Raw genomic sequence first — 53,175 nt, forward strand, 5'->3', positions numbered from 1 at the left:
CTGAGGTGGAGCTGCCTCCACCTCAAGAGTGGAAACCGCCGGGTGGTCCGGGTCCGTGCGCGCCGCCTACCGTTTCCGCATGTCCTCCTCCCCCGGCCTCCACCGGGCCCTGCGGCAGCGGCGGTACGTGCGCGGCCCCTGGCCGTGGCGGGCGGCGCTCTACCTGATGACCGGCGCGCTCACCGGTGTCCTGACGCTCGCCGTCCTCCTGCTGCTCGCGGTCGTGGGCGGGGCGCTCGCCGTGCTCCTCGTCGGCCTCCCGCTCCTGCTCACCCTGGCCCTCTCCGGCATCCCGCTCGCCGCCCTGGAGCGTCGCAGGCTGCGGCTCGTCGATCCCTGCCCGCTCGCCCCGGTCCACGGCGAGCCGGACGGCACCGGGCTCACCGCCTGGCTGCGGACCCGGCTGCGGGAGCGGGCGACCTGGCGGGAGCTGGCGTACGCGCTGCTCACCGCGGTCGTCCTGTGGCCGCTGGAAGCGGTGACCGTGGGGACGGCACTCACGGTGTGCGGCGGGCTGATCGCGGCACCCGCGGTGCTGGCCGCGTGCGGCGGCGAGGAGGTCCGGGTGCTGAAGCTGTGGCTCGTCCACTCCTATCCGGCCGCCTTCGGGGCGCTGCTCGCCGGGCTGGCACTGCTCCCGGTGTTCGCATATCCGCTGGGGGTGCTGGCGGCCTGGCGCGCGACGCTGACCCGGGCGCTGCTCACGGACTCCGGGGCGGGGGCGCGGCTGCGCGAACTGGACCGCTCCCGCAGCCGGTTGGTCGATGCCTTCGAGGCGGAACGGCGGCGCATCGAGCGCGATCTGCACGACGGGGCGCAGCAGCGTCTGGTCGCCCTGTCGATGACGCTCGGCCTGGCCCGCCTGGAGAGCCCGGCCGAGCCCCTGGCCGGGCTGCTGGCGAAGGCGCACGGCGAGGCCGACACCGCGTTGGTGGAGATCCGCGAGCTGATCCGGGGCATCCACCCCCAGGTCCTGACCGACCGGGGGCTCGGGGCGGCCGTGGAGGACGTCGCGGACCGCTCGGTGGTGCCGGTCGATCTGGACCTGGACCTGCCGGAGCGGCTGCCGGGGGCCGTGGAGAGCGGGGTGTACTTCGCGGTGTGCGAGGCGCTGGCGAACGCGGCCAGGCACAGTGACGCGGAGCGGGTCCGGGTGTCCGGGCGGGTGGCGCGGGGCCGGCTGGTGGTGGAGGTGGCGGACGACGGGCGGGGCGGCGCGTCGGCGGGCGACGGGACGGGGCTCCAGGGGGTGGCCGACCGTCTCTCGGTGCTCGACGGCCGTTTGGTACTGTCCAGTCCCCCCGGCGGGCCCACGGTGTTCCGCCTGGAAGTCCCCGTACCGGGTGCGAGCGGGAGGCCCTGAGCGTGCGGATCGTACTGGCTGAGGACAGCGTGCTCCTGCGGGAAGGGCTCGTCGGCCTCCTCGAACGCTTCGGCCACCAGGTGGTGGCCGGCGCGGGCACGGCGGACGAGCTGGTCGCGGCCGTCGCCGAGCACGGCCCCGACATCGTGGTGACCGATGTCCGCATGCCGCCCGGCTTCTCCGACGAGGGCCTGCGCGCCGCGCTGGAACTACGCGCCAGGCAGCCGGAGTTGCCGGTGCTCGTACTCAGCCAGTACGTGCAGCGCGCCTACGCGGAGGACCTGCTCGACTCGGCGGACGGAAGGGGCGTCGGCTACCTCCTCAAGGAACGCATCGGCCACGTCGAGGAGTTCGTGGACGCCCTCGCCCGGGTCGCCGCCGGGGACACCGTGGTCGACCCGGAGGTGGTCCGGCAGCTGATCCGGCACCGCCGGGACCCGCTGTCCCGGCTGACCGCGCGCGAGCTGGAGGTGCTGGCGCTGATGGCTGAGGGGAAGTCCAACGCCTCGGTCGCGGCGGCCCTTTCGGTGAGCGAAGGCACGGTCAGCAAGCACTTCGGATCCATCCTCGGCAAGCTCGGCCTGTCGCTGGACGACACCACGAACCGCCGGGTGCTGGCGGTCCTGGCGTACCTCAGGGGCTGACCCCTCCGACCCGGCACGCCCAGCCCGCCTCGCCCGTCCACAGCCTCCCGGGACAGAACACCTAGGCCGCCGGGGTCACGGACGGGACGTCAGCGAGCGCCTGGCGGGCGAAGGCCACGACATGGGCGCGCAGGTCGAGGCCGCCGGCCGCCTCCGCGTCGGGGCCGATGATCAGCCGGGCCAGCTGCGGCACCGCGTTGGGCCAGGCGGCGAGCCCGATGAGGCTCAGCAGGCAGGCCGCGACCTGCGGCGACGCCTCGGTGCCGAAGCTCTCCGCGAGAGCGGCGATCTTCTCCTCGTAGTGGCCGCGACGGCCCTCCTCGTTGGGCAGGACACCATCGCGGTAGTGCAGGCCCTCCCAGAAGAAGAGGCGCACGAGCACCGGGTTGTCGCGGTGGAAGTCGTACACCCGTCCCACGTACTCGGCGGGGTCGTCACCGCCCTTGAGCGGTACGGCCGCGGCCAGCTCGTCCAGCGCGCGTCCCACGACGGCGTCGAACAGCTTCTGCTTGTTGCCGAAGTAGCCGTAGATCCGTTCCTTGTTCACGCCGGCCAGCTCCGCGATGCGGTCGACGCGGGCTCCGGCGATGCCGTGAGCTGCGAATTCCTCCTTCGCCGCAGCGAGGAGCCGTTCCTTGGTGGAGGTCATGTCCGAGGTCATGCCACCAGCGTAGAACGGCTCCCCCCTCATCTCCAACCAACTGGATGGTTGACATCCAACCGGTTGGTTGGAATGGTGGAGCGCACCACGGAGGACAGCACCACCTCCACACACCTCGCACGCCGACCTGGATGGGACTTCCCATGACCACCACCACCCGCCCCGCCACCGCTGCCACCACCCCCGCACAGCCGGTGGCACTGCCCTCCGTACACATGCGCGCCCTGCTCACCTGGATCGCGGTGTTCGCCGCCCTGACCGTGGTGCAGCTGCTGGTCGGTCCGTACGTCAAGGGCTTCCCGATGCTCCTGCGCACCCTGGTGATCACCGGGATCGTCGTGCCGGCGGTCGTCTACGCACTGGTGCCGAACCTTCTGAAGGTCCGCGCCACCGTTCTGCGCCGCCGCGCTGAGGCGCGGGACAAGGGGGGGTACCGGCGCGCCGCTCGTACGTCGTAGCCGCAGCCGTAAGGGCAACGTGGCGAGATGAACAGGAACGTTGCAGTCGGGATTTCGACCTCCCTCTATTCGCCACATACTGTGTGCACACAGGAAGTGCACGGACCAAGGAACTATTTGCAGTTGCTTATCGTCCGTGTGGGTGAAGGCCACCCGCCATCCGTCTCACCGCCCGACGGACCGACCTCCTGGGAGCACCTCCGTGAATCCGACACCCTGGCGACGCCGGGTACTGGCCGCTCTTCCCGCGTTACTGGCCGCCTCGCTCCTGACGTCGGCGACGCAGGCCGGCGCGACTCCCGCGGCGTCCCCGGAGACTCCGGAGGCCGCCAGGATCGACCTGGTCCTCGACCTCTCCGGGTCGATGAACCAGGCGGACGCCGGCAAGGGCCGGACCCGCCTCTCCGCCGCCAAGCAGGCAGTCACCCGGATCATCGACAAGGCGCCCGCACAGGCCGAGCTGGGCCTGCGCGTGTACGGCGCCACGTACCCCGGAGAGGACCGGACGAAGGGCTGCGCCGATACGCAACCGGTGCTGCCCGTGGCCACGATGGACCGGGCTGCGCGGTCCGATGCCAAGAGCCGGATCGCCCGCTTCGAGGCCGTCGGGTTCACCCCCATCGGCGTCTCGCTGCGCGCGGCGGCCAAGGACCTCGGCCCGAGCGGCGAGCGCCGCGTCGTCCTGGTCTCGGACGGCGAGGACACCTGTGCCCCGCCACCTCCGTGCGAGGTGGCCCGTGAACTCAAGGACCAGGGCATCGACCTGGCCGTGGACGTGATCGGGTTCCGCGCGCCGGCCTCGGCCCGCGCCCAGTTGAAGTGCATCGCCGACGTGACGGGCGGCGCGTACACGGACTCCGACGACACCGACGCGCTGATCTCCGATCTGGACACCCTGTTCCGCAAGGAGTGACGGACCTACCGGGCCACCGGCAAGCCGGTCGACGGCTCGCTCGACAGCTGCCGGAACGCGCCGCTGGTCGGGCCCGGCCAGTACCTGGACAAGTTCACCGGGGGACGGGACCTCTACTACCGGGTCAAGAAGCGGCAGGACCAACTGCTCCAGGTAAGCGCCACCGCCGTCGCCGAGAAGGGCTACGCACGCGGGTCCATCATCACCGTCGCCGCGGGCCCCGCCGACGAGAGCGAACCCCGTTCATGGATCAGGGAGTTCGACCAGTCCATGGGGTGGGCCAACGTCATCTCCACCGGAGGCCGCAGCGGGGCCGGCGGGAAAGTCGACAAGCCCGCCGAGGACGACATGGGCTGCGTCAGGGTGGAGAACGACGTGACGCGGTCCGGGGACCCGGCCATGCCCGTCGAGCTGCTCATCGGCATCGCGGACGCAACCTCCCGAGCGACCGGGGTCCGGCCTCCGGAGCCCCGCGTCGGAGCCGACGCGGAGGGCGGCTTCTCCTTCAACGACGCCACCCCGATCGGGCCGGGCACCCACCGCCAGTCCATCACCGTCGGCGAGGCACCCTTCTGGCGGGTCGAGCTGAAGGCGGGGCAGCGGCTGACGGTCAAGGCCGGTGTGGACATCCCCGACGACTTCCCGCACGCCACCACCGCCGGACTGGCCGTCACCGTCTACGACGCGCGGCGCACGTCGACACTGTGCAACAAGGACCACCGGCTGACGGAACTCTTCGCACGCCGGACCGGCCACATCGAACGGGTCTGTGGCCCCTGGGAGATCACCGAGCCGGGAACCACGACGAGCGAGGCGCCCGACGCCTACGACGTGCCGGGCACGTACTACATCCAGGCTCAGGTCGCCGAGCCGGGCGACCTGGCCAAGGGGATCGTGGTTCCCCTCTCGCTGGACGTGGTCATCTCGGGCGCACCGCGTGCCGATGACAGCCCGGTCTTCCGCTTCGGCGGCGGGGCCGAGCGGAAGCCCACGGCGTCCGGAGGGACGAAGAGCGCGAAGCCGGGCACCGTCGCCACCTCCGCAAGCGCTTCGAAGGAGGACGGCTCGCCACTGGGCCTCCTCGCCACGCCGGTCGGCGCAGGGAGCGCCGGGGCCGTGGTGCTCGTCGCCTGCTGCCTCACCTGGTACGCGCTGAGGCGCCGCAGGACGGGCTGAGGCCGCGCCCGTCCCGCACTGCCCCGGAGGCCCGTCCGGCACCACCCGGACGGGCGTCCGCGCGTCGTCGTACGCACCCGCCCGGCGGCCCTGGGCCCGGCCCGGGAACAAGCCCGAACTCCATTGCCCGGACGGGAGTCCGTCCAGGATGATCAGTTCCCGTGACCACCACCGAAACGCAGCCCGCCGCCCCGTCCCGCCCCCTCGCGTTGATCACCGGGGTCGGCCGCACGGTGGGCATCGGCGCCGGCATCGCGCGTCAACTCGCCTCTTCCGGCTGGGACATCGCGTTCACCTACTGGACGCCCTACGACCGGCGCATGACCTGGGGCGAGGAGCGCGGCGCGACCGCGGCCATCGAGGCGTCGCTCACCGCGCACGGCGCCCGCACCGCCGCGATCGAGGCCGACCTGATCGACCCGGACACCCCCGCCCGCGTCTTCGACGAGGCGGAACGGCGGATCGGGCCGGTCACCGCGCTGGTGCTGAGCCACGCCGAATCGGTGGACTCAGGGCTCCTCGACACCACCCTCGCGAGTTTCGACCGCCACTTCGCGGTGAACGCGCGCGCCACCTGGCTGCTGATCCGGGAGTACGCGCTCCGCTTCCGCGCCCCCGCCGGAACGGGCCGGATCGTCGCACTCACCAGCGACCACACCGTAGGCAATCTGCCGTACGGGGCCAGCAAGGGCGCCCTGGACCGCATCACCCTGGCCGCCGCGCGCGAACTGGCGCACCTCGGGGTCACCGCCAACGTCATCAACCCGGGTCCCGTGGACACGGGGTGGATGAACGAAGAACTGGCGGAGCTGATCCGGCGGGACACCCCGCTCGGCCGCCTCGGCACCCCCCAGGACACCGCGCACCTGGTCGCCTTCCTCTGCTCACCGCAGGGCCAGTGGGTCAACGGCCAGCTGCTCAAGAGCAACGGCGGCTCGGCGTAGGCCCTTTCTCCGCCGGTGTCCCCCTTGTCGCGCGCGCACCCGGTTACTAGGGTCACCTCGGTATCGAAGCGCTTCGACAGCCGTGCTTCGACGCCTCCCTCCGGCAGCACGCGCGACGCACAGGAACGGATGCCATGCCAGTCCGAGACCAGACGGGCACGACCGTCAGCAACCCGGTGATCCCCGGGTTCCACCCCGACCCCAGCGTCTGCCGCGTGGGCGACGACTACTACCTGGTGTGCTCCAGCTTCGAGTACTTCCCGGGCATCCCGCTCTTCCACAGCCGCGACCTGGTCCACTGGACGCAGATCGGCAACGTCCTCGACCGCCCCGAGCAGCTGCACCTGACCCCGGGAACCCGGGCCTCCGGCGGCATCTACGCGCCGACGCTCCGGCACCACGACGGCCGGTTCTGGCTCGTCGTCACCAATGTCGAGGTCGGCAACCTGCTGTTCACCACCACCGACCCGGCCGGCCCCTGGTCCGACCCGGTCCCGCTGCCCGGGGTGCCCGGCATCGACCCGGACCTGGCCTGGGACGAGGACGGCACCTGCTGGTGCACCGTCGCCGGGGTCTCCCAGGTCCGCATCGACCCGCACACCGGCGAGGCCTTCGGCGAACCGCGCCGCATCTGGTCCGGGGCGCCCGGGGCGAAGGCGCCGGAGGCCCCGCACCTCTACCGGATCGGCGACCACTGGTACCTCCTGATCGCCGAAGGCGGCACCGAGCGCGGGCACGCGGTCTCCGTCGCGCGCGGCCCCTCGCCCGCCGGGCCCTTCGAGCCCTGCCCGGACAACCCGGTCCTCACCCACCGGGGCCGCGAGCACCCCGTCCAGAACACCGGACACGGCGACCTGGTCCAGGGGCCCGACGGCACCTGGTGGCTGGTGCTCCTCGGCGTGCGTCCGGGTGGCGGCACGCCCGGCTGGCACGTCCTCGGCCGCGAAACCTTCCTCGCCCCGGTGACCTGGGTGGACGGCTGGCCCGTCGTCGGCGAGGTCTCCACCGAACTCCCCGCGCCGCCCTGGCCCTTGGCGCCCGCGCCCGCAGCCCCGGCCCGGGACGACTTCGACCTGGCCGAGCCGCGCCCGTACTGGATCTCGCCGCGCCGCTCCACCGCCGGCCGGGCCGGGACGAAGGAACGGCCCGGCTGGCTGACCCTGCACGGGCGGGGCGGCACGCTGGACGACCCGGACGCGGTGTTCACCGGACGCCGCCAGCAGCACCTGGCGTGCCGGGCGCGCACGCTGGTGGACACGGCGGACGGGCACGGCGGGCTCGCGGTCCGGCTCGACGAGGCACACCACTACGCGATCGAGGCGGGCGGCGGCGGGATCCGGCTCATCGCCCGGATCGGCCCGCTCCGCACGGTGCTCGCGTCCCGCCCAGCACCGGCCGGACCGGTGGTGCTCGGGATCGACATCGCGCCCACCCGGGCCCCGCTCGACCCGTGCACGGGGCCGGACACGGTGTCCCTGGGCGTCGAGGAGCCGGACGGCACGTTCACCGCGCTCGGCTCCCTCGACGGGCGCTACCTCTCCACGGAGGTGACCGGCGGCTTCACGGGCCGGGTGATCGGCCTGTACGCGGCGAGCGGCACGGTCCATTTCGACTGGTTCGCGTACGAGGCCCTGGAGAGCTGAGGACTGCCGTCGGACGGCCGGATCGGCAAGCGGGCACATCACCGGATCGGAAATTCAGCCGATCCGGTGATCATCAAAGCAGCTTCATCAAAGCAGCTTGGTCAGAGCAGCCTCATCAGAACAGTTTGGCCAGAGCAGCCTCTTCCAAGCAGCCTTACCGGAGCAGCGGAAAGGCTGGATGCTGCGGAACACGGTTCGATTGCACAGCCCGTCGAAACGCTGAAGAACGCCTGTCCGCGCACCGGCGCGCGCCGCCACCACCCCCCGAAAGCGGCCGCTCCGGCGGCCCCGGGGTCCGGTACGCTTCCCGGATGCGCTATTTCATCCAGTACCCCGCCGGGGCCGGCGAACTCGTCGCGGATGCCATGTCGCACTTCGTCGACGGCTTCCGGGCGGAGTACCAGGACGACAGCGCCATGCTCTTCTCCTCCAGCTCACCGATGGAACGCGTCGCGGACATTCCCTTCGCGAAGAACGCCTTTGCGGTGATCACTGAGATCCGGCGCAGTGACATCGATGAAAATGTGGCCCAGCTGGCGGGCTCGCTGAAGAAGGCGCAATTCCCGCCGCTCCCCGGGCCCCGCGCCCGGGGTTTCCGCGTGATGGTCCACGTCGACGGCGAACTCGCCTCCGTCGCGGGCGCCCCGAAGCGCGAGATCGAGCGCACGGTATCCGCCTGCACGGGCATGCGACTCGAACCCAGCGGCCGGGGCCAGGAGTACTGGGTCATCGGCCGCCTGGACATGCGGGACCTGATGTTCTGCGCGCGGCTGCCCAAGCCCGCCCGGCCCAAGAAGGCCCGCGGCGCGCTGTCGCACGAGCTGTCGTCCATGCTGGTCCTGGCGTCCGAGCCGCGCCCCGAGGACACCTTCCTCGACCCGTTCGCCGGCAGCGGCTCGTTCGTGGTCGCCCGGCTCGCCCTGCCGGCCCGGGAGGTCATCTACTCCGACCTGGACCTCGCGGACCACCGCGAACAGCTGCCCGGCGAGACCCTGCGCGACCGACGGGTGCGCCTGCTGGACGAGGACGCGATGACCCTCCCGTCCGTCCCCGACGGCTCGGTGGACGCCGTCGTGACGGACCCGCCGTGGGGCGAGCACGAGGAACTGCCCGTGCCGTACGAGGAGTTCGCCCGGACCACCGGACTCTCCCTGGCCCGGGTCCTGCACCCGGAGACGGGCCGGTACGTGCTGCTCTGCGCCCGCCGGGGCGCCCCCTCGTTCGAAGCGGCGCTCACCGACGCCGGCCTCACCGTCCGCCAGACGCACGGGATCCTGGTCAACGGCCACCCGGCCACGGTCTTCATCGGCGAGCGGCGGACCGGCTCCGAGCGGTCGCAGAAGACCGTGGAGCAGGAGTCACACGAATCTCCGGAGCCCCAGCAACCCCAGAAGCCACAGACCGGGCAGAGCGGCGAGCGGCGCCGGACGGCCAGGAAACCCGCCAACCCCCTGCTCATCGGAATGGGCACCTACCGCCGCTCGCTGAACCGTTTCTCGCGCTGACCACTACCGGCGGGCTCGCGAACGCCGTGGAACACACAGCCGCGGTGGCGAGCCGGCTCAGCCACCCCCGGACATGAAAAAGCCCCAGGTCACGGCGAGTGAGTCCTGGGGCTGATCCGAGCCGCCTTCGGGATTCGAACCCGAGACCTACGCATTACGAGTGCGTTGCTCTGGCCAACTGAGCTAAGGCGGCGCGCCCTGTTCGCACCATGATGCGATCAGCAGCGACGCCAAGTCTACACAGTTTCCGAGGGTGCTCCGAACCACCCCGCGACCGCCGCCAACCCGCAGGTCAGCGGCGGGCGGGGAGGTCAGGTGCACTTCTTGTCCGCGGCCGGAGGGGTGCCCTCCAGGAGGTACGTGTTGATCGCCGTGTCGATGCAGTCGCTGCCGCGTCCGTACGCGGTGTGGCCGTCGCCCTCGTAGGTGAGCAGGGTGCCCGAGGAGAGCTGGGCGGCCAGGGACTCGGCCCAGGCGTACGGGGTGGCCGGGTCGCGGGTGGTGCCGACGACGACGATGGGGGCGGCGCCCTCGGCCTCGATGCGGTGGGCGGTGCCGGTGGCGGGGACGGGCCAGCGGTTGCAGTTCAGGGCCGCCCAGGCGAAGCCCCTGCCGAAGACCGGGGACGCCTTCTCGAAGGAGGGGAGGGCCTTCTCCACGGCCTCGGGTCCGGTGAACGCGGGCGGGAGGTCGAGGCAGTTCACAGCGGCGTTGGCGAACATCAGATTGGCGTACTTGCCGCTCGGCTCCCGCTCGTAGTAGCCGTCGGCCAGGGCCAGCAGCCCCGATCCGTCGCCCGACTCCGCGCCGGTCAGCGCCTCGCGCAGCTGGGGCCAGGCCGACTCGTCGTACATGGCGGCGATGACGCCCGTCGTGGCGAGCGATTCCCCCAGCTCGCGCGATTCGCCCGTCGGGATCGGGTCCTCGTCCAGGTCGGCGAAGAGCTTCTTCAGGCGGTCCGCCGCGTCGGAGGCGGACGTGGTCCCGAGCGGGCAGTCCGCCTGCTTCACGCAGTCCTTCGCGAACGACTGGAACGCGGTCTCGAACCCCGCCGTCTGCGCCCGGTTCATCTCCACGGACGAGAGCGAGGGGTCCATCGCCCCGTCGAGGACCAGGCGGCCGGTGCGTCCGGGGAACAGTTCGGCGTAGGTCGCGCCCAGGAACGTTCCGTACGACGCCCCCACGTAATTCAGGCGCTCGTCGCCGAGCAGGGCGCGCAGCATGTCCATGTCGCGTGCCGTCTCCACGGTCGAGACGTGCGGCAGGATCTCGCCCGAGCGCTTCTCGCAGCCCGAGGCGAACTTCTCGAAGGCGTCACTCAGCTTCGTGACCTCGGCGTCGTCGTCCGGGGTCTGGTCCACCTGCGTGTACGTATCCATCTGCGGCCCGGTCAGACACTCGACCGGCTCGCTGCGCGCCACGCCGCGCGGGTCGACGGCCACCATGTCGTAGCGGGCCCGCACCTGGGCGGGGTAGCCGATCCCCGCGTAGCCCTGGAGGTAGCCGATGGCCGATCCGCCGGGGCCGCCCGGGTTCACCAGGAGGGAGCCGATCCGCTTGCCGGGGCCGGTCGCCTTCTTGCGCGAGACGGCCAGCTTGATCTCGCCGCCGTCCGGCTTCGCGTAGTCCAGCGGCGCCTTCATCGTCGCGCACTGGAAGCCACTGACACCGCAGTCCCGCCAGCTGAGGTGCTGCGCGTAATACGGCTTCAGGCCGGCCGGCACGGCTGCGGGCGACGCGGACGCGGCACCGGCGGAGGAGGAGGCTTCCGACGACGAGTCTCCGCCGCTGCACCCGGAGACGAGCAGGCCGGCAGTGCCGAGCGCGAGAGCAAGAGTGCGGAACGGGCGCCTGGTGTCCATGCCCGGAGCGTAGCCGCCCTGTCGCCGCACACCCGTTTCCCTCCTCTTTCGGGTGATACAGCGCGCCTTGCGGGGCGCCCGGTGGCGCCGGACACCTCAGCCCGCGCACAGCCCCTGACCACACCCCAGCCCACGCGCAGAGCCATGGTCACACCCCAGCCCACGCGCAGAGCCATGGTCACACCTCAGCCCGCGCGCAGAGCCATGGTCATCGCCTCCACCGCCAGCAGCGGCGCCACATTGCGGTCCAGGGCGCGGCGGCAGGCCGACACCGCCTCGATCCGGCGCAGCGTGCCCTCCGGAGTGGACGCGCGCGCGACACGGTCCAGTGCGTCCTCGGCGTCGGCGTTGGCTATCGCGATCCGCGAGCCGAACTGCAGGGCGAGCACGTCGCGGTAGAAGCCGGTCAGCTCGGTGAGCGCCAGATCGAGGCTGTCGCGCTGGGTGCGGGTCTTACGGCGCTTCTGCCGGTCCTCCAGCTCCTTCATCACTCCGGCCGTGCCGCGTGGCATGCGGCCCCCGGCGGCGGCACCGAGCGCCGCCTTCATGTCCTCCGTCTCCTTCGCGTCCACCTCCTCGGACGCCTGCTTCGCGTCCTCGGTCGCGGTGTCGATCAGCTCCTGCGCCGCCTTGAGGCATCCCCCGATGTCCTCGACGCGCAGCGGCAGCTTCAGCACCGCGGCCCGGCGCGCCCTGGCCCGCTCGTCCGTGGCGAGGCGGCGCGCCCTGCCGATGTGCCCCTGGGTGGCGCGGGCCGCCGCGGCGGCCCGTTCCGGGTCGATGCCGTCCCGGCGGACCAGGACGTCGGCGACCGCGTCGACCGGCGGTGTACGCAGGGTGAGGTGGCGGCACCGCGACCGGATCGTCGGCAGCACGTCCTCCAGCGAGGGCGCGCACAGCAGCCACACCGTGCGCGGCGCGGGCTCCTCGACCGCCTTCAGCAGGACGTTGCCCGCGCCCTCGGTGAGGCGGTCGGCGTCCTCCATGACGATGACCTGCCAGCGCCCGACCGCCGGCGAGAGCTGGGCGCGTCGCACCAGCTCACGGGTCTCCTTCACACCGATGGAGAGCAGGTCGGTGCGGATCACGTCGACGTCCGCGTGCGTACCGATGAGGCTGGTGTGGCAGCCGTCGCAGAAACCGCAGCCCGGCGCCCCGCCCAACGCGCGGTCCGGGCTGGTGCACTGGAGCGCGGCGGCGAAAGCCCGGGCGGCGGTGGAGCGCCCGGAGCCGGGCGGTCCGGTGAACAGCCAGGCGTGCGTCATCTTCGAGCCGGGCGGCACCGGCTCCCTCGCCGCATCGGCGGTGACCAGCACATCGGCGTCCCGGGCGGCGGCGCCCAGCTGCTCCTGCACCCGGTCCTGGCCGACCAGGTCGTCCCACACGGACATGGGGCACCGCCTTTCCGCTTCGCTCGACGCGTGGCTCTCGTCGCTCCGGTCTCCCATTGTGAGGGACGGGTCTGACAACCCGGACGCCGATGGCCCCGCACCCGTGGAGGGCGCGGGGCCATCGGCGTACTTCCGTAGGCGCCGGACCGGTCAGCGGCGCGGCCGGCGGCTCCTGCCGCCCGAGGACTCCGGGCCCTCGTCGTCGTAACCGCCCAGCAGCTCGTCGGCCAGGCTGGGCAGGTCGTCCAGCGGGGTCTCCTCCGCCCAGTCGGGCCGGGGGCGCCGGGGCCGCGGCTTCTGCTGCTGCGCGTGCGGGTCGGTGATCTGCGGCAGCTCACGGGTGCGCTCGTTGTCGCCCTCCGCCGTCCGCTCGTCCCGGAAGATGCCGCGCGGCACGCGGTCGGACGGGTCGGGCTCCCGTACACCGCCACCGCGCCCGGTGTCCGGCACGGCGGGCAGCACGGTCGTCTCCTCGGAGTCGTCCGGGAACTTCGGGATCACGGTCGTCTCGTCCTGGTCGGACGGCCAGGGCCCACCGCGGCCCCGGCCGGAACCGGTGGCCGGATCCACGGGCGCGGGAACGGGCTGCGTGATCTCGTTCGGGTCGACGATCGGCGTGGGCACGGTCAACTCGTTGTCGGGCCCGGACGGCTCGTCACCGCTGCCGGAACCGCCGGCTTCCGACGAACCCCCGGAGTCCTGCCGCAGCCGGGACTCCTCCTCCCGGGCGGCCCGGGTGCGGGCTTCCTGCCGCGCGGCCAGGGCGCGGGCCTCCTCCTCACGCGCGGCCCGCTCACGAGCACGCTCCTCGGCGGCGGCCGCTTCGGCCCGGGCCTTGGCCTCGGCCTCCGCCTCGGCCTGGCGGCGGGCAGCCTCGGCCCGGAGCAGGGCTTCCTCGGCCTTGCGCTGCTTCTCCAGCCGCGCGGCCTCGGCCTCCTTGCGCAGCCGGGACTCCTCCTCCGCCTGCCGGCGCAGTCGTGCCTGTTCCGCTTCGTACGCCGCTTCCTCGGCCTCGCGGCGCGCGCGCTCGGCCTCGGCGACGCGGCGGGCCTCCTCGGCACGCTGCCGTTCCTCCTCGGCCTTGCGGGCGGCCTCTTCCTCGGCGCGGCGCCTGGCCTCCTCCGCGCGCTGCCGGGCCTCCTCCGCCTGGCGCTCGGCCTCGCGCCGGCGCGCTTCCTCCTCCTCGCGGCGCTTGCGCTCCGCCTCCTCGGCACGGAGCTTGGCGAGCTGTTCCTGCCGCTCGCGCTCCAGGCGCTCCTCCTCGGCCTTGCGGGCGGCCTCTTCCTCGGCGCGGCGCCTGGCCTCTTCCTCGGCGGCCCTGCGGGCCTCCTCACGGGCCTTGATCTCGGCCTCGGAGAGCGGCAGGACCTGGTCGAGGCGGTGGCGTACGACCGTGGTGATGGCCTCCGGCTCCTGCCCGGCGTCCACCACGAGGTAGCGCGTCGGGTCGGCGGCGGCCAGGGTCAGGAAGCCGGACCGCACCCGGGCGTGGAACTCGGGCGGCTCGGACTCCAGCCGGTCGGGCGCCTCGGTGAACCGTTCCCTCGCGGTCTCGGGCGCGACGTCCAGGAGCACGGTCAGGTGCGGTACGAGGCCACTCGTCGCCCAGCGCGAGATGCGGGCGATCTCGGTCGGGGCCAGATCGCGGCCCGCGCCCTGGTAGGCGACGGACGAGTCGATGTAGCGGTCGGAGATGACGACGGCGCCGCGCTCCAGGGCCGGACGGACGACCGAGTCGACGTGCTCGGCGCGGTCGGCGGCGTACAGCAGGGCCTCGGCCCGGTTGGAGAGCCCGGCCGACGACACGTCGAGCAGGATGGACCGCAGCCGCTTCCCGACCGGGGTGGCCCCCGGCTCACGGGTGACGACGACCTCGTGGCCCTTGGCCCGGATCCACTCGGCGAGCGCCTCGACCTGGGTGGACTTGCCGGCTCCGTCGCCGCCCTCCAGGGCGATGAAGAAGCCGTTCGCGGCGGGCGCGACCGCCGGATCGCCGCCGCGCAGCGCCTCGCGCAGGTCACGCCGGAGCGGTACGCCGGAACGGTCGTCCGTCTTCGCGAGGACGATGACCGCGACGGGCAGCAGCAGGGCGCCGACCAGCATCAGGGTGAACGCGGCGCCGCCGTGCGCGAAGACGAAGTCGCCGATGGTCAGCCGGTGGGTGCCGATGGCCGCGGCGACCAGGGGGCCGCCGACGGCGCCGACGGCGATGAGGACCCGTACGACGGCCTGGAGGTGCTCGGTGATCCTGGTCCGGCGGGCCTCCTCGGTCTCCTGGTCGACGAGGACGTGACCGGTGTTCGCGGCGACGCCCGCCGCGTATCCGGCGAGTACGGCGAGCAGGACGACGGTCGCGGTGTCCGGGACGAGGCCCATCGCCAGGAGGGCGAGGCCCGTGACGGCGGTGGCGAACGAGAGCATCCGCCGCCGCGACAGGGTGGGCAGCACCTTCCCCGCCGTACGGATGCCCACACCCGTACCGCCGGTGAGGGCGAGGACGAGCAGGGCGAGGGTGACGGGCCCGCCGCCGAGGTCGCTGGCATGCAGCACGGCGACGGCGGCCGCGGCCGCGATGGCACCGGCGACGGCCGCGCAGGTGGCGACGATCAGCGGGATGGAACCGGTGCGTCCCTTGTCGGGGCCGTTCCCCGCGGACGGCCGGCGCAATCCCTCCAGGGGCGAGCGCGGGCGCGGCGTCTGCGTAGCCGGCAGTTCCAGGAAGTACAGGGTGGAGATCGAGGCGGAGAACAGCCCGGCCGCGACGTACGAACCGAGGGCCGCCTGATGGAAGGAGAACCAGTCCAGGCCGGAGCCCAGCAGGCTGCCGATCACGGTGGCGACCAGCAGGACGGCCGCGGCGAGGGGAACGGCCGCGAAGTCCGTACGGAGGGACAGCCGGCGCAGTGCGTCGAGGTGGTCCGGCAGGGGGCGCACGGCGGCGCCCTCGATCGGCGGGGCGGGCAGCAGTGCGGGGGCCGCGCTCTCCTTGGCGACGGTCCAGAGCCGTTCGGCCACCCCGGCCACGAAGACGGTGACGAGGATCATCGTGAGCGCGTTGGAGGGCGTCCAGTCGATCCACAGGGGCGCGACGACGAGCAGCAGGAGCCGCAACCCGTCGGCGCCCATCATCAGCCACCGCCTGTCGACCGGCCCGCCCGGCGCCGTGAGCGACGTCAACGGCCCGAGAAGTACGGCTCCGAAGAGCAGGGTGGAAATGATCCGGGCCCCGAACACGGCGGCGACGGCAAAGGCCGCCCCCCGGTATCCGGTCCCGAATGAGCCCTCGAGAACCGCCGCTTGCAGCGACAGCAGCACCAGCACGAGAAGGGCGAGTGCATCGCCGGTGCTGCCGACGAGCTGGGCGCTCCACAACCGCTTCAGCGGAGGAATACGCAACAGGGCTCGTACGGCGCGCTCGCGTGAGTCTGCGGCAAGTGCGTCGGAGGTGGGGCTCACGACCGTAGGCTGCTCGGCTCGCGTCATCCGCCCAGCCTAACGGGACACCCACATCCCCCGTGCCCCCCACCCGAACAAACGCCCACGAGCCCAGCCACACGGTCCAGCCCGGCCGCATCATCCGGCGCCGCCGCATCATTCAGCCTCGCCGCATCACCCAGTGCCCGCCGCATCGCCCAGCGGCAGCCGCACGACCCAGCTCCGCCGCGTCATCCAGCCCCGCCGGCGTTTGAGGCGCGGGGCCCGGGGCAGAGCCCCCGAACCCGCCCCGGCGCGCAACCCAGCCGCCTCCGGCGCTCGAAAAGCGGGGCCCGGGTCGGAGCCCCGGTTTCGGAAAGGGGCGGGGGGGGGAGACAGGCCCGCGCAGGCGCTCCCCGGCCCTACCCGCCTACTCCTCCGCAGCGGCCTTCTTGGCCGCAGCCTTCGACGCCGTGGCCTTCTTGGCCGTGGTCTTCTTCGCCGCAACCTTCTTCGTCGCAGCAGCCTTCTTCGCCGGAGCCTTCTTGGCCGGGGCCTTCTTCGCCGTCTTCTTCTTCGCCGGCCCCTTCGCCCGCTTCTCCGCCAGCAGCTCGTAACCCCGCTCCGGCGTGATGTCCTCGACGCTGTCCCCGGTGCGCAGCGTCGCGTTCGTCTCCCCGTCGGTGACGTAAGGACCGAACCGCCCGTCCTTCACGACGACCGGAGCCCCGCTCACCGGGTCCGTGCCCAGCTCCTTCAGCGGCGGCTTCGCCGCGGCGCGCCCCCGCTGCTTCGGCTGCGCGTAGATCGCGAGCGCCTCGTCGAGCGTGATGTCGAAGAGCTGGTCCTCGGAGGTCAGCGACCGCGAGTCCGTGCCCTTCTTCAGGTACGGTCCGTAGCGCCCGTTCTGCGCGGTGATCTCGACGCCTTCGGCGTCCACGCCGACCACCCGCGGCAGCGACATCAGCTTGAGCGCGTCGGCCAGCGTCACCGTGTCGATCGACATCGACTTGAACAGCGAAGCCGTCCGCGGCTTCACCGCGTTCTTGCCGGTCTTCGGCGTGCCCTCGGGCAGCACCTCGGTGACGTACGGCCCGTAGCGGCCGTCCTTGGCGATGATCTGGTTCCCGCTGACCGGGTCCGCGCCGAGCTCGAAGTCGCCGCTCGGCTTGGCCAGCAGCTCCTCCGCGTATTCGACGGACAGCTCGTCGGGTGCCAGGTCCTCGGGAACGTCCGCGCGCTGGTGGCCCTCGGAGTCCTTCTCGCCGCGCTCGATGTACGGGCCGTAGCGGCCGACGCGAAGCTTGATGTCGTTGCCGACGGGGAAGGACGAGATCTCCCGCGCGTCGATCGCGCCGAGGTCGGTGACGAGCTCCTTGAGCCCGCCGAGGTGGTCACCGTCGCCGTTGCCCGCGTCGGAGGCCGCCCCCGCCCCGGCCGCGTCGTCGCCCTCCTGCGTACCGAAGTAGAACCTCTTCAGCCACGGCACGGACTGGGCCTCACCGCGTGCGATGCGGTCGAGGTCGTCCTCCATGCGGGCGGTGAAGTCGTAGTCCACGAGCCGGCCGAAGTGCTTCTCCAGCAGGTTGACCACGGCGAACGAGAGGAACGACGGCACCAGGGCCGTGCCCTTCTTGAACACGTAGCCGCGGTCGAGGATCGTCCCGATGATCGAGGCGTACGTCGACGGGCGGCCGATCTCGCGCTCTTCGAGCTCCTTGACCAGCGACGCCTCGGTGTACCGGGCGGGCGGCTTCGTCGCGTGGCCGTCGACGGACAGCTCGTCGGCGGACAGCGCGTCGCCCTCGGTGACCTGCGGCAGCCGCCGCTCGCGGTCGTCCAGCTCGGCGTTCGGGTCGTCGGCGCCCTCGACGTACGCCTTCATGAAGCCGTGGAAGGTGATCGTCTTGCCGGACGCGGAGAACTCGGCGTCCCGCCCGTCGCTCGCCCGGCCGCCGATCTTGACGGTGACCGAGTTACCGGTCGCGTCCTTCATCTGGGAGGCGACGGTCCGCTTCCAGATCAGCTCGTACAGCCGGAACTGGTCACCGGTGAGGCCGGTCTCGGCAGGGGTGCGGAAGCGGTCGCCGGAGGGGCGGATCGCCTCGTGCGCCTCCTGCGCGTTCTTGACCTTGCCCGCGTACGTACGCGGCTTCTCGGGGAGGTAGTTCGCCCCGTACAACTGCGTGACCTGTGCCCGGGCCGCGGAGATCGCGGTGTCCGAGAGGGTCGTGGAGTCGGTACGCATATAGGTGATGAAGCCGTTCTCGTACAGCTTCTGCGCGACCTGCATGGTGGCCTTCGCCCCGAAGCCCAGCTTCCGGCTCGCCTCCTGCTGGAGGGTCGTCGTACGGAAGGGCGCGTACGGGGAGCGGCGGTACGGCTTCGACTCGACGGACCGCACGGCGAACGCGGAGTCCGCGAGCGCGGCGGCCAGCGCCCGGGCGTTCGCCTCGTCCAGGTGCAGCGTCTGGCCGGAGGCGGACTTCAGCTGCCCGTCGGCGCCGAAGTCGCGGCCCTGGGCGATGCGGCGCCCGTCGACCGCGCTGAGCCGGGCGGTGAACGTGGACGGGTCGGAGGCATCGCCGCCCCGCCCGGTGGCGAAGGTTCCGGTCAGGTCCCAGTACTCGGCGGAGCGGAAGGCGATGCGCTCGCGCTCCCGCTCGACGACGAGCCGGGTGGCGACGGACTGGACGCGGCCCGCCGAGAGCTTCGGCATGACCTTCTTCCACAGGACCGGCGAGACCTCGTAGCCGTAGAGGCGGTCGAGGATGCGGCGGGTCTCCTGGGCGTCGACCATGCGCTGGTTCAGCTCGCGCGGATTGGCGACGGCGGCGCGGATCGCGTCCTTGGTGATCTCGTGGAAGACCATCCGGTGGACGGGAACCTTGGGCCGCAGGACTTCCTGGAGGTGCCACGCGATGGCTTCGCCCTCGCGGTCCTCATCGGTGGCGAGGAAAAGTTCGTCGGACTCGGCCAGCAGCTGCTTCAGCTTCCTGACCTGGGCCTTCTTATCCGCGTTGACGACATAGATCGGCTGGAAGTCGTGCTCGACGTCCACGCCGAGCCGACGCACCTCACCGGTGTACTCGTCGGGCACCTCGGCGGCGCCGTTCGGGAGGTCGCGGATGTGCCCGACGCTCGCCTCGACAACGTATCCGGGGCCGAGATAGCCCTTGATCGTCTTCGCCTTGGCAGGCGACTCGACGATGACGAGTCGGCGGCCGCCCTGTGCGGTCTCGCTGGTCGGGGACAACTTCGCTCTTCTCTCCGGTCGACGCTCGGTGGGCATCCGGGGCAGCGCGAGGGCGCTGCCGACAGTGCTGTCGCTGCGGAGTGTGACGGTACAACCCGCCCCCGTGTCAAACGGCAAAAGCCCGCAACGGCCACTCGAACGGTAACCCGACTTCCGCCATTCCTGCCGCCCGGCCCGCTCGCTCCGCCGCGCACACGGCCGCTGCCTGCGGGTTTCGGCACCGTCCGGACCGCCCTGCGGGCGCGGGGCGCGGGGGTCGGCCGGCCCGGGCGTGTTCCCGGCCTCACCGCCCGGCGCCCGGGTGGGGCCGGTCTCGTACGTACGGCGCGCGGACGCACTCACACGCGGCCGAAGCACCACACCCCGAGGATGAGGAAAAGTACGCCGAACACGGTGGCGAGTGCGGTGGAGACAAAGGGGCGCACCCCGTACGCCACCGGCGCACGGTTCAGCACGCGCGCCCCCGTCCACAGCAGCAGCGCCGCGCCGAACAGTGCGAACGTCGCTCCGGCCAGGACAGCGGGTCCGCTCTCCATTCCGTACGCCTCCCTCTTCCCTGCCGCATCTCGGCTACGCGGGGAGGTTCCCACCACGGAACGTCGCCGGCACCAACACGGGGTGAACAGCGGACCCCGTCACATCACGTCGAGCGTCGCGCGCCGCCTGCTCCCCCGTTCGAACAGAGCGAGCAGCACGAGGGCGAGCAGGGCGTAGCCGGCGCCCGTCAGCAGTTCCGCGGCGATCCCCCGGCCGTCGAGCCGGGCCCCGGCCGACAACTGACGCGCCGCGTCGGCTGCGTGAGTCAGCGACAGCACGTCCCGAAGTCCCGCATCCAGGCAGGCAGGGTCTCCCGCGGCACGTTCGCGCCGGTCGGCAGCAGGAGTACGGAAGCGGCCACGTTCGATACGAGGAAGACGTCCCGGAACCGCAGCCCGAGCGCCCCCAGCGCAAGGCCGAACACGGAGCACCCGGCACCGGCGGCGAGCAGCACGGCGCCGAGTCCCGGAAGAGCCTCAAGCGGAATGCGCAGACCGAGCAGGAAACAGACGGCAGAGAGCGTGAAGACGCTGATGACGAGACCGTTCAGCACATACGGAAGGGCCCGACCGAACCAGAGCGGAGCACGGTGGCGGGGGCTGAGCAGGACCGCGCCGAGCGTCCCGTGACGCCGCTCGTTCGCGACGGCCATCGTGCCGCCGTACACACAGGCTGTGGACGAGGAGATCACGGCGTTGCCGAGCAGGTGGCAGCGGTCGTCGGCGATGCCCAGCTGCCGTCCCGGGAAGACGAAGAAGAGGAGTTGCAGCAGCGGGCCGGCGAACAGGGTGCCGATGAACATGGACGGCGTCGTCCAGTTGAAGAGCGCCCGGTACGAAAGGGCGCCGCCTATCACCACGAGCCTCGCGGCGGAAACGATCCGGCGGTGGAGGCCGGGGGCGGAACCGGAATCCGCGTGGGGTGTACGGGCGGGCATGGCAACTCCTGGGAGGGGACGGAGAGGAGGCGGGGCGCGGATCCGGGGCGGGCAGCCACGCCGGGTCAGGCGAGGGCGAGGGTCGCGGCGGCCCGCGCACGCCGTTCGACGCGTCCCAGCACGAGAACGGCGAGCAGCGCGTAGAACACACCGAACCCGAGGGCGGCGCCCATCGGGACCAGCACTTCGCCCGCGCCCGCCCCGCCAGGGGTCGCCGCGTGGACCGCGCGGGAGCCCCAGGTGGTGGGCAGGACCCAGGAGACCGGACGCGTCCAGTCACACCGGATGTGCGAAGTCCAGCGGCACGTCGAAGAGCACGGCGCCCCAGAGCACCGTCGCGCCCATGGCGTAAGTGCCGATGACCGCGGTGGCCGGAGTGATGGACAGCAGGACGAGGGAGAGCGGGGTGGGCGAGGCGACGAGCGTCTCCAGGGTTCCCAGCCAACGCTGGTTCTGCACGGCCCCGCCGGACCCGGAGAGGACCGAGGACCAGATGCCCATCAGCCCGGCTCCGACGGCCGCGGTCAGCAGCCGGTCGGGGTCGTCGGCGGCTCGGAAGAGGTAGACGGAGAGCGTCGCGCAGACCAGGGGCACGAGGACGGCGAAGGTGATCTCCAGCGGCGAACGACTCATGTACGACACGTGTGTCCGCACACCGACGGCGGTCAGACGCAGGGCCCGGGCGGGCGTCATGCGGCGACCTCACCGTCGAGGCGGCGGTCCGCCTCGGAGCCGCGCTCCTGAGGTGCGGGTTCCGCACGAAAGGGCTCGTTCGCCTCCTCCACGATCGCGATGCAGGCGTCCTCCGGCGCGGGTTCCCGGGTGACGACCCGTCCGGCCCGGACGCCGTCGAGCCGCATGCGTCCGGCCGTCCTCGCGCAGCACCTCGCGGGCCCGGACCACCCACTCCTCATAGGGCCGGGAGGGGTGGCGGTGCGGCATCACGAGGTGGAGGCTGCAGAAGGCGTCCCACAGCGGGCTGATCGCGATGCGGGTCGCGCCGAGCGATGCCTCGTCCGGCTAGATCCGGATCATCCGGTCACCGCCCGCCCGGGGGCAGCGGCTCCAGGAAGCCCTCCTCGACCAGCAACCGGATGGCCTGCGGGGTGCGGTCCCGGAGCAGCACCGGGTCCTCGTTCATCAGCTGGGCGATGGCGTCGAGGATCCGCCCGGCGGGGAGTGAGCCGTCGCAGACGCCGGCGAACCCGGCCCCGACCGCGTCGACCTTGGTGGCCCGGCGCATGCCCCGGTTCTGACGGAGCACCACATGCTCGGGGTCCTCCGCCCCGGGGAGCCCCACCTGCTCCTGCACCACCTCGGCAGCCAGGGTGAAGTGGGAGGCGAGGAGCGCGGCGTCGTCCTGCTCGCGCAGGTAGTCGAGGCGGGCGAAGTGCGCCTCGACCGCGGGGCCGAGCGGCTGCTCCACCGCGTGCGGCCACTCCTCGATCACGATGGAGGGATTTCCGGCGGCGGCCGGGGCGGACTTCCTCAGCGTGATCCAGCCAAAGCCGACGCCCTTCGTCCGCCGCGCCTCGAACTCGTCCAGCCAGGCGTCGTACCGCGCCTCGTACTCCGCCGGATCCGTGCGGTGGTCGCCGCTGTCGCGGAGCCACAGCTCGGCGTACTGCGTGACGTCCTGCACCTCGCGCTGCACGATCCAGGCGTCGCACCCCTCCGGGACCCAGGTGCGCAGCCGGTCCTGCCACTCCTCGCCCTCGGTGTGCTCCCAGTTGGCCAGAAAGTGTGCGAAACCGCCCTCGTTGAGACGGTCGCCGGTCTGCCGCACCAGGGTCCGGCACAGGTCGTCCCCGGCCATTCCGCCGTCGCGATACGTGAGCCGGGCGCCCGGCGAGATGACGAAGGGCGGGTTGGAGACGATCAGGTCGAAGGTCTCGTCGCCGACCGGCTCGTACAGCGAGCCTTCGCGCAGATCGGCCGGGGCGGCACCGGACAGGGCGAGGGTGAGGCGGGTGAACGCGAGGGCGCGCGGGTTGAGGTCGGTCGCCGTGACCCTGGTGGCGTGCTGCGCGGCGTGCAGCGCCTGGATGCCGGAGCCCGTACCGACATCGAGGGCGGAGCCGACGGCCTTGCGGACGGTGATCCCGGCCAGAGTGGTGGAGGCCCCGCCGATGCCGAGGACCACGCCCTCGTCGCGCGAGCCGATCCCGCCGGCGCCCCCCACCGCGCAACCCAGGTCGGAGACGATGAACCAGTCCTCGCCGTCCGGGCCGCCGTACGGACGCACATCGACGGTCGCCCGCACCTCCCCGGCCGTCTCGGCCAGCCAGCCGTCCGCCACGCACTCCTTCAGCGGGAGCACCGCCGCCGCCCGCTCCACGGGCACGGGGCGCTGGAGGAGGAAAAGGCGCACCAGCGTGTCGAGCGGCGTGTCGCCACGCGTGGCCCGCATTGCCGGGACCGTCTCGCTGCGCGCCAGCGCGGCATAGGCGGCCGCGCCGAGCAGGTCGAGGAGTCCATCGGCCGTGAACGCGGACGCGAGCAGGGCGTCGCGGAGCCGATGCGCGTGGTCCGCCGCGGGAAGGTCTGCTGCGAAAAGGCTGGTCTTACTCACGTGCCCCATTGTGACGGCTCCCACCGACAACGGCAGCGACCCGGCCACCGCACCGGGCATCCCCGGGGTGGCCGGGCCGCTCACCCGGATGCCGTCCCATCCCCGCGGGCCGTGACGCCGGCCGGCCGGTTACGCCTTGCCGGTGGACGCGGAGGGCGACGCTTCCTTCGAGGGCTCGCTCGAAGGCTTGGCGGAGGGCTTGGAATCGTCCGGCGAGCCGGCCGAGGGAGACGCCGAGGCGGTCGGCTTCTGGCAGCCCTCCTGCTTGGCCATCGCGGTGCCGACCTCGCCGGACTGGAGCTTCTGCAGCGCCTGGTCACCGCTGGTGCTGATCTTGTTCAGCTCCTCCGCGACGCCCTTGAGTCCGTCGGCGAACTTGCCCTGGTCCTTCGTCTCCAGGTCGTCGACCTTCTCCTGGAGCTTCGCGTAGGCCGCGGAGGAGGCGTTGAGCTCCTTCACGGCCTCCTTCTGCGTGGTCTCGCCGTCGCCCACCGGCGGCGGCCCAGCCGAATCGACGGCCGACCCGAGTGCCTTGTACGCCTGCGAGATCTGCTGGAAGGCCGCGGAGTCGGTCTTCTGGACGTCGGCGGGCTTGCTGTTGTCGGAGGTCTGCTGCTGGATGGACGCATTGGCGTTCGCGATCTTCTGCAGCTGGGGCTGAACCTGGTCGCAGACCTTCTTCGCCCAGTCGTTCACCTTGTCGTCGCTGTCGTCGCTGCAGCCCGACAGTGCCAGTACGAGTACCGCACCGCCGGACAGCGCGGCTGCAAACTTCTTGTTCACCGGTTTGGTCCCTTCCAAGGCTCTCGGCCCCGGAACTTACACGCCGAACGCGCTCCATCCGGGGGCCAGGCGTCCGATAGGCAGGCTTTTGTAGCCATTTGCATCAAGGGAAATGAGGGATACGCAACTCACCCGGACAGCCCTCACCGAGGCGAACACGCGAACGAATCTTCACCCTCGCGGGGAGATAGGCCGATCAGGCACGACGTCAGAAAACCGTGACCGCACAGGAACTGAGCACGCGTCGCCCACGAAGCGCACCGGCACCCCTCAGGGCAGGACGGTGACCGGCGTCTTCGGCCAGCTCATCCGGATCACGCCGCCGTCCGCACCGGACCGGACCTCCACGTCGTCAACGAGACCGCTGATGACCGCGAGGCCCATCTCGTCCTCGTCGTCGGCCTCGGACTCGGGCTCGTCAAGCCCTCCGCCGGAGGTGGCGCCGCGTCGCCCGGAGACGCCGCCGGGAACGGATCCGTCGGCGCCGGGGCCAGGCACCTCGTCCCCGACCTCGATGGCGAACGCCTTCTCCTCCTCGATCAGGCGGACCATGACAGGAGCCGTGATGCCGTGGCTACGGTGCAGACCGACGGCACGGCTGCACGCCTCGCCCACGGCGAGGCGGACCTCGTCGAGCACGGCCTCGTCGACTCCGGCCCTGCGCGCCACGGCCGCCGCCACGAGACGGGCGGTCCTGACGTGTTCGGGCTGGGCGCTGAAGCGGAGTTCAACGGTGGCCATGCGATCCCCCTCGAACGTACGTATGTGCATGCCTGGGCCAGACCGCGGCCCCGGCTAGACCTGCGGGCGTCGGCTCCCGGCACCGGAGCGGCCCTCCCGGACGGTCGGACGGCTGACAAATAAACCGGCCAGGGACCGCCAACCGGGTGATCCCGGCAGCCATGGCGCACCGCACCGCTCACGGCGGTACAGAGGCAGCCCGCCCCGGCAGGCTCCCTCCGGAGCCGCCGCGGCCCGCCCGCCACCGGACCGGCACAAACCGGCCCGGCGCCGGACCGGATGTCAGTCGGTGGCCGCGACGGCCTCGTCGACCGTGGTGTGGATGGGGAACACCTTGGTCAGACCGGTGATCCGGAAAATCTTGAGAATGCGCTCCTGGTTGCACACCAGGCGCAGCGAGCCCTCATGGGCCCGCACCCGCTTCAGGCCGCCCACGAGCACGCCGAGGCCGGTGGAGTCGAGGAAGTCGACGCCTTCCATGTCGACAACCAGGTGGTAGCTGCCGTCATTCACCAACTCGACCAACTGCTCGCGCAGCTTGGGCGCGGTATACACATCAATCTCGCCACCGACCTCGACGACCGTACGGTCGCCACCAGGGCCGGACACATTGCGAGTCGACAAGGACAGGTCCACGGATCCTCCAGCACCTTGCTATCGAGCGGTCGCCCCTCGGTCTCCCCGACGGAGCCGGGGGACGGATCGCCAGCCGCGATGGCATTCAATCACTTACCGGCAGCCATGCACGACGCCTTCGGACCATTGTCCGCCTCGCCAGTGACACACTCGGTGCCGATGGCCAAGAATCAACGCCCCAGTCGACCCCCGGGGAGTGGGGGCTCCCGCCCCTCTCCCGACATGGTCCTCGACCGGCTCGCCGCAGGGGCGGGCCGGTCCGCGCGCATCACTCATACGGAGCACTTGCCCCCGCGTGCGGGAACCCATGCAGTCTGGCCCGACCGCATCCGTCCGGAAGTGATCGCCGCCATCCAGAAGGCCGGCATCGAGCACCCCTGGGCGCATCAGGCGGCCGCCGCGGAGCACGCCTTGGACGGCACGTCCGTCGTGATCGCCACCGGAACGGCGTCCGGCAAGTCCCTGGCGTACCTCACCCCGGTCCTCAGCGCCCTCCTGGACGGCTCGGAGGCCCCGAACGGGCGCGGCGCCACCGCGCTCTACCTCTCCCCGACCAAGGCCCTGGCGGCCGACCAGCGGCGATCGGTCAAGACGCTCGCGACCCCACTGGGCAACGGCATCCGGCCCGCCGTCTTCGACGGCGACACGCCGGTCGAGGAGCGCGAGTGGGTGCGCCAGTACGCCAACTACGTCCTCACCAACCCCGACATGCTGCACCGGGGCATCCTCCCGTCACACCCCCGCTGGTCCTCCTTCCTTCGGTCCCTGCGCTACGTCGTCATCGACGAGTGCCACACCTACCGGGGCGTCTTCGGCTCCCACGTCGCCCAGGTGGTGCGCCGGCTCCGCCGCCTCTGCGCCCGCTACGGCTCCGATCCCGTCTTCCTCCTCGCGTCCGCCACCTCCGCCGAGCCCGCCGTCGCGGCCGGCCGCCTCACCGGTCTCCCCGTCACGGAGGTGGCCGACGACGCCTCCCCGCGCGGCGAACTCGTCTTCGCCCTGTGGGAGCCCCCGCTGACCGAGCTGCACGGTGAGAGGGGCGCCCCCGTACGCCGGACCGCCACGGCCGAGACCGCCGACCTGCTCACCGACCTCACCCTCCAGGGCGTCCGTTCGGTCGCCTTCGTACGCTCCCGGCGCGGCGCCGAGCTGATCTCCGTCATCGCCAAGGAGCGCCTCGCCGAGGTCGACCGCACCCTGCCGTCCCGGGTCGCCGCCTACCGCGGCGGGTACCTCCCCGAGGAACGCCGCGCCCTGGAACGCGCTCTGCACTCAGGCAGCCTCCTGGGCCTCGCCGCCACCACCGCCCTCGAGCTGGGCATCGACGTGTCCGGGCTGGACGCCGTCGTCATATCCGGCTACCCGGGGACGAGGGCATCGCTCTGGCAGCAGGCGGGCCGGGCCGGCCGGGCGGGGCAGGGCGCCCTAGCCATCCTGGTGGCCCGCGACGATCCGCTGGACACCTTCCTCGTCCATCACCCCGAGGCCCTTTTCGAGCAGCCGGTGGAGTCGACCGTCCTCGACCCGGACAACCCGTACGTCCTCGCCCCCCATCTCTGCGCAGCGGCCGCGGAGCTGCCGCTCACCGATGACGACCTCCAGCTCTTCGGTCCGGCCGCACCCGGGCTCCTCCCCCAGCTGGAGACCGCCAGGCTGCTCCGCAAACGGCCGTCCGGCTGGCACTGGACCCGACGCGAGCGCGCCGCCGACCTCACCGACATCCGGGGTGAAGGCGGTCGCCCCGTCCAGATCGTCGAGGAGGGCACCGGCCGGCTGCTGGGCACCGTCGACGAGTCCGCCGCCCACAGCGCCGTCCACGAGGGCGCCGTCCACCTCCACCAGGGCCGCTCCTACCTGGTCCGGAAGCTCGACCTGGAGGACTCCGTGGCCCTGGTCGAACAGGCCGACCCGCCGTACTCGACCACCGCCCGCGACACCACCTCCATCGCCGTCCTGGACACCGACACCCAGATCCCCTGGGGGGACGGCCGCCTCTGCTACGGGTCCGTCGAGGTCACCAACCAGGTCGTCTCCTTCCTCCGTCGCAGGCTGATCACCGGAGAGGTGCTCGGAGAGACCAAGCTGGACCTGCCGCCCCGCACCCTGCGCACTCGTGCCGTCTGGTGGACGGTGACCGAGGACCAGCTCGACGCCGCCCGGATCAACCCCGAGATCCTCGGCGGCGCGCTCCACGCCGCCGAGCACGCCTCGATCGGCATGCTGCCGCTCTTCGCCACCTGTGACCGCTGGGACATCGGCGGGGTGTCCGTCCCGCTGCACCCGGACACCCTGCTGCCGACGGTCTTCGTCTACGACGGCCACCCGGGTGGCGCCGGATTCGCCGAGCGCGCCTTCCACACCGCCCGCGAGTGGCTGTCGGCCACGCGCCTGGCCATCGCGTCCTGCGAGTGCGATGCGGGCTGCCCCTCTTGCATCCAGTCCCCCAAGTGCGGCAACGGCAACGACCCCTTGCACAAACGAGGTGCCGTCCGGCTCCTCACGGAGCTCCTCCGGCCCGCGACGGGCGGGACGCCCGAGGACGAAGGCCCCGCCCCTCCTGCGGGGGCGTGACCGCCACGCCGGGATGCCAGGGCGAAGGATCGGGCGCTACGCCGGAGGGCTCGGGCCCGCCGGTTGCATCCGGTCCCGGCCGCCCGGCTGATCCCGCCCCGCACCGGGCGGAGGCACGCCCGCCGCGGGACCCCCCTCCGGCGGTCCCGCCCGGGACCTGACCTCCGGCGCATACGGCCCGAACCGCACCCGGGCCGTCACATCGGCGACCTCCCCCAAAACCGCGCACCGCACCACCTCCGCCCCCTGGGCCCTGGCCACCTCCTCGGCCGACGCGCAGGCCGGCTCCACGCCTTCCAGCGCCCGGTCCGCCGCCGCCAGCGCCGCCAGATCGGCCGCACCCCCGGCCCGGTGCCGAGCCGCCACCACCTGTCCGAGCGCCAGAACCACCGCGAACACGGTGCACAGCGTCACCGTGGTCACCGCCGCCCACACAGTCACCAGCCCCTGATCCCCCACCGGCGCCCGTCGCCGGCCCCACCATCGGACCGGGGCTCCGATCCACCGACGCCGGCCTCTCCCCCTCACCGGTCGCCCCGGTCCACCGCCGGATTCGGCCCGCCCGCGGCGGTTGCGGCGGCAGGGACCGGCGCGTCCTCGGCCGCGGCCGCCGCCTCCGCCCTCAGCGCCGCGGCGAGGCGCCCGGGCCCAGGGGTCGGGGCCACCACCGTCACCCGCCACAGCGCTCCGGCCCGCTCCACCTCGACCGAAGCCCCGCTCGGCGCCGCGGAAAGAGCGGCCTCCCGCACCTGGGGCGCCGGCTCCGAACGGGCTGCGGCACGGGCGCCGGCGCGGGCCGCGTCCACGCAACGAATCTGGGCTGACGCAGCCATCAGCGCCCAGAGCAGGGCCAGGGCGAACACCACCAGCACCGGGATCACCATGGCGGCCTCCGCCGTCACCGCTCCCCGATCGCCGAGCCGCCTGCCGTCCGGCACGAAGCCCCTGCACCGTGCGTTCCCCGCTCGGCTCGGCCGGCCTCCGGGCCCGGCCCCCGCCGCCCTCGCACCAGCCTCAGAACTTCGCATCGAGCGCGCCCTTCAGCAGCGACTGCAACTGGGACATCACCGCCGCGCTGGTGACGACCTTGTAGAGCACGGCGGCGAACGCACAGGCCGCGATCGTGCCCACCGCGTACTCGGACGTCGTCATTCCGCTGTCTGCCCGGGACCGTGCGAGACGGACCACAAACCGCGTCCACTTCTTGATCTTGCGCATCACTTCAAACCCCCGACACATCGGTTACGTACACGACTGAACTGGTCCCACGTCTTTGCTTCCGGACTACGCCGGTTGAAGCAGGCCACCGGCCAGCCCGATGACCACGGGCGCCACCCCCACCGCCAGAAACGCGGGGAGGAAGCAGAGCCCCACGGGCGCGGTGACCATCACGGCGGCCCGCTGCGCCCGCGCCGAGGCCGCCCTCGCCCGCTCGGCCCGCAGTGCCTCAGCGATCCGGGCCACCGGCTCCGCCGCTGGGGCACCGGTCGATCCCGCCCGGTCCAGGCAGCCGGCCAGGGCGGCGGCTCCCGGTATCTCGCCGAACCTCCCCCAGGCGACAGCCGGGTCTCCGCCGAGCCGGATCTCCGCCGCCGTCCGGGCGAGCTGATCGCCCACCGAACCACCCAGGGACTCACCCACCGCCTCGGCCGCCTCCACCGGGCCGGCGCCGGCGGAGAGGCAGGCCGCCAGCAGGTCCGCCGCCATGGGCAGTTGTCGTGCCGCTTCCGCCGCTCGGGCTTCTGTCTCGGCGGCAATTCGCGCGGCGCGTCCGAGCCCCTTTCGCTGCCATCGCCGGGTGCCATAGGCCGACCCCAGGCCGACCGCCCATCCCACCGGGCCGCCCACGAGGAACCACCCCGCCAGCACGACCGCCGACAGCACCACCCACTGCTTGACCGAGGCGGCGGAGAAGGCCGGGCCCGCCCGGGGTCCGGACTGCCGGAAGGGGCCCGTCCGGCCCCCGGGAACCGCCCGCCCCACCGCCAGAAGGTGCTCGCCCCGACGCCGCACCCGCCGGCCGGCCTGCCGCCGCGTCAGCGGAAGGACCACTCGGGCATACACGCACAACGCGACCCCGACGGCTGCCGCCGCCTGGACACCCCCGTCGGCCGATGCGCTCATCCCACTTCCCCCGACCGGACGATCCGGGCAGCCCAGAGGAGACCGCACGCCTCCAGCAGGCCGCCGGTCACCAGGCAGACGAGGCCGGCGGTGCTGTGCAACAACACCCTCAACGGGTCCGCGCCCAGCGCGGCACCGAGCCCCAGACCGAGCACGGGGAGCAGGGCGAGCACCCCGACCGTCGACCATGCCCCAGCCAGCTGTGCTCGCAGCTCGTCCCGCTGACGGCGCTCGGCGCGCAGGGCGCTTTCCAGCCGGCCCAGGCCCGCCGCAAGCCCGGCGCCGCTGCCCACCGCCACCCGCCAGCAGGCGGCCACTCCAGCCAGCCCGTCCAGCCCCGGTTCCTCCGCTGCCTGGACGAGTGCTCGCGGCACGTCACCCCCGAACCGCGCGGCGGCCGACACCCGGAAACCGGTTTCGCCCATGCCGTCCGTGCCGCGCACCGCTACAAGCAGCGCCTCCCCGGGCTCGCGACCGGCCCTCAGCTCACCGACCAGCGCACCGCACAGATCCACCACTCCGTTCGCCCTGGCCTCCCGTTCCTTGCACGACCGCCTCTTCCGCAACCATCTCCGTGCCAGGGGAACGGCGGCGGCACCCGCAAGCAGCGGCAGTACGGACTGTCCGAGCGCCGCCGGCACCGAAGCCACCGGGAGACACAGCCACTCCCACCGCCCTCTCAGCCGCTCCTCGATCCGGCCGCGGGCCTTCCACCACCTCTCCCCGCCCGGCGACCGCTCGCCCCCGTCGGTCAGCAACGCCCGCGCCCTGCGCAGCGGCCGGCTACGGCCCATCACCGCCAGCCACGCGGCCATCGCCGCACACAGTGCTGCGGCGTGCACCACGTCCGGGACCCCGACCCGTGCCGCGCTCCCGGTCACAACGCATCCCCGATGAGTTCATGCAGCCGCTCCCAGCCCCGCTCCCGCTCGAAGCCCGTGACGCCCCACCGCAGAGCCGGAACGGTCAGCACCAGCCCGGCCGCGTCCCGCTCCAGCACATGGATGTCCGCGATCCGTCTGCGCCCCGCCCGGTCCCGGACGAGGTGGACCACTACCGACAGAGCCGCCGCCAGCTGACTGTGCAGCGCCAGCCGGTCGAGTCCCGCCGCGGTTCCCAGCGCCTCCAACCGTGCCGGAACATGCCCGGCAGCATTGGCATGGACAGTCCCGGAGCCTCCCTCATGTCCCGTGTTCAGGGCGGCCAGGAGCTCCCTAAATGCCCAGCAGACACCTACACTCTTGGGCATGCCGTACACCTTGCAGCGCCCGCCCCAGACGGCGGGGATCTACTGCCGCCTGTCCTACGCCCCGGACGGCTCGCTCGAGAAGGTCGAGCGGCAGGAGGCCGACTGCCGGGCCCTCGCCGAGCGCCTCGGCTGGCGCATCTCCGAGGCGCACATCTTCCCGGATAACTCCCGCAGCGCCTGGCAGCGGAACCGGCGGCGGCCCCAGTGGGACCGCATGCTGAAGTCCGTCGAAGCCCGCGAGATCGACGGGCTCCTCGTCTACCACGGCGACCGCCTCATTCGGCAGCCGTACGACCTCGAGAAGCTGATCAGCATCTCGGATCAGCAAGGGCTACGCGTCGCCAGCCCGTCAGGCACCCGGGATCTCGACAGCCCCGACGACCGGTTCATCCTGCGTATCGAGGCGGCGCAGGCGTGCCGCGAATCGGACAATACCTCTCGCCGAGTGCTGCGCGCGCTCACCGCCCGGCGGGAAAGAGGGCTCACCCAAGTGGGCGGCCGCCGGCCGTTCGGCTTCGGTGTGCTGGTGGGCGTGCGGAAGGAGCCCGGGCCCGACGGCCAGTGGGTGGAGACGTCGGTCTACGACACGACCCAGCAGGTACCCGAGGAGGCCGCGCTCGCAGTGGACGCAGCCGACCGGCTCCTAGCGGGGCAGTCGCAGGCCGGCGTCTTGCGCTGGCTGAACACGCGCTGTACCACCACCGAGGGAAACCCGTGGATCGCGAAGTCCCTGCGGAACTTGCTGACTTCGGCCCGGGCCGCCGGGCTGATCGAGCACGACGGCGAGCTCTATGACGCGGCCTGGGACGGGTTCCTCCCCCGTGAGACGTGGGAGAGCGTGCGAGCTCTGTACCGCGAGAGCGCCGAGCGGGCGGTTAACGGCGGACGGGAGCGCCGCTACCTCCTGTCGGGGAAAGGCGGCGCGCAGTGCTGCAACTGCGGCGGCTATTTGATCACCAAGCCGACGGGCGGCCGGAACCGCAAGGCGTCCCGGATCTACTACTGTCCCGCCTGCCGCGCGGTGGGACGCAACGTCGAGCACTTGGACGCCTACGTGAGCGGCCAGGCCGTCAGGCTCCTCAACGATCCGCGGTTCCTGGCGGAGCTCACAGCGTCCGCCGAGAACCCCGGCCTGGCCGACGAGGTCACCACCCTGGAGCGCCGACGGAGCGAGGTCCGCCAGCAGCTGGCAGCGCTCGCCGACCACCCGGAGGTCGACGCAGGGATGGCACTGCTCGCCCTGGCCTCCTTCGATGAGAAGATCCGGGCGGCGCGCGAACGGCTCGCGTCGTCGGCGACGCAGCGGCTTCTGGGACGTATGGCCGGCATCACGCAGGAGCGGTGGGAGGAGACGCCGGTCGACGTACGGTCAGCCACTGTGCGGGCCCTCTACGGGGTCATCGTGCTCCCGACCGCCCGCCGGGGCCCGGGGTTCGACACGGACGCGGTCCGCGTGATCCGGGTACGGTCCGACCGACGGTCAGGAGCGGCCCCGTCGTAACCGGGACATCAGGCGTCGGGCCAGTGCTGACGCCACAGCCCGTCGCCGCCGATCCGGCGGCCGTAATCGGAGATTTCGGCGCACAGCTGCTTGGAGGCATGCTGCTCGTTCAGGAGCCAGACCAGCGCGCCCTCGCGCTCCACGGGGGCCGCGAGCGCGTTCGACGGCAGCACGTCAGCTGAGACCTGCTCCCAGGCGATCGAGGCCATCTCGAGCCCCTCGGCTGGCTGGTCGATTCGGTCCGTGTTCGAACAGGGCGTCTGCTCCCACCGGCCCTGCGCCATCAGCGCTTCGTGGAGCAGCGTGAGCTCGTCGCACAGAGCGGGGGTGCCGTGCTTCGCGCCGATGCTGGCGACGATCAGCCCGTCCATCTCGTCTACGCGGCAGGCCCTGCCCGACGGCAGGGCATCCATGGGCACCACCTGGAACCGAATCTTTGCAGGTGCCTTCGTTGCGCCGTCGCTCATGCGTCTGTACCTCCCCGTGCCTGGCCCCTGTAGCTCACCGCACAATACGCACCTTAGTTCGAATGGCAGCGTGCGATACGGAGCCTTTACTTCCGCCCCCCAGGCAGGTGACCCATCATGCACCGATGGTCACTTTCGGACCAGCAGTTACGTAAAACTAACCAGAAGTGACTACGGCTTGGGCTTGCCCCACGCTTCCGCGATCGCCCGCAGGCGCTCCCGGTCCTCCGGACTGAGCGACTGGTAGTGGCGGACCATGAGCCGGGTGTCCGGATCCTCGGCCCAGATGGTGTCAACCCCGAAGAACTGACCAGCGGCCGCGTCCTGGACGAGACGCAAGGGGACCTGCAAGGCCACATGCAGGGCTCGCAGCTCGGCCGGCCCCGGAGCCTTGATCGCCTTGCCCTTCACCAGGTTCTCCAACGTGCCGCGCGTCCAGAGCGAGCCGAGCTCCGGCTGCTCCGGGTCAACAGCGAGCTCGGAGGCTCTTCGGTACGACAGGGCGAGCTCGTCCATGCGAGTTCGCGCCAGGTCGGCGAGATCCGTACGGGGGGCTGTCTCGTCAGCCATGACCATCCTCTGTCCTGGGGGCGTGGGGCGTCCGGGTGCCCAAGTGATCAATGATGCATGTGCAGCATCGTTGCAGCTCATGACACGGGGACTCGCATCCCCCTGGCCATAGTGTCCAGGTTTCTGGGCGTCGGGCGCCATACACACAACGAGATGTGACCGAATTCCGATGCGGCCCGTGCCCAAGAAACTGGACACACTGCCCAACCCATGCGACATTGGCCCTGCCCAAGTTTTTAGGCACACCGCCCAAGAGGTCGTACATGGATCCTGCGAAACAGCGCTTTCGGCTGGTCAACCCCGAGCTGCTGAACCAGCTCATGCAGCGCACCGGAACCGGAGCCAGCATCAGCCGCCGCGCGCTGGCGGCCGCCGCCGGCATCCCGCACAGCACTATCGACCACCTGCTGACCGGCGTCGTCCGGACACAACCCGACCAGGTCGCCTACACCATCGCCCGCACCATCGGCGTAGACCTCCTCGTCCTCTGGGAGCCCACCGGCCGCGCGGTACCCGTAGACGGCCCGTACGCCCCGAGCCTGGCGAGCGCATCGTGATCTGCCGCAACGCCGCTGAGGCGTTCCAGGCCGGATGGAACGAGCAGTGCGTCCACGACGTGGACCCGGTGCTCTGCCCCACCTGCCAGCTGACGGCCGACGAGATCACTGCCCTGTCGGTGCTCCACCGCACCGCCGCCCCCGTGACCACCGCGAAGCGCCCCGTACAGCGCGCGGCCTGATCACGACCAAGGGGCCGCCCGGACCCTGCACGGTCCGCGACAGCCCCTTCATCACCCGGCATACCTCAACGAGTTCAGAAATCGAGGTCACCGTGACCACAGACAATACCGCCCCCGTACCCACCGGCACGTTCGCGGATCTCCTCCCCGCGATCGAGGCCGTGACCTACCTGGCCAAGACCTTCCCGCACCTCCCCGCTCCGTACACCGTGCTGGGCCAGGGCGCCGTCATCGACCTGCAGGCGGACACCCCCGACGCGTTCGACGCGTGGCGCACCGCGCTGCAGATTCCGCCGGCCGCCGTCGAGCTCCACGCCTACGCCGAGGGCGCCTGGCTCCACGCGACCACCATCGTCCGGGGCGTGCCCCTGGTGCTGATGGGCTACGGCCTGCCGCTCACGTACGAGCAGGCCCGGACCGAGCAGGACCCCGCGGGCATCGCCCCGACCAAGACCGCCGTCGTCTACAGCCTCTCGGACCTCGCGGGCGGTGCGGCATGACGACCTTCACCCTCAACGCCGCCGCCGAGTTCGGCGAGGCCGAGGTCAAGACGACCGACCTCGCCTTCGACTTCGCCGTCGACCTGGCCCGTGAGCAGATCGACGTTTACGGCGCCCGCTGGTCCTGGACCCGCGCCACCGACCACGACGGCATGCCCCTCATGCAGACCCGCGCGGACACCCCGCGACGCCTGGACGACATCTACTGGGAGTCCGGCCCGCTGATCCCCGCGCCCCGCCCGGTCACCCACGCCGAGGCTGTGGCCGCCATCGACACCCCGGCCTGCACGGCCGCCGAGGCCAAGGCGGAAGAGCCGACGCCCACGCCGCTCGTCTTCGCCCGGATCATCAACCGCCTCCGCGGGAGGTCGTCATGACGACCACGCACAACACCATCGCGGCGGCCATCCTCGGCACCGTCCCCGGCGCCCGCCCCGACCTCACCCGCATCACCGTCGAGCACGCCTACGCCCCCTACGGGCACAGCATCCGGGACACCTGGTCCGGGTCGCTCGCCGGGCTGCTGCACCGCATCGGCACCGAGCTGCAGAAGACCACCCCAGCCGGGGCCGAGGTCACTGCAGCCCGCACCACCGTCCTCGTCGCGCTGGCCCGGGCCCTGCGCGAGCAGCCGACCGGGGCGCGCATCCTGCAGGCCCTGGACGAGCTCGGCGAGGCCGTCGTCCAGGGCGACGTCGCCGAGGTGCGGTCCTGGGTGGAAGGCATCAGCCTCCTCGCCGGTCTGCCGGCCGGACCCGACGCCGACCTGCTCGTGTACCGGGCCGAGCACGACTCGATCCGCGTCGGCCTGTACACCACGGCCGAGGCCGCGCAGGAGCACTGCGAGGCGCTCGTCTCCCGGGAGTTCGCGGGGCGCGTCTCCGTGTTCTTCGAGTGGCAGGCCGACGAGGAGGACCAGGAGCCCGCCGTCCTCGAGCTGGACGTGCTGGTCGATGGCGAGCGCGTCTCCACCGGCTACACCGTCACCCCGCTCGAGGCTGCGGCCTCGTACGACCCGGACGCCGACGAGTGACCACCGAGGACGCACTACTCCTCACGCTCATCGCCCTCGGCCTCATGGACCTGGCCGTCATCGTCATCGGCTGGATCGCCGACCGGCACATCACCCGCACCGCACACCACCGCAAGGAGGGCTGACCCATGGCCCCGTTCAACTCGCCGCCGACGAACCGGCCCCCGCGCAAGAAGAAGAACGAGCCCGCCGACGTCATGGAGAACCTGCCGCGTCTCGGCCTCCACCCGGTGGCCCCCGGCACGTGCACCACCCCGCTGTGCGGCACCGTCGCCGACGAGTTCCTCGAGGACGCCGTGCCGACCGGCTGGGCCCGCACCGGCGTCTTCGGCTCGTCGGACCCGGACCGCGTCTGGTGCTCGGGGCTGTGCGCCACGTACGGCATCGCGCTCGCCGAGGTCCGCGCCATCCCCGCCCCGCAGACGCAGGAGGTGGCCAATGCTTGAGGACGTCCTCCTCTGGGGCCCCATCCTCGCGGGCGCCGCGGTCCTGATCCTGCTCAGCACCTACACCCGAGGGCACCGCGGCCCGACGGCCGGCCCCGACGGCGACCGGACCGGCGCCCCGCTCGACAGCGCCCTGCGCCTTCAGTGCGACTCGCTGAAGTGCGGGCACATGCAGCGACCGCACGACATCACCGCGTCCGGGCGCCTGGTCTGCCGCCGCTGCCACCGGACCTACTCCGGCCGGTGAGCGGGTCCGTACGGCCGTGCGGCGATGTCCCGCCGCACGGCCTGCGGTACGCCCGCTTCTACCCGCGTGGGTGGTGCTGCGACCGCCACACCCCCTCCGCCCTCGCGGGCCGGCCGGAGCCCCAGCCCGGCCCCGGCTGGCCCGCCGGGTCCTACCTCAACCAGCTCACCCCCGAACCACCCGCAGAACAGGAGCAGCCGTGAGCACTGCCGCACCTCGCCGCCCGAGCCCGGCGAACATGCCCGCCCACCGCCCGGTCCCGGCCCCCACGTTCCAGCAGCTGTACCGGGCCGGTATCGACAACGCGCGCCTCAACCCCCGCCACCAGCTCGTCGCGTACGCCCTGATGGTCCGCGCGGACGAGGCCGGACACATCCCGCCCCACCAGCAGCCCCGCATCGTCGGCCTCGTCCACGACACCGGCCTCCACGCCGGGCAGGTCGCGGTCGCCCTCACGACGCTGCGCCAGCGCGGCTGGGTCCGCAAGGCCCGCGAGACGGACCGGTACGAGACGGCCGACTTCATCCTCACCATCCCGGAACTGCTGCTGGACCGCCTGCGCCGCCAGCACGCCGCCCAGCTCACCACCACGGAACGGACCACCGATGCCTGAGCAGGAGCTCCTGATGTCTGAACCGCCCCACGCCCCCTACATCACCGCCGTCATCGACGCCCTCATTGCGGCCGGCCTGGAACCGGACCAGTGGTGGACGTCGGACGCCGAGACCGACCCCTACGCCACCGGCGATGACGCGGGATGCACCACGATGCTCACCGCCGTCATCGGTTGGGACGACACCCGGGTGGATGAGGACGACGAGGACGGCCAGGACGGCCTGTTCCTCTTCTGGGATCACCCGGCCGAACAGTGGCAGTACGCCCGGCCCCGGCCCGAGGGCGGCAACACCGAGCCCGAGTTCCTGCCGAGGCTCGGGTTGTACTCCGACCCGGGCGCCGTAGCCGCTACCGCCCGTGCGCTCCTCGCGGACGAGCCGGTGCCCGAGGGCCACGCCCCGCACTGGCACCCGGCCGACAGCGTTCGGACTGCGGTCACCGCCTGGACCTCCCGCACCTGACCATCCCCTCACCCTGGAGAACTCGTTGACCGCCGCCGTCGCGTACGCAGCAGCCCCCGCTGCTGCTGCGCCGTGCCCGCAGCCGCCCCGCGCGGCCGCCGGAGCACGGCCGTACGCCGGTGGCGGTCTTCGCGTTCGCGTGCCTCTGCGCATCGTTGTAGGCGCTCAGTACCGTGATTCGGCCCTGAGCGTCTACATCAAAATCGCAGCGCTCGCCATGCGCCCCGAGGGGTGCACCGCGAAGGTGTCCGTCCTCGCCGAGTACCTCGGCATGTCCAAATCCGAGGCCGAACGCGGCCTGCGCGACCTCGCCACCCCGGACGACGTCGACGGCCTGGCCGAGGTCATCACGACCCGGCGCACCCTGCCCGGCGGCCGCGGCCAGTCCGCCCACCGCGTCGTCCGCGAGGCCGGCCCGGACGAGCACTTCGTGTGGATCCCCGTACGGGCCGCCGAGGCCCTCTCTCCGCGCCTGCTGCGCCTCTACGCCCTCGTCGCGTACGCCGCCGTCCGCAACCAGCCGTTGGCGGTCGGGGACCTCGGCGCGATGCTCTACCACCACTCCGGCAAGCAGGCCGGCGAACACCTCGGCGAGCGCCAGGCCGCGCGCCTGGTCGCCGAGCTCGCCGCCACCGGGTGGATCACCGTGCACGAGCGGCAGGGCCTGCAGGGTCGCCACGCCTACGAGGCCCACCGCCACCCGCTGCAGGCCGTCCAGCTCGAGGACGCGGCCCCTGACATCCATGACGGATCGGGTCCCGACAGCTGCGACGGATCCCTCACGTCTAGGGAAGACACCACGACTGACCGACCCTTGACGAACGAGACGGCCGCCTTGGGTATCCGCCGTAGGCGAGACGCGGGTAGTTACGGGCCCCAGCCTGTGGAAAAGCGCAGCAACAACGGCGGGGGCACGCCCCGGGCTTACGCCGGACCCGGTCTGAACCTCTCCTCGAGGGTCTGGTCGGTCCTGGACCCGGTACGCCACGAGCTCCCCGGGATCCGGACGTACGTCATGCGCCGCATCGGTCACGAGATCGGCCGCCAGCTCGAGGCCGGTGTCGGCATGGAGCGCCTGACGGCCCGGCTGACGCGCCGCTGGGCGTCCACGGAGGCGCCGCACGGCGGTGACGTCGGCCGGTGGATCCTCGGCGCCGGGCTACCCCGCCACGGATGCGGCCTGGCCGCCTGCGAGTCCGGCGTCACCTGGCACACCGGCCAGGACTGCGCCGTCTGCGCCGACAACGCTCAGGAACGGGCCGCCCGGGCGCAGCAGGAGGCCGTGGTCCAGGAGCAGCCGCCCGACCCGCCGACGCCGCTGCCGCCGCGGTGGTCGGCGCCCGCCCGCCCGGCCGCGAGCAGCTGCCCACCACCGGACCCGGACTCACGGGAGCAGCTGCGGGCGGCCGCAACGCCGGCCGCGATCCGCCAGGCCATCCGCGACCACGGCAGGGCCAAGGCCACGTACCTCTACGGCCACGCCCTGGTCCTCCCGCACCTCAACGCGCTCGACAACCCCGAAGGGACACCCGCATGAAGCCGAGCCGCCACCACATCACCACCTGCCGCAGCTGCCGCGCACCGATCTGCTGGGCGCTGACCACGGCCAACGGTCGGCGGCAGCCGGTCGACGCCGAGCCGACGGGGGCCGGGAACCTTGCCGTGATGCAGGGTCCGGACGGGGTGCTGTACGTCCGCAGCATCACCCAGGCCCGGCCGGAGATCCGGCCCGGGGAGTGGCAGGCCATGCCCCACCACGCCACCTGCAGCAGCCCGCCGCCGAGGCGCCCCGCCCAGCCGAAGGAGCGGCAGCAGTGACCGCGGCCGCGCGGTGCCGCGCCCCTCGGTGTCCTCGCCCGCCGGGCCGCCGGTCCACGCTGTGCTGGAAGCACTATGCGCGGTGGCGCCTCTACCGCGACTTCGACTTCAACCAGTGGACGACGGCCGACCTGGACGACGTGGAGGCGGCCGCCTGTGCCCGCCGGATGCCGCCCGGGATGACCCGCCGCGAGCGGGTCCTGCTCGGCCTCGCCCTGACCGACCGCGGACTGACCGCCGTCGACATTGCCCGCATCACCCAGGTCTCGCCCCGCACCGTCGTCCGCTGGCGCAGCGCCCGGCGAGCACCAGCCCACCGCTGAACACCTCTGGAGGAACCGATGCTCAACTCCGTACCCAGCCCCCGACCCTCGCAGGGCACCCCGTCCACCGGCGAGGTTCCGCTCCCCGTCGGCAAGCTCATTTCGTGGGCTGTCGATCACGACGTGAAGGGCGTCGCGCGCAAGGGCGAACAGGTCCGAACCCTCCTCGCGGAACTGCGCGCCCTGTACGCGGATGCCGAACAGATCGCCCAGGCCGACGCCGAGGAGCAGCAACTCCTGCAGCAACTGAAGGCCGTACGGGCCCGCAAGGAACAGCTGCGCCCGAGGCGGAAGGCGTCCGGCATCGACCAGGCGGCGGTGCGGGCGTGGGCACGCAAGAACGGGCACACCGTCCCGAACCGCGGCAACGTCCCGGGCGACGTCGTCCAGGCGTGGCGCGCAGCGACCGGCAAGGCGGTCTGACGATGCCCGAGCGCCCTACCCGCTTCCCCGCTCTCGCCGTGCCCTGCCCCGCCTGCGGCAGCGAGGCCGGCCAGCTGTGCACCAGCCACGGCGGCAACCGCGTCCGCCGGAACGACGTTCACCAACTCCGTACCGCCGCCTGGCGCGCGGCCCAGCCCACCGGGAGCACCCAGTGACCGAGTTCGTACGAGGCTTCCGCCTCCACCCCCGCAACGGCCCCGCCCTCGATGGCGCCGCGTTCCCCTCCGGCCGCGTCTTCGTGCTGGATGACCCCGTGTTCGGCTTCGCCACCGTCGCCGCCTCCGTCGAGGAGCTGCTGCGCGGCGGGTACCTCGGGGCTCGCATCGAGTGGGCCGACCAGGCGCTGGCCGAGACACCCGCTCCCCGCTGCCTCACTCCGTCCGAGCACGACCGGGCCTGGCACGAGGACGAGCAGGCCGCCAGCCCGAGCCGCATGGCCGCCGAGGCGCAGCAACCCGCTGCCGCCCCGACCGAGGAGCCGAAGTGAGGACTGCCCGCACCGCAGACGAGACCAAGGTGTCCCAGCGTGTTGGCCAGAACATCAAGCGCATCCGCACCGCCCGCGGCCTGTCCGGCCGCGCGCTCGCCGAGCTCGTCCAGGGAACGGGGCACCGGCTTCATCACACATCGCTGAACACGATCGAGGCGGGCGCGAACAGCAAGGGCGGCCAACGTGCCGTCACCGTTGACGACCTCGTGGCCATCTCGGCAGCGCTCGGGATGCGGCCCGAGCAGCTGCTGGCCGAACCCGAGTGCGCCGTCTGCCTGGGCTTCCCTCCTGCCGGGTTCGCCTGTACCGCCTGCGGCACCACAACCCCACGCGCCTAGCCTCCGGCCGCCCGGCCCCCACCCGGGCGGCGTCCCACCTGCACCACCAGGAGCACCCCATGGACACCACCTGCGACATCTGCCGCCACACCACGGCCACCGGCCGCTATCTGTGCGACGCCTGCGAGTACCGGGCGGGGGCGTGGCTGGCCGGCCTGCCCGCGCAGGCGGTGCTCTTGGGGCATCTCCTCGCGCCGGTCGTGGGCCCGGCGCGGCGTGGCGGCAGCGGCCGCGCTCACTCGCCTCTGCCCGTCGACCTGCGGGCGCTGGACCTCCTGGGCGCCGGGCACGCGGTGCCCCTCGAGGACCCGCACGGCGACCAGACCGGCGGCGTGCCGGTCGCCGCCCTGCTCACTGGGTGGGCGCACTACATCGCCCACGATCTGCTCCCGGACGTCTTCATTGACGAGCAGGGGGTGCTGCGCCGGGTCGGGGCCGCCTCGGCGTGTCCGCGGACCGGGGCGAGCATCGCGGGCTGGGCGACGTGGCTGGTGCGGTACCTCCCGCACGCGGTCACCCGCCCGTACGCCGCCGAGCTCTACGAGCAGCTGCACGACGTCGTGGACCGCATCGAGCGGATCACCCACACCCGCCCAGGCCGCCGCCACCGACAGGCCCCATGCCCCGACTGCACCGCCTTCGCCCTGGTCGAGCAGGAGACGGAGCTCCACATCAACTGCGACGCCTGCGGCCACCGCCTCACCCCGGACGAGTACACGGCACACCGCGACCAGGTCATGCCCGCGCTCGCCCGGACCGCCCTCCTGATGCTGGCCCGCCGCGAAACCGCAGCGTGATCAAAAACGGGCCGCACACCTACAGTCATAGAACGACTGTTCGAGCAAATATTGATCAATCCCCGTGCGCCGGAACGTATGGGGCCTGCCTAGGAGGTCCGCATGCCCGAGTGGACGCTGCACCGCGGCGACGCCCTGACCCTGCTCCCCACGCTCGACACCCTCGTGGACGCCGTGATCTGCGACCCGCCATACAACAGCGGCGGCCGCACCAACGCCGAACGGCGCTCCCAGGGCGCCCGCGACAAGTACGTGTCGGGCGACGCCCAGCGCGACCTGGGCGACTTCGACGGCGACACCCGCGACCAGCGCGGCTACACCCACTGGCTCGGCCTGGTCCTCGCCGAGGCGTACCGCCTCACCCGCCCCGGCGGGTCGCTGCTGGTCTTCACGGACTGGGCGCAGCTGCCCGCAACGAGCGACGCCCTGCAGGCCGCCGGGTGGACATGGCGGGGCATCATCCCGTGGCGCAAGCCCATCTCGAGGCCGGTGAAGAACGGGTTTCGCCGTGAGTGCGAGTACGTGCTGTGGGGGTCGCGCGGCGACCCGATCCGCCACGCCCCCACCATCTACCTGCCCGGGTGGCTCGAGGGCTCCCAGCCGCGCGGGAAGAACCGTGTGCACATCACGCAGAAGCCGACCGGCGTCATGCGCCACCTGGTCCGCATCGCCCCCGAGGGCGGTACGGTCCTGGACCCGTTCGCCGGGTCCGGCACCACCGGCGTAGCGGCGCTCGCCGAGGGCCGGCACTTCATTGGGGTTGAGCAGTCCGCGGCCAACGCGACGACCGCCGAGGAGCGCCTGGCCGCCGCCTAACCCCGTACGCTCCGGACACGACTGCGCCCCGCCCAATGCTCCTGGGCGGGGCGCAGCTGCTTGCTGGGTTAGGCGTCCGGGTCTTGCAGGTCGGTGCGGCGGCCCTGCGTCATCCCGGCCTGGCGCTGCTCCCAGTACCGGTCGAACCAGGCGACGTCGTACTCGGGGCGGCTGCTGCCCGGCTGGTAGACGGGGGCCGGCCATCCCTCGGCCGGGTTGGTCGCCAGCCGGTGGATCAGGGTGCGGCTGCGGCCGACGCGGGCGGCCAGCTTGGGGATGGTCATGGTCCTCTTCTCCGGCGGGGGCCCCTCGGGTGGCTCGGGCATGCGGACATCCTCTCGGAGAAGTATGGACATTGTCCACACTTCTCGCTACGGTCGTACTCGCCAACAACACGGCCCCGGCAAGGAGTTCGCACCTCCCGGCCGGGGCCAGCCAAACCGCCTGTCTTCACCAGGAGGAATGACTTATGCGCGATCGTATCCGCGCCACCACGGCCTACGCCTCGGACCCCGACATGGACCTGGCCCTCGCCCGGGCCCTCACCGTCCCCGACCAGGCGACCCGCACCCTCATGACCGACATCGGCAAAGCGCTCTGCTCGGTCAGCCCGACGCTGCTCATGCGGGAGGTCACCCGCCTTGCGTACGCCGGCCGCGCCGCCACCGACGTCCACGGCTTCGGCACCCCCCACTCCGTCGCCGCCACCGGCCGCCTGCTGCGCCACATGCCCCGCGTCGACACCCCGACCGGCGAGGCCCCCATCACCCGCGCCGAGTACGGCATGCGCCTCCTGAAGAAGGCCCGCGCCTGATGGCCGGCCAGCTCCCGGCCGTCGAGCCGGACGACGCCGCCGCCGCGTACGAGCACGCCCGCGACGAGATGCGCGCCGAGGCCGACCGCCGCCGCGCCCTCGCCGAGGCCGACGCGGACGCCCGCGCCGTCGCCACCAACGCCGCCACCACCCTCTAGACCGCCGGCCGGGACCGCGCCCGCCGCCCGGTCCCGGCCGCCCCACCGCTCCCGGAGGAGCACCCCGTGAAGACGCGCACCATCACCCGCAAGCAGCTCGTCCCGCACACCGTGGACGGCACCACGCACCTCGTCCTGGACGAGTTCCCGGTCGACGTGCCCGTGCCCCCGCGCGACTGGGACCGCATCATCCTGAACGCCGTCACCGCGGCCGCCGCCCTCATCGCCACCGCGTGCATCGTCTGGTCCACCGCGTCGATCGGCGACCTCCTCGCCCAGGCGACCATTGCCCCCGCCGCGTACGCCGCCGCCGCGGTGTTCGACCTCGTGTGGCTCGGCTGCATGGCCCTGGAATGGCTCGCCCGCTACGACCACGCCCGCGCCGCGTTCCCGCGCCGCGCCGGATACGTCGCCCTCGCCGTCGCCATGGCCGCCATCGCCGCCCACGGAGCGATCGCCGACCAGCTCGCCATCGGCCTCGTCGGCGCCGCCGTCTCCGCCCACGGAGCGATCGCCGACCAGCTCGCCATCGGCCTCGTCGGCGCCGCCGTCTCCGCCCTCGCCAAAACGATGTGGACGGCCGTGCTGCGCCACCACGCCAAGCCCCTGGACCGCCGCACTCAGCAGTGGGTCGACGCCGAGCGCGCGAAGGCCGGCGGCAGCCTCGCGATGGTCGCCGTACGCCGGGAGCTCACCCGCGCCGAAGCCCTGATCACCGCCGAGCGGGCAGCCCTCTCCGGACACTCCGGAGACGATCCGGAGACCGCTCCGGAGGATCCGGAGGAGACCCCGAAGGCTCCGGAGCCGCACGTCTCCCCGCCCCTGTCTGGGCCGATGACCATTACGGATGCCGTCCGGACAGCCCTCTCCGCCGGTATCTCCGACCCGGACGCCGTCCTCCGCTACGTCCGGAAAGTCGCTGACGCGAACGCCAAGGAGGAGAGCGTCGCGCGCACTCTCCGGATGATCCGGAGCGCATCGTGACGACTCCTCCGCACGACGCAGAGGGCCGCGTCCGCGCCTGGCTCCGCGACCGTGTCGACGGCCCCCCGCAGCCGGACCCGACCCCGCTCGTAGAGGTCCACGTCATCCCCGAACCCACCGCGGGCGACCAGGACGACGAGGCCCCGGAGCAGCCTGAGCCGACCGACCCGCCGTGGTGGCACGTCATCCCCAGCCCGTGGGGAAGCCGCACCACCCCGGAACCCACCCTGACCCCGCAGCAGGTCATCGCGGCCGCACCCGGCATCCACGTCACCGTGAACCAGCCGGCCCCCGAGGCCGCGGCGCCGGCCGAGGACGAGCAGGCCCGCGAGCGCCGCCACCGACGGCAGCTCCTGGCCGCGCGCTACGGCAGCGCGGCCGCCGTCGGCTGGTGGACCGGGCTCTGCGGCCAGATGAGCGACATGCTCCGCGACGCCGGGGACAGCGCCCCGGCCGCCGGCGTCGCCATGGCTTTGGTGACGTACGTCTTCGCGTCGTACCTGCCCGGTCTCCCGTACATGCCCCCGGCGCTGCGCCCCGCCACCCGCTGGGTCGCCTGCATCCCCGTCAGCACCACCGTCCTCGCCCTCTGCCTTAACGCCCCGCACGCCCTGGCCTAGGAGAACTCCCGTGATGTACCTCGCAGTACCCAACAGCGGGAGCGCCGTCCTCGGCTTCATGGGCTCAGGCGGCCTGTCCCTCTGCCTCACCGCCCTGCTGGTTTTCGGCGTCATCGGCAAGGGCGCGCGCAGGCTGAACACGCTCTGGGCCGGGATCATCGCGTTCGCCGCCGCGTCCGCCTACATGGCCGCCGGGAAAATCTGGCGCAGCCCGCAGCAGGTCGTGGAGCAGGGCTGGACCGGCCTGGGCGTCGGCGGCGGTACCGGACCCTTCGGAGAGATCGGGATCGGCGCAGCGTGCACCCTGCTCGTGATCCTGATGTGGGTCGCCCCGCTCAACCCCACCCGCGCCGCCGTGCTCGGCATGGTCGCAGCGCTCACCTGGCCCCTCGCCGGAGACGGCGCGATCTGGTCCGTGCCCGTCCAGTTCATCGCCGCCGTGTTCATGATGTTCGGCGGTGCCTGATGGAGCACTGGGTCAAGTTCTGGACCGCCCTCTGGGTCGGCTCAACCCGCCTCACCCGCCTCACCGTCGACTGGCTGTGCAACGCCCGCCCGAAGCGCGCACCGGCCCCGCCCGCCGCCAAGACCGGCACGGGAAAGACCGACGAGCCGCCGCAGGACGCGGGGGAGCAGCAGCCGGACAAGCCCGCGAAGAAGACCGAGAAGGCGCCGACGGCGGACCCCGAAGGGTCGGCGCTCCTGCGCTGGTTCGGCATCCTGGCGGCCTGCGTCGCGGCCAAGACGCTTCCGTACACCACGATCCTCGCCGTGGCCCTCGCCACCGCCTGGGTGCTCACCGCGCTCATCCTCGGCTACATCGCCGCCCTCCCCGCGAAGCCCACCGCCGACGAGCACCAGGACGAGGAAGAGTCCGCGGCCGACGAGGAGCACCCCCGCGACCTCCTGGACCTCGGCCACGTCGCGCAGCTGCTCGCCGACGTCTACACCGAGGGCTCCGGCGTCCACCTTGCCACCCTTGCCGAGCACCTCTCCCACACCCCCCTGTTGGGCCTCCCCCCGGCCCGCTGGGAGACCCGCGACGTGCGTGACCTCATGGCCCGCCACGGGGTGCGCGTACGGGATGGCGTACGGGTGCCGCCCAAGGGCGGCCGCGAGGGGGTCCACAAAGAGAACTTCCCCCCTCTCCCCCAACCCTCGTCGGAGACGCCCGTTGTTGGCGTTGTTGTCCCAGGTCAGAGCAACAACAACAACATGGGCAACGTTCCCGCCTTCACCATCACCGACGACCCGGACCACCCCGTCCGGCACACCGTCCACCACGCCGAAAGGACATGACCATGCCCCTCCACGCCATCCCCGAGAAGGCCGCTCTGCCCCACATCAGCAGCGACGGCTGCACCGTCCCCGTCCGTGTCCTCAAGGACGACGGGACCACCGCCCGCGTCCTCATCGAGGGCTGCGGCATCCACCTCCGGCAGGGCCAGATCCACAACGTCCCGTCCGACGCGATCCAGCCCATCCGCCGCTGACTCCCGGGGCCGGCCACATCCGCCAAGACACCGACCGGCCCCGGGCCACCCACCTCCACCACAGAGACAGGAACCCGCATCATGGCACCCCTCGACTTCCCGCCCCTGCCCTACTGCGCGAAGTGTGGCGGCCACTACCCCGCCCACAGCCACTGACCACGCGAACGCACCGCCGCTGGACATGATCGCGAATTAGCGCCACACTGCTGCCAGCAGCACACCTGTGCCCACCCGAGCCCCTGGCCCACCGCCAGGGGCTTTCGCGTGCCCGGACGGAGGCCCATGGACACCGACCTCCTCACCACCGCCCAGGCCGCCGCACACGCCAACGAGGCTCGTCAGCTGCTCAGCGCCGGAGCCGCCGAAATCTGCCCCGCGAGCATCCGTTCCTGGGCCAAACGCGGCCGACTCCAACGCGCAGGACTCACCGAAGACGGCCGGCCGCTCTACCGCCTCGCCGACGTCGCCCGCGCCGAAGTCGCCACCCGCCGCCGCGCCCTACGCCTCGTCGGCATCCCAGAGACCTAGGAGGCTCACCCCATGACCGCCATCCCCCGCGAACTCGCAGAGCAGTCGCTCAGCAACACGGAACGCGAGCTCGGCGTCATCCCGACTGGGCGAGTGGCATGCGACGTCATGGCCGCCCACGCCGCCCAGGCGCAGGTGCATGCCACCATCGCAGTGGCCCAGGCCCTGCTGGAGATCGGCGACATCCTCCGCAAGGTCTCAACGCGAGCGCCCCAGGACTTCGGTCTCGTCATCGGGCCCGCGCACGGCCCGGAGTAGCCCACCCAGGGCCCTGACCCCACCCCCAGGAGGCCCCCCCAGTGCCCACTCGGCCCCCCACCCGGTGCCCCGAGCCCGGGTGCTCCACCCTGGTCCCCAAAGGGCGCTGCGAGGCCCACCAGCGCATCCCATGGGCAGGCAGGGACGACAAGGCAGCCCGATACGGCATCAGTTCGGGGCAGTGGCGCACGCTGAAGGCGCGCGTGACACGTCGTGATCATGGCTGCTGCTACCGATGTGGCATCGACCAGGCCGACGTCATCGCGGACGATCCCGAGGCCAGCGAGCACGTCCTGGACCACATCACGCCGATCTCCGAGGGCGGTTCGGCTACGCACATGGACAATCTGGGGCTGTTGTGCACTGTCTGTGATCAGATCAAGAGCAAGGCAGAGGCTCTGAGGGCCAATCAGGCACGTCGGAAGGCCCGTTGAGGGCTCTCAGAGGCCGCCCGAGGGCCGTCCGGAGGCCGCTCCGAGGGCTCTCCGGAGGCTCCGGAAAGGCTCTCCGGAGCCCGATTCGGCCCTCCGGAGGCCCCTCCGGGGCCCTCCCCCGGGGGTAGGGGAGTCCAGATTTGGGCCCGGACGGCCAGGGGGCCCGGCGCCGTCAGCTCGGGACACACACGCTCAGAATTGTGAACCCGAAACCGGGGAAATGACAGAGCGTCACCAGTAAAAGTGCAGGTCAGGGGGTTGCCATGGGGCGCACTGCCCAGCCCGCGGCGCTGAAGTTGTTGGTCGGCAGGGCTGAGGGGCGCGACTCCGGAGGCCGTCCGGTCAACCCCGGACCCGCGTTCCGGAGGCTCCCGCCGAAGCCCCCGTCGTGGCTGTCCCGGGAGGCGGCCGCCGAGTGGCGGCGCGTCACCCCCGGCCTGCAGCGCCTGGACCTCCTGAAGGAGGAGGACCGGGCGATGCTCGCCGCGTACTGCGAGACGTGGAGCGTGTTCGTCCTCGCGACCCGCGACGTCACCAAGACGGGCCTGACCATTCAGCAGGTCACCACCCGGCCGGACGGCTCGGTCAGCGAGAAGACGATCGCGAACCCGTCGGTGGCCATCGCCCGAGCGGCCGGCCGCGAGCTCCGCGGGTTCGCCGCCCAGTTCGGCCTGAGCCCGTCGACCGAGCAGGCCCTGAGCAGGGGGGCCGACGATGGCGACGAGGACGACAACCCGTTCGCGTAGGCAGGCCGCCGAGGACGCCGAGCCGGACGGCCCGGTCCCCGGCGCGTTCCTGGACGATGCCGAACTCGAGCGCCTCAAGCTCAGTCCGGAGGTGGGCTGGTACCTCGTCTCGCGGGGCATGGCCCTCCCGGACTCCCCGCCGCTGATCAAGACGCCCGAGCCCCGCGACGTGCCCGGGGCCCGGTTCGACCCCGAGCGCGTCGACAGGGTCATCAAGGCGTTCAGCCTGCTGCGCCACACCCAGGGCCAGTGGGCCGGCCGTCCGCTCGTGCCCGACCCGTGGCAGGTCGCCTGGATCCTCGCCCCGGTGTTCGGGTGGGTGCACTGGGACGAGGACGCCGAGGCGTACGTACGGATCATCTCCGAGCTGTACGTCGACGTCCCCCGCAAGAACGGCAAGAGCACGCTGTCCGGCGGCATCGCGATCTACATGACGTGCGCGGACGGCGAGCCCGGCGCCCAGGTCATCGCCGCGGCGACGACCAAGGCGCAGGCCGGGTTCGTCTTCACGCCGATCAAGCACCTTGCCGAGCGCGCCCCGAAGCTGAAGGGGCACGTCAAGGCGTACCAGGGCAAGATCCTCCACCCGAAGAGCAGCAGCTATTTCGAGGTGATCGCGAACGCGGCGGACGCCCAGCACGGGGCGAACATCCACGCCGGGATCATTGACGAGCTGCACATCCACAAGTCGCCGGACCTGGTGGAGGTCATCGAGACCGGTACCGGCTCGCGGCGCCAGCCCCTGATCGTCATCATCACGACGGCGGACAGCGGCAAGCCCGAGACGATCTACGCCCGCAAGCGCACGCGCATCGAGCAGCTGGCGCGCGGCGTGCTCGAGGACCCGTCCGTGTACGGCGTGATCTTCGCCGTGCCGAAGGACGCCGACCCGTTCGTGGAAGCGACATGGCGGGCGGCCAACCCCGGCTTCGGGGTGTCGCCCACGCGGGCCTACCTCGCCCGCAAGGCGAGGGCCGCGCAGCAGTCGCCGGCCGACCTGGCCGCCTTCCAGCGCCTGCACCTCGGGATCCGGACCAAGCAGGTCACCAAGTTCCTGGACCTGGACGCCTGGCGCCACAACCAGGCCCTGGTGGACGAGGTGAAGCTCCGCGGCCGCGAGGCGTACGGCGGCCTTGACCTCGCCAGCGTCAGCGACCTCAACGCGCTGGCGTGGCTGTTCCCGTCCGACGAGGACGGCAGCCTCGATCTGCTGCTGCGGTTCTGGACGCCGGAGGACAACCTCCCGGCCCTGGACAAGCGCACGGCGGACGCCGCCTCGCGGTGGGTTCGGGAGGGGTGGCTGCGCACCACGCCGGGCAACGTGACCGACTACCACGCGATCGGCGCGCAGGTCCGCAAGGACCTGGACAGCTACGACGTGAAGTCGCTCGGGTTCGACCGGTGGGGCAGCACCTCGCTCACCAACGACCTCGAGGGCGAGCGCGCTCCGATGGTCGGGGTCGGCCAGGGCTTCAAGACCATGTCGCCCGCGCTGAAGGCGGTCAAGCGGCTGCTGCTGCTGGGCGCCAAGGGGAAGCCGATGCTGCGGCACGACGGGAACCCGGTCATGACGTGGATGGTCGACAACCTCGCCGTGCAGATGGACGCGGCCGGGAACGTCAAGCCCGACAAGGCCAACAGCGCCGACAAGATCGACGGCATCAGCGCTTTGTGTGACGCCATGTCCGAGGTCCTGGCGCGGCCGGCCAAGCGGACGTCGGCGTACGAGGACAGCGAGTTCGAAGCGATCTGAGAGGAGGTGGCGCATGCCCTGGTGGCGTCGCAGCAAGGGGGCGGCCTCCGGTCAGGTCATCGACCAGTCCGGCGCCCTGGTCCCCGTCAAGAGCGAGCAGTTTGACGACCTGGCCGAGCTCGGCCGGTACGTCGCCGCGAACGGGATCCGGGTGGTGGACCCCGGCGTCCCGTTGTCCACGTACGCGGGGACGGCGGCCGCGCTCAACGTCTGGGAGACCCAGCCCAGCGTCAGGAAGGTGACGGACTACATCGCGCGGGCGCTGGCCACGATCCCCTGGCACGTCTACGAGCGGGTCTCCGACACCGACCGTCGGCGGGTCACCGACCACCCGCTCGCGCAGCTGCTCGCGAACCCGGCCCCGGCGGTGACCCCGTCGCGGCTGTGGCACTCGGTGATCCTGGACTGGCTGATCCACGACCGGTGGTGCGTGCAGGTCCTCCCCAACGCAGACACCCCGTCCGGGTGGGAGCTGCGCCGGAAGCCGGCCAGGCGGATGCACGTCCTGGCGGACGATGACGACCAGCCCGCCTGGCTGCACCTGATCTCGTCGCGCGGGCCCTCGCAGGTGGTCCCGGTGCCGGGTCCGTACCTGTTCGACCACGGGTACGCCACGATCGGCGCGGACGGCACCAGCCCGATGGAGACGATGCGGCAGATCCTCGCCGAGCAGTCCGAGGCTGTGGCGTACCGCCGGGCGGTGTGGAAGAACGGGGCCCGGGTGCCCGCCGTGATCGAGCGGCCGGCCGACGCGCCCGGTTGGTCGAAGACAGCGAAGGAGCGATTCCAGGCCGCGTTCAACCTGTTCATGGGGCGGGGCTCGTCGGTCGGCGGGACACCGATCCTCGAGGACGGCATGCGACTCGTGACCGTCGATGCTTTTAAGCCGGTGGACACGCAGGACATCGAGGGTCGCAAGCTGACCGACGCCGAGGTCAGCAGCTTCTACCACATCCCGCCCGAGCTCGTCGGCGCGCGCGAGGGCACGTTCAGCAACATCGACGCCTTCCGGCAGATGCTCTACACGCACGGCATCGGCCCGGACATCACAATGATGCAGGACGTCCTCAACACCATGCTCGTCCCGCTCATCGCCCCGGGCACGGACCTGTACGTCGAGGCGAACGTCGAAGCCAAGCTCCGCGGCTCGTTCACCGAGCAGGCGATGCTGCTGCAGACCGCGGTCGGCGCACCGTACATGCTGCGGTCCGAGGCCCGGGCCCGTCAGAACCTGCCGCACGTCGACGGCACCGACGAGCTGATCACCCCGATGAACGTCGTCGTGGGCGGGCTCGCCTCGCCGACGGACACGGCCCCGCCGCCCCAGCTCCCAAAAGGGCAGGGCCGCCCCGCATGAAAGCGGCGCGGCCCGAGGACCTGGGGACGTTCGACGCGGAACGGGACGCGTACAGCGCGGCCCTGACCGCGTGGGCGCAGCGCCAGGCGGACGCGCTGCTGTCCGCCGCCGACGCCAAGGCCGACGGGCCGCCCGACTTCTACGCGCTGTGGGCTGAGTCGTCGCCGGAGCGGCAGGCGCAGCTGGCGGCGCTGATCCAGGGGTACGGGTTCCGGCTCGCGCAGATCGGGGCCTGGGACGTCCTGGACGTCTACAACCCGGAGGCGGACGGCTGGGACGCGGCGGTCATGGAGGCATGGCTCGCCAAGGCCGCCACCTCGCACGCGGCTGAGTACGAGGGCGCCGCGTACACCGCGGCGACGTCGGCCGTGGCGGACGAGGGCGACTGGCGGGACAACCTCCGGTCGGGGATGTCGTCGTGGGTGAGCGCGGCCGCCGTACGGGCGGTCACCTCGGCGACCGAGGCCCGCTCCTTCGGGGGGCACGACGCGGCCGGCGCCTCCGGCCTGACCCACAAGGTCTGGCGGCTCGCGGGTAAGAACCCGCGCGCCTCGCATGTGCGCCTGAACGGTGACGCGGTGGAGCTCGGCGGTGTGTTCGCCAACGGCCTGCGGTGGCCGGGCGACGCGAACGGCGACGCCGACGAGACCGCGAACTGCCACTGCGGCCTGGACTACACACGAGAGGGGGGCTGACCGTGCCCCGCACGAAAGAATGCACGGCAAAAATTAAGGCCGCGGGTCCGGCCGACGGCCTGGCCGAGGGCCAGTTCCGGGCGCTCGTCTCGGTGTTCGGCAACGAGGACAGCATGGGCGACGTGATCGCCCCCGGGGCTTTCGCTCAGGTCCTCGCCGAGTGGAAGGCGTCCGGCGACCCCATCCCCGTGGTCTGGTCGCACAAGTGGGGCGACCCGTTCGCCCACATCGGGTCCGTGCTGGAAGCCACCGAGACCGTAGACGGCCTCGAGGTCCTGGCACAGATCGAGGACATGGACACCAACCCGACCGCGAAGCATGTGCACGGCCTGCTCAAGGGCCGCCGCATC

66 protein-coding genes, 1 tRNA gene and 2 pseudogenes (1 of these 69 only partly in view) are annotated in these 53,175 nt (G+C 72.2%); 45 read left to right on the forward strand and 24 right to left on the reverse strand.

Annotated elements, in window-relative coordinates:
* The first annotated feature begins 79 nt into the window (after window positions 1–79).
* Both ACN6LM_RS13925 and ACN6LM_RS13930 read left to right on the forward strand, forming a co-directional pair.
* Window positions 80–1,363: a sensor histidine kinase gene (locus tag ACN6LM_RS13925; protein ID WP_445065666.1), complete on the forward strand. Its 1,284-nt coding sequence runs from the start codon at window positions 80–82 to the stop codon at window positions 1,361–1,363.
* A 2-nt stretch (window positions 1,364–1,365) separates the two neighbouring features.
* Window positions 1,366–2,007, forward strand: a complete 642-nt coding sequence (locus tag ACN6LM_RS13930) for a response regulator transcription factor (protein WP_445065667.1) — start codon at window positions 1,366–1,368, stop codon at window positions 2,005–2,007.
* A 61-nt stretch (window positions 2,008–2,068) separates the two neighbouring features.
* Here the strand turns inward: ACN6LM_RS13930 and ACN6LM_RS13935 are convergent, their stop codons facing one another.
* Window positions 2,069–2,668 carry a TetR family transcriptional regulator gene (locus ACN6LM_RS13935; protein WP_445065668.1) on the reverse strand — a complete coding sequence of 200 codons (600 nt, stop codon included), beginning with the start codon at window positions 2,666–2,668 and terminating at the stop codon, window positions 2,069–2,071.
* A 143-nt stretch (window positions 2,669–2,811) separates the two neighbouring features.
* Between ACN6LM_RS13935 and ACN6LM_RS13940 the strand changes: the two genes are divergently transcribed.
* The 6 genes from ACN6LM_RS13940 (at window position 2,812) to ACN6LM_RS13965 (ending at window position 9,307) form a co-directional block, all read left to right on the forward strand.
* Window positions 2,812–3,126, forward strand: coding sequence for a hypothetical protein (locus ACN6LM_RS13940; protein WP_445065669.1), 315 nt, complete (start codon window positions 2,812–2,814; stop codon window positions 3,124–3,126).
* A 202-nt stretch (window positions 3,127–3,328) separates the two neighbouring features.
* Window positions 3,329–4,039 (forward strand): VWA domain-containing protein, encoded by a 711-nt coding sequence (locus ACN6LM_RS13945; protein WP_445065670.1) that lies wholly within the window; start codon window positions 3,329–3,331, stop codon window positions 4,037–4,039.
* Window positions 4,040–4,309: 270 nt separating this feature from the next.
* Window positions 4,310–5,215, forward strand: coding sequence for a hypothetical protein (locus ACN6LM_RS13950; protein WP_445065671.1), 906 nt, complete (start codon window positions 4,310–4,312; stop codon window positions 5,213–5,215).
* A gap of 161 nt (window positions 5,216–5,376) precedes the next feature.
* Complete coding sequence (locus ACN6LM_RS13955; RefSeq protein WP_445065672.1) at window positions 5,377–6,159, forward strand: SDR family oxidoreductase; 783 nt, start codon at window positions 5,377–5,379, stop codon at window positions 6,157–6,159.
* Between the two features lie 134 nt (window positions 6,160–6,293).
* On the forward strand, window positions 6,294–7,802 hold the full coding sequence (locus ACN6LM_RS13960; protein WP_445065673.1) for a glycoside hydrolase family 43 protein: 1,509 nt from the start codon (window positions 6,294–6,296) through the stop codon (window positions 7,800–7,802).
* A 311-nt stretch (window positions 7,803–8,113) separates the two neighbouring features.
* Window positions 8,114–9,307 carry a TRM11 family SAM-dependent methyltransferase gene (locus tag ACN6LM_RS13965; RefSeq protein ID WP_445065674.1) on the forward strand — a complete coding sequence of 398 codons (1,194 nt, stop codon included), beginning with the start codon at window positions 8,114–8,116 and terminating at the stop codon, window positions 9,305–9,307.
* A gap of 119 nt (window positions 9,308–9,426) precedes the next feature.
* Here ACN6LM_RS13965 and ACN6LM_RS13970 read toward each other — a convergent pair.
* The 14 genes and pseudogenes from ACN6LM_RS13970 to ACN6LM_RS14035 all read right to left on the reverse strand — a co-directional run bounded on the left by ACN6LM_RS13970 (window position 9,427) and on the right by ACN6LM_RS14035 (window position 25,436).
* A tRNA-Thr gene (locus tag ACN6LM_RS13970) sits at window positions 9,427–9,500 on the reverse strand.
* A 118-nt stretch (window positions 9,501–9,618) separates the two neighbouring features.
* Window positions 9,619–11,169 (reverse strand): alpha/beta hydrolase, encoded by a 1,551-nt coding sequence (locus tag ACN6LM_RS13975; RefSeq protein WP_445065675.1) that lies wholly within the window; start codon window positions 11,167–11,169, stop codon window positions 9,619–9,621.
* Between the two features lie 185 nt (window positions 11,170–11,354).
* Window positions 11,355–12,560 (reverse strand): DNA polymerase III subunit delta', encoded by a 1,206-nt coding sequence (locus ACN6LM_RS13980; RefSeq protein WP_445065676.1) that lies wholly within the window; start codon window positions 12,558–12,560, stop codon window positions 11,355–11,357.
* Window positions 12,561–12,710: 150 nt separating this feature from the next.
* Window positions 12,711–16,043 (reverse strand): dTMP kinase, encoded by a 3,333-nt coding sequence (gene tmk / locus ACN6LM_RS13985; protein WP_445065677.1) that lies wholly within the window; start codon window positions 16,041–16,043, stop codon window positions 12,711–12,713.
* Between the two features lie 361 nt (window positions 16,044–16,404).
* Window positions 16,405–19,230, reverse strand: coding sequence for a type I DNA topoisomerase (gene topA / locus ACN6LM_RS13990; RefSeq protein WP_445065678.1), 2,826 nt, complete (start codon window positions 19,228–19,230; stop codon window positions 16,405–16,407).
* A gap of 338 nt (window positions 19,231–19,568) precedes the next feature.
* Window positions 19,569–19,766, reverse strand: a complete 198-nt coding sequence (locus ACN6LM_RS13995) for a hypothetical protein (protein WP_445065679.1) — start codon at window positions 19,764–19,766, stop codon at window positions 19,569–19,571.
* A gap of 99 nt (window positions 19,767–19,865) precedes the next feature.
* A complete protein-coding gene (locus ACN6LM_RS14000; protein WP_445065680.1) occupies window positions 19,866–20,045 on the reverse strand; it encodes a hypothetical protein in 180 nt (59 codons plus the stop codon).
* Entirely contained in the window at window positions 20,033–20,704 is a 672-nt protein-coding gene (locus ACN6LM_RS14005) for an ABC transporter permease (protein ID WP_445065681.1), read from the reverse strand. Before ACN6LM_RS14005 ends, ACN6LM_RS14000 begins: the two co-directional genes overlap by 13 nt.
* A gap of 65 nt (window positions 20,705–20,769) precedes the next feature.
* Window positions 20,770–21,397: pseudogene (locus ACN6LM_RS14010) on the reverse strand (ABC transporter permease).
* Window positions 21,394–21,564, reverse strand: a complete 171-nt coding sequence (locus tag ACN6LM_RS14015; protein ID WP_445065682.1) for a hypothetical protein — start codon at window positions 21,562–21,564, stop codon at window positions 21,394–21,396. The pseudogene ACN6LM_RS14010 and the gene ACN6LM_RS14015 overlap by 4 nt, the downstream one beginning before the upstream one ends.
* A 179-nt stretch (window positions 21,565–21,743) precedes the next feature.
* The gene (locus tag ACN6LM_RS14020) at window positions 21,744–23,285 is read right to left on the reverse strand and encodes a DUF7059 domain-containing protein (protein WP_445065683.1); all 1,542 of its coding nucleotides are present in this window, start codon (window positions 23,283–23,285) and stop codon (window positions 21,744–21,746) included.
* Between the two features lie 120 nt (window positions 23,286–23,405).
* The gene (locus ACN6LM_RS14025) at window positions 23,406–24,059 is read right to left on the reverse strand and encodes a small secreted protein (RefSeq protein WP_445065684.1); all 654 of its coding nucleotides are present in this window, start codon (window positions 24,057–24,059) and stop codon (window positions 23,406–23,408) included.
* Between the two features lie 270 nt (window positions 24,060–24,329).
* On the reverse strand, window positions 24,330–24,800 hold the full coding sequence (locus ACN6LM_RS14030) for an ATP-binding protein (RefSeq protein ID WP_445065685.1): 471 nt from the start codon (window positions 24,798–24,800) through the stop codon (window positions 24,330–24,332).
* Window positions 24,801–25,082: 282 nt separating this feature from the next.
* Window positions 25,083–25,436 (reverse strand): STAS domain-containing protein, encoded by a 354-nt coding sequence (locus ACN6LM_RS14035; protein WP_003967428.1) that lies wholly within the window; start codon window positions 25,434–25,436, stop codon window positions 25,083–25,085.
* A 78-nt stretch (window positions 25,437–25,514) separates the two neighbouring features.
* On the opposite strand from ACN6LM_RS14035, the gene ACN6LM_RS14040 reads away from it, so the two are divergent.
* Window positions 25,515–28,007 (forward strand): DEAD/DEAH box helicase, encoded by a 2,493-nt coding sequence (locus tag ACN6LM_RS14040; protein ID WP_445065686.1) that lies wholly within the window; start codon window positions 25,515–25,517, stop codon window positions 28,005–28,007.
* Between the two features lie 36 nt (window positions 28,008–28,043).
* Here the strand turns inward: ACN6LM_RS14040 and ACN6LM_RS14045 are convergent, their stop codons facing one another.
* From ACN6LM_RS14045 to ACN6LM_RS14070, 6 genes and pseudogenes are all read right to left on the reverse strand, one after another.
* Window positions 28,044–28,448, reverse strand: coding sequence for an Rv3654c family TadE-like protein (locus ACN6LM_RS14045; protein WP_445065687.1), 405 nt, complete (start codon window positions 28,446–28,448; stop codon window positions 28,044–28,046).
* An 83-nt stretch (window positions 28,449–28,531) separates the two neighbouring features.
* Window positions 28,532–28,909: a TadE family type IV pilus minor pilin gene (locus ACN6LM_RS14050; RefSeq protein ID WP_445065753.1), complete on the reverse strand. Its 378-nt coding sequence runs from the start codon at window positions 28,907–28,909 to the stop codon at window positions 28,532–28,534.
* 112 nt (window positions 28,910–29,021) lie between these two features.
* Window positions 29,022–29,225, reverse strand: coding sequence for a DUF4244 domain-containing protein (locus ACN6LM_RS14055; protein WP_445065688.1), 204 nt, complete (start codon window positions 29,223–29,225; stop codon window positions 29,022–29,024).
* 66 nt (window positions 29,226–29,291) lie between these two features.
* On the reverse strand, window positions 29,292–30,131 hold the full coding sequence (locus ACN6LM_RS14060) for a type II secretion system F family protein (RefSeq protein WP_445065689.1): 840 nt from the start codon (window positions 30,129–30,131) through the stop codon (window positions 29,292–29,294).
* Window positions 30,128–30,946, reverse strand: coding sequence for a type II secretion system F family protein (locus tag ACN6LM_RS14065; protein WP_445065754.1), 819 nt, complete (start codon window positions 30,944–30,946; stop codon window positions 30,128–30,130). The genes ACN6LM_RS14060 and ACN6LM_RS14065 overlap by 4 nt, the downstream gene beginning before the upstream one ends.
* Window positions 30,947–31,008: 62 nt before the next feature.
* Window positions 31,009–31,344: pseudogene (locus ACN6LM_RS14070) on the reverse strand (ATPase, T2SS/T4P/T4SS family); the annotation flags it as partial.
* Between the two features lie 34 nt (window positions 31,345–31,378).
* Between ACN6LM_RS14070 and ACN6LM_RS14075 the strand changes: the two are divergent.
* Window positions 31,379–32,881 (forward strand): recombinase family protein, encoded by a 1,503-nt coding sequence (locus tag ACN6LM_RS14075; RefSeq protein WP_445065690.1) that lies wholly within the window; start codon window positions 31,379–31,381, stop codon window positions 32,879–32,881.
* A gap of 8 nt (window positions 32,882–32,889) precedes the next feature.
* Here ACN6LM_RS14075 and ACN6LM_RS14080 read toward each other — a convergent pair whose 3' ends face one another.
* Both ACN6LM_RS14080 and ACN6LM_RS14085 read right to left on the reverse strand, forming a co-directional pair.
* Window positions 32,890–33,348 carry a hypothetical protein gene (locus tag ACN6LM_RS14080; protein WP_445065691.1) on the reverse strand — a complete coding sequence of 153 codons (459 nt, stop codon included), beginning with the start codon at window positions 33,346–33,348 and terminating at the stop codon, window positions 32,890–32,892.
* A gap of 171 nt (window positions 33,349–33,519) precedes the next feature.
* Window positions 33,520–33,918 carry an XRE family transcriptional regulator gene (locus ACN6LM_RS14085; RefSeq protein ID WP_445065692.1) on the reverse strand — a complete coding sequence of 133 codons (399 nt, stop codon included), beginning with the start codon at window positions 33,916–33,918 and terminating at the stop codon, window positions 33,520–33,522.
* Between the two features lie 263 nt (window positions 33,919–34,181).
* Between ACN6LM_RS14085 and ACN6LM_RS14090 the strand changes: the two genes are divergently transcribed.
* From ACN6LM_RS14090 to ACN6LM_RS14185, 20 genes are all read left to right on the forward strand, one after another.
* Window positions 34,182–34,475, forward strand: a complete 294-nt coding sequence (locus ACN6LM_RS14090; protein WP_445065693.1) for a helix-turn-helix domain-containing protein — start codon at window positions 34,182–34,184, stop codon at window positions 34,473–34,475.
* The gene (locus tag ACN6LM_RS14095; protein ID WP_445065694.1) at window positions 34,472–34,657 is read left to right on the forward strand and encodes a hypothetical protein; all 186 of its coding nucleotides are present in this window, start codon (window positions 34,472–34,474) and stop codon (window positions 34,655–34,657) included. The genes ACN6LM_RS14090 and ACN6LM_RS14095 overlap by 4 nt, the downstream gene beginning before the upstream one ends.
* A gap of 92 nt (window positions 34,658–34,749) precedes the next feature.
* Window positions 34,750–35,157, forward strand: coding sequence for a hypothetical protein (locus ACN6LM_RS14100; RefSeq protein WP_445065695.1), 408 nt, complete (start codon window positions 34,750–34,752; stop codon window positions 35,155–35,157).
* On the forward strand, window positions 35,154–35,534 hold the full coding sequence (locus ACN6LM_RS14105) for a phiSA1p31-related protein (protein ID WP_445065696.1): 381 nt from the start codon (window positions 35,154–35,156) through the stop codon (window positions 35,532–35,534). Before ACN6LM_RS14100 ends, ACN6LM_RS14105 begins: the two co-directional genes overlap by 4 nt.
* Window positions 35,531–36,190 (forward strand): hypothetical protein, encoded by a 660-nt coding sequence (locus ACN6LM_RS14110; protein ID WP_445065697.1) that lies wholly within the window; start codon window positions 35,531–35,533, stop codon window positions 36,188–36,190. Before ACN6LM_RS14105 ends, ACN6LM_RS14110 begins: the two co-directional genes overlap by 4 nt.
* Window positions 36,187–36,315: a hypothetical protein gene (locus ACN6LM_RS14115; protein WP_445065698.1), complete on the forward strand. Its 129-nt coding sequence runs from the start codon at window positions 36,187–36,189 to the stop codon at window positions 36,313–36,315. Before ACN6LM_RS14110 ends, ACN6LM_RS14115 begins: the two co-directional genes overlap by 4 nt.
* Before the next feature lie 3 nt (window positions 36,316–36,318).
* Window positions 36,319–36,636: a hypothetical protein gene (locus tag ACN6LM_RS14120; RefSeq protein ID WP_445065699.1), complete on the forward strand. Its 318-nt coding sequence runs from the start codon at window positions 36,319–36,321 to the stop codon at window positions 36,634–36,636.
* On the forward strand, window positions 36,629–36,883 hold the full coding sequence (locus tag ACN6LM_RS14125) for a hypothetical protein (protein WP_445065700.1): 255 nt from the start codon (window positions 36,629–36,631) through the stop codon (window positions 36,881–36,883). The genes ACN6LM_RS14120 and ACN6LM_RS14125 overlap by 8 nt, the downstream gene beginning before the upstream one ends.
* On the forward strand, window positions 36,880–37,086 hold the full coding sequence (locus tag ACN6LM_RS14130; RefSeq protein ID WP_445065701.1) for a hypothetical protein: 207 nt from the start codon (window positions 36,880–36,882) through the stop codon (window positions 37,084–37,086). The genes ACN6LM_RS14125 and ACN6LM_RS14130 overlap by 4 nt, the downstream gene beginning before the upstream one ends.
* Window positions 37,083–37,496, forward strand: a complete 414-nt coding sequence (locus ACN6LM_RS14135) for a hypothetical protein (RefSeq protein WP_445065702.1) — start codon at window positions 37,083–37,085, stop codon at window positions 37,494–37,496. The genes ACN6LM_RS14130 and ACN6LM_RS14135 overlap by 4 nt, the downstream gene beginning before the upstream one ends.
* Before the next feature lie 13 nt (window positions 37,497–37,509).
* Entirely contained in the window at window positions 37,510–37,959 is a 450-nt protein-coding gene (locus ACN6LM_RS14140; RefSeq protein WP_445065703.1) for a hypothetical protein, read from the forward strand.
* Between the two features lie 217 nt (window positions 37,960–38,176).
* The gene (locus ACN6LM_RS14145) at window positions 38,177–39,496 is read left to right on the forward strand and encodes a hypothetical protein (protein WP_445065704.1); all 1,320 of its coding nucleotides are present in this window, start codon (window positions 38,177–38,179) and stop codon (window positions 39,494–39,496) included.
* The gene (locus ACN6LM_RS14150) at window positions 39,493–39,777 is read left to right on the forward strand and encodes a hypothetical protein (protein WP_445065705.1); all 285 of its coding nucleotides are present in this window, start codon (window positions 39,493–39,495) and stop codon (window positions 39,775–39,777) included. Before ACN6LM_RS14145 ends, ACN6LM_RS14150 begins: the two co-directional genes overlap by 4 nt.
* Window positions 39,774–40,100, forward strand: coding sequence for a hypothetical protein (locus ACN6LM_RS14155; RefSeq protein WP_445065706.1), 327 nt, complete (start codon window positions 39,774–39,776; stop codon window positions 40,098–40,100). Before ACN6LM_RS14150 ends, ACN6LM_RS14155 begins: the two co-directional genes overlap by 4 nt.
* Before the next feature lie 18 nt (window positions 40,101–40,118).
* Complete coding sequence (locus ACN6LM_RS14160; RefSeq protein ID WP_445065707.1) at window positions 40,119–40,523, forward strand: Lsr2 family DNA-binding protein; 405 nt, start codon at window positions 40,119–40,121, stop codon at window positions 40,521–40,523.
* Window positions 40,524–40,525: 2 nt separating this feature from the next.
* Complete coding sequence (locus ACN6LM_RS14165) at window positions 40,526–40,699, forward strand: zinc finger domain-containing protein (RefSeq protein ID WP_445065708.1); 174 nt, start codon at window positions 40,526–40,528, stop codon at window positions 40,697–40,699.
* Window positions 40,696–41,031: a hypothetical protein gene (locus tag ACN6LM_RS14170; protein ID WP_445065709.1), complete on the forward strand. Its 336-nt coding sequence runs from the start codon at window positions 40,696–40,698 to the stop codon at window positions 41,029–41,031. The genes ACN6LM_RS14165 and ACN6LM_RS14170 overlap by 4 nt, the downstream gene beginning before the upstream one ends.
* Window positions 41,028–41,372, forward strand: a complete 345-nt coding sequence (locus tag ACN6LM_RS14175) for a helix-turn-helix domain-containing protein (protein ID WP_445065710.1) — start codon at window positions 41,028–41,030, stop codon at window positions 41,370–41,372. Before ACN6LM_RS14170 ends, ACN6LM_RS14175 begins: the two co-directional genes overlap by 4 nt.
* A 59-nt stretch (window positions 41,373–41,431) precedes the next feature.
* Window positions 41,432–42,169, forward strand: coding sequence for a hypothetical protein (locus tag ACN6LM_RS14180; protein WP_445065711.1), 738 nt, complete (start codon window positions 41,432–41,434; stop codon window positions 42,167–42,169).
* A 102-nt stretch (window positions 42,170–42,271) separates the two neighbouring features.
* Window positions 42,272–42,985 (forward strand): DNA-methyltransferase, encoded by a 714-nt coding sequence (locus tag ACN6LM_RS14185; RefSeq protein WP_445065712.1) that lies wholly within the window; start codon window positions 42,272–42,274, stop codon window positions 42,983–42,985.
* Window positions 42,986–43,053: 68 nt separating this feature from the next.
* Here ACN6LM_RS14185 and ACN6LM_RS14190 read toward each other — a convergent pair whose 3' ends face one another.
* The gene (locus tag ACN6LM_RS14190; protein ID WP_445065713.1) at window positions 43,054–43,311 is read right to left on the reverse strand and encodes a hypothetical protein; all 258 of its coding nucleotides are present in this window, start codon (window positions 43,309–43,311) and stop codon (window positions 43,054–43,056) included.
* A 143-nt stretch (window positions 43,312–43,454) separates the two neighbouring features.
* On the opposite strand from ACN6LM_RS14190, the gene ACN6LM_RS14195 reads away from it, so the two are divergent.
* The 15 genes from ACN6LM_RS14195 to ACN6LM_RS14265 all read left to right on the forward strand — a co-directional run.
* Window positions 43,455–43,799 carry a hypothetical protein gene (locus ACN6LM_RS14195; RefSeq protein WP_445065714.1) on the forward strand — a complete coding sequence of 115 codons (345 nt, stop codon included), beginning with the start codon at window positions 43,455–43,457 and terminating at the stop codon, window positions 43,797–43,799.
* On the forward strand, window positions 43,799–43,957 hold the full coding sequence (locus ACN6LM_RS14200) for a hypothetical protein (protein WP_445065715.1): 159 nt from the start codon (window positions 43,799–43,801) through the stop codon (window positions 43,955–43,957). Before ACN6LM_RS14195 ends, ACN6LM_RS14200 begins: the two co-directional genes overlap by 1 nt.
* A 66-nt stretch (window positions 43,958–44,023) precedes the next feature.
* Complete coding sequence (locus ACN6LM_RS14205) at window positions 44,024–44,941, forward strand: protein transporter Sec31 (RefSeq protein WP_445065716.1); 918 nt, start codon at window positions 44,024–44,026, stop codon at window positions 44,939–44,941.
* Window positions 44,938–45,561: a hypothetical protein gene (locus ACN6LM_RS14210; protein ID WP_445065717.1), complete on the forward strand. Its 624-nt coding sequence runs from the start codon at window positions 44,938–44,940 to the stop codon at window positions 45,559–45,561. Before ACN6LM_RS14205 ends, ACN6LM_RS14210 begins: the two co-directional genes overlap by 4 nt.
* A 13-nt stretch (window positions 45,562–45,574) precedes the next feature.
* Entirely contained in the window at window positions 45,575–46,027 is a 453-nt protein-coding gene (locus ACN6LM_RS14215; protein ID WP_445065718.1) for a hypothetical protein, read from the forward strand.
* Window positions 46,027–46,860 carry a hypothetical protein gene (locus ACN6LM_RS14220; RefSeq protein ID WP_445065719.1) on the forward strand — a complete coding sequence of 278 codons (834 nt, stop codon included), beginning with the start codon at window positions 46,027–46,029 and terminating at the stop codon, window positions 46,858–46,860. The genes ACN6LM_RS14215 and ACN6LM_RS14220 overlap by 1 nt, the downstream gene beginning before the upstream one ends.
* Window positions 46,861–46,862: 2 nt before the next feature.
* Window positions 46,863–47,054 (forward strand): hypothetical protein, encoded by a 192-nt coding sequence (locus ACN6LM_RS14225; protein WP_445065720.1) that lies wholly within the window; start codon window positions 46,863–46,865, stop codon window positions 47,052–47,054.
* Window positions 47,055–47,336: 282 nt separating this feature from the next.
* Window positions 47,337–47,582: a MerR family transcriptional regulator gene (locus ACN6LM_RS14230; RefSeq protein WP_445065721.1), complete on the forward strand. Its 246-nt coding sequence runs from the start codon at window positions 47,337–47,339 to the stop codon at window positions 47,580–47,582.
* 12 nt (window positions 47,583–47,594) lie between these two features.
* A complete protein-coding gene (locus ACN6LM_RS14235; RefSeq protein WP_445065722.1) occupies window positions 47,595–47,840 on the forward strand; it encodes a hypothetical protein in 246 nt (81 codons plus the stop codon).
* A 203-nt stretch (window positions 47,841–48,043) separates the two neighbouring features.
* On the forward strand, window positions 48,044–48,274 hold the full coding sequence (locus tag ACN6LM_RS14240; protein WP_445065723.1) for an HNH endonuclease: 231 nt from the start codon (window positions 48,044–48,046) through the stop codon (window positions 48,272–48,274).
* Between the two features lie 263 nt (window positions 48,275–48,537).
* On the forward strand, window positions 48,538–49,020 hold the full coding sequence (locus ACN6LM_RS14245; protein WP_445065724.1) for a phage terminase small subunit P27 family: 483 nt from the start codon (window positions 48,538–48,540) through the stop codon (window positions 49,018–49,020).
* Entirely contained in the window at window positions 48,989–50,773 is a 1,785-nt protein-coding gene (locus ACN6LM_RS14250; RefSeq protein WP_445065725.1) for a terminase large subunit, read from the forward strand. The genes ACN6LM_RS14245 and ACN6LM_RS14250 overlap by 32 nt, the downstream gene beginning before the upstream one ends.
* A 13-nt stretch (window positions 50,774–50,786) precedes the next feature.
* On the forward strand, window positions 50,787–52,130 hold the full coding sequence (locus ACN6LM_RS14255) for a phage portal protein (RefSeq protein ID WP_445065726.1): 1,344 nt from the start codon (window positions 50,787–50,789) through the stop codon (window positions 52,128–52,130).
* Entirely contained in the window at window positions 52,127–52,825 is a 699-nt protein-coding gene (locus ACN6LM_RS14260; protein WP_445065727.1) for a hypothetical protein, read from the forward strand. Before ACN6LM_RS14255 ends, ACN6LM_RS14260 begins: the two co-directional genes overlap by 4 nt.
* A gap of 2 nt (window positions 52,826–52,827) precedes the next feature.
* Window positions 52,828–53,175: the beginning of an HK97 family phage prohead protease gene (locus ACN6LM_RS14265; RefSeq protein WP_445065728.1), read on the forward strand. Its footprint extends 480 nt past the window's final position; the window shows 348 of its 828 coding nt (coding positions 1–348); it begins with the start codon at window positions 52,828–52,830; its stop codon lies off the right edge, out of view.

This window comes from Streptomyces sp. SAS_281 (assembly GCF_052542855.1).

What these genes read in the sequence shown, in the direction of transcription:
- ACN6LM_RS14075 (WP_445065690.1), top strand. Translation starts at nt 31,379, where the DNA reads ATGCCGTACACCTTGCAGCGCCCGCCCCAGACGGCGGGGATCTACTGC.
- ACN6LM_RS14080 (WP_445065691.1), bottom strand. Translation starts at nt 33,348, where the DNA reads ATGAGCGACGGCGCAACGAAGGCACCTGCAAAGATTCGGTTCCAGGTG.
- ACN6LM_RS14055 (WP_445065688.1), bottom strand. Translation starts at nt 29,225, where the DNA reads ATGCGCAAGATCAAGAAGTGGACGCGGTTTGTGGTCCGTCTCGCACGG.
- ACN6LM_RS14160 (WP_445065707.1), top strand. Translation starts at nt 40,119, where the DNA reads ATGCTCAACTCCGTACCCAGCCCCCGACCCTCGCAGGGCACCCCGTCC.
- ACN6LM_RS13975 (WP_445065675.1), bottom strand. Translation starts at nt 11,169, where the DNA reads ATGGACACCAGGCGCCCGTTCCGCACTCTTGCTCTCGCGCTCGGCACT.
- ACN6LM_RS14120 (WP_445065699.1), top strand. Translation starts at nt 36,319, where the DNA reads ATGGCCCCGTTCAACTCGCCGCCGACGAACCGGCCCCCGCGCAAGAAG.
- ACN6LM_RS14215 (WP_445065718.1), top strand. Translation starts at nt 45,575, where the DNA reads ATGTACCTCGCAGTACCCAACAGCGGGAGCGCCGTCCTCGGCTTCATG.
- ACN6LM_RS14110 (WP_445065697.1), top strand. Translation starts at nt 35,531, where the DNA reads ATGACGACCACGCACAACACCATCGCGGCGGCCATCCTCGGCACCGTC.
- ACN6LM_RS13960 (WP_445065673.1), top strand. Translation starts at nt 6,294, where the DNA reads ATGCCAGTCCGAGACCAGACGGGCACGACCGTCAGCAACCCGGTGATC.
- tmk (WP_445065677.1), bottom strand. Translation starts at nt 16,043, where the DNA reads ATGACGCGAGCCGAGCAGCCTACGGTCGTGAGCCCCACCTCCGACGCA.
- ACN6LM_RS13980 (WP_445065676.1), bottom strand. Translation starts at nt 12,560, where the DNA reads ATGTCCGTGTGGGACGACCTGGTCGGCCAGGACCGGGTGCAGGAGCAG.
- ACN6LM_RS13925 (WP_445065666.1), top strand. Translation starts at nt 80, where the DNA reads ATGTCCTCCTCCCCCGGCCTCCACCGGGCCCTGCGGCAGCGGCGGTAC.
- ACN6LM_RS14145 (WP_445065704.1), top strand. Translation starts at nt 38,177, where the DNA reads ATGCGCCCCGAGGGGTGCACCGCGAAGGTGTCCGTCCTCGCCGAGTAC.
- ACN6LM_RS14230 (WP_445065721.1), top strand. Translation starts at nt 47,337, where the DNA reads ATGGACACCGACCTCCTCACCACCGCCCAGGCCGCCGCACACGCCAAC.
- ACN6LM_RS13940 (WP_445065669.1), top strand. Translation starts at nt 2,812, where the DNA reads ATGACCACCACCACCCGCCCCGCCACCGCTGCCACCACCCCCGCACAG.
- ACN6LM_RS14225 (WP_445065720.1), top strand. Translation starts at nt 46,863, where the DNA reads ATGCCCCTCCACGCCATCCCCGAGAAGGCCGCTCTGCCCCACATCAGC.
- ACN6LM_RS14195 (WP_445065714.1), top strand. Translation starts at nt 43,455, where the DNA reads ATGCGCGATCGTATCCGCGCCACCACGGCCTACGCCTCGGACCCCGAC.
- ACN6LM_RS14260 (WP_445065727.1), top strand. Translation starts at nt 52,127, where the DNA reads ATGAAAGCGGCGCGGCCCGAGGACCTGGGGACGTTCGACGCGGAACGG.
- ACN6LM_RS13995 (WP_445065679.1), bottom strand. Translation starts at nt 19,766, where the DNA reads ATGGAGAGCGGACCCGCTGTCCTGGCCGGAGCGACGTTCGCACTGTTC.
- ACN6LM_RS13965 (WP_445065674.1), top strand. Translation starts at nt 8,114, where the DNA reads ATGCGCTATTTCATCCAGTACCCCGCCGGGGCCGGCGAACTCGTCGCG.
- ACN6LM_RS14090 (WP_445065693.1), top strand. Translation starts at nt 34,182, where the DNA reads ATGGATCCTGCGAAACAGCGCTTTCGGCTGGTCAACCCCGAGCTGCTG.
- ACN6LM_RS14220 (WP_445065719.1), top strand. Translation starts at nt 46,027, where the DNA reads ATGGAGCACTGGGTCAAGTTCTGGACCGCCCTCTGGGTCGGCTCAACC.
- ACN6LM_RS14190 (WP_445065713.1), bottom strand. Translation starts at nt 43,311, where the DNA reads ATGCCCGAGCCACCCGAGGGGCCCCCGCCGGAGAAGAGGACCATGACC.
- ACN6LM_RS14180 (WP_445065711.1), top strand. Translation starts at nt 41,432, where the DNA reads ATGGACACCACCTGCGACATCTGCCGCCACACCACGGCCACCGGCCGC.
- ACN6LM_RS14235 (WP_445065722.1), top strand. Translation starts at nt 47,595, where the DNA reads ATGACCGCCATCCCCCGCGAACTCGCAGAGCAGTCGCTCAGCAACACG.
- ACN6LM_RS14250 (WP_445065725.1), top strand. Translation starts at nt 48,989, where the DNA reads ATGGCGACGAGGACGACAACCCGTTCGCGTAGGCAGGCCGCCGAGGAC.
- ACN6LM_RS14105 (WP_445065696.1), top strand. Translation starts at nt 35,154, where the DNA reads ATGACGACCTTCACCCTCAACGCCGCCGCCGAGTTCGGCGAGGCCGAG.
- ACN6LM_RS14015 (WP_445065682.1), bottom strand. Translation starts at nt 21,564, where the DNA reads ATGCGGCTCGACGGCGTCCGGGCCGGACGGGTCGTCACCCGGGAACCC.
- ACN6LM_RS14255 (WP_445065726.1), top strand. Translation starts at nt 50,787, where the DNA reads ATGCCCTGGTGGCGTCGCAGCAAGGGGGCGGCCTCCGGTCAGGTCATC.
- ACN6LM_RS14040 (WP_445065686.1), top strand. Translation starts at nt 25,515, where the DNA reads ATGGCATTCAATCACTTACCGGCAGCCATGCACGACGCCTTCGGACCA.
- ACN6LM_RS14185 (WP_445065712.1), top strand. Translation starts at nt 42,272, where the DNA reads ATGCCCGAGTGGACGCTGCACCGCGGCGACGCCCTGACCCTGCTCCCC.
- ACN6LM_RS13950 (WP_445065671.1), top strand. Translation starts at nt 4,310, where the DNA reads ATGGGGTGGGCCAACGTCATCTCCACCGGAGGCCGCAGCGGGGCCGGC.
- ACN6LM_RS14065 (WP_445065754.1), bottom strand. Translation starts at nt 30,946, where the DNA reads ATGGCCGCGTGGCTGGCGGTGATGGGCCGTAGCCGGCCGCTGCGCAGG.
- ACN6LM_RS14030 (WP_445065685.1), bottom strand. Translation starts at nt 24,800, where the DNA reads ATGGCCACCGTTGAACTCCGCTTCAGCGCCCAGCCCGAACACGTCAGG.
- ACN6LM_RS14245 (WP_445065724.1), top strand. Translation starts at nt 48,538, where the DNA reads ATGGGGCGCACTGCCCAGCCCGCGGCGCTGAAGTTGTTGGTCGGCAGG.
- ACN6LM_RS14200 (WP_445065715.1), top strand. Translation starts at nt 43,799, where the DNA reads ATGGCCGGCCAGCTCCCGGCCGTCGAGCCGGACGACGCCGCCGCCGCG.
- ACN6LM_RS14140 (WP_445065703.1), top strand. Translation starts at nt 37,510, where the DNA reads ATGTCTGAACCGCCCCACGCCCCCTACATCACCGCCGTCATCGACGCC.
- ACN6LM_RS14150 (WP_445065705.1), top strand. Translation starts at nt 39,493, where the DNA reads ATGAAGCCGAGCCGCCACCACATCACCACCTGCCGCAGCTGCCGCGCA.
- ACN6LM_RS14165 (WP_445065708.1), top strand. Translation starts at nt 40,526, where the DNA reads ATGCCCGAGCGCCCTACCCGCTTCCCCGCTCTCGCCGTGCCCTGCCCC.
- ACN6LM_RS14125 (WP_445065700.1), top strand. Translation starts at nt 36,629, where the DNA reads ATGCTTGAGGACGTCCTCCTCTGGGGCCCCATCCTCGCGGGCGCCGCG.
- ACN6LM_RS13935 (WP_445065668.1), bottom strand. Translation starts at nt 2,668, where the DNA reads ATGACCTCGGACATGACCTCCACCAAGGAACGGCTCCTCGCTGCGGCG.
- ACN6LM_RS14085 (WP_445065692.1), bottom strand. Translation starts at nt 33,918, where the DNA reads ATGGCTGACGAGACAGCCCCCCGTACGGATCTCGCCGACCTGGCGCGA.
- ACN6LM_RS14060 (WP_445065689.1), bottom strand. Translation starts at nt 30,131, where the DNA reads ATGAGCGCATCGGCCGACGGGGGTGTCCAGGCGGCGGCAGCCGTCGGG.
- ACN6LM_RS14020 (WP_445065683.1), bottom strand. Translation starts at nt 23,285, where the DNA reads ATGGGGCACGTGAGTAAGACCAGCCTTTTCGCAGCAGACCTTCCCGCG.
- ACN6LM_RS14005 (WP_445065681.1), bottom strand. Translation starts at nt 20,704, where the DNA reads ATGCCCGCCCGTACACCCCACGCGGATTCCGGTTCCGCCCCCGGCCTC.